Here is a 46,421-nt window from a genome sequence, read left to right on the forward strand (position 1 = left end):
TCGCTGGCCACGTGGGCAAGGCGAGACAAAGCGATGGCCGGGGAAGCGGTCGTCGGCTGACCCACGGTCGCTTGGCCGGCGGGTTGCACTTCGGCGAATACGTCGTGTGCCGCCCGCCGGCCGGTCCTCAGCCCGTGGTGAGCTTGTCGGACCTGCCCACCGCCAGTGCTTGTAAGAGGTCGGCGAGCGGTTGTGGGCAGGCGAGCGCGGGGGAGTGCCCGGCATCGAGCGAGGCCGGCGTGACGCCGAGTCGTTCGATGGCGAGACGGCGCTGCCAACCCGGGGCGAGCACCCGATCGCGTTCGCACACCACATAGTCGGAAGTCACGTCAGGCCAGACCTCAAGCGGTGACTTCTCTTCGAGCGTCGTCGGCGTCTGCAGGCGGAGCCGACCGACAGCGGCTTCGGCTACGTCAGGAGGGCAGTCGTGGAAAAAGTGCCGTCGCGCAACATCGTTGGTCATCTCGAGCAAACCGTCGTTGCGCGTCAGCCAGGTGAAACCGTCGACTTCCGCGCCCGGCTCGGACCTGAACTGCTGCTCGAGGCTCATCGCCGGGCGAGGCAACACCGCGGCCAGGAACACCATGTGCAGCACCGGGTATTGCCGGGCGACAAGCGGGGCGGTGAGCCCACCGGCCGAATGGCCCACAAGAACCGTCGACAGCGGATCGGTGGCGGTGTGGTTGGGCCCGAGTGCACTTTCCATCGCCTCGATCACGGTCTGTGCGTTGGCTGCGGCGCCCTGACCGAGGCGATCGGATGGGAGCTGTGGCGTCAGGACGCGGTGACCCTGCGCTTCCAACAACGGCACCAGCCCGGACCAGCACCAGCTACCGTGCCAATGGCCGTGAATCAATACGAAGGTGAATGGCATGGCGCCATTGTGTTGCGGCAGGCAATCCATTGACCACGGTGAATTCACCGGGATCGGAGGTCCTATGAGCGACCGCGAGCTCCAGGAGCTCATCAGTCGCGTGGAGGACGGCGACGTCGCGCAACTCGTTCTGATCGGCGCTGTCGGGTCCGGGCGTACCTCGACGCTTCGCGAACTGGCGAGCGAGATGAGTACCCGGGGATGGACGGTCGTCGTTCTGCGTCCCTCGGCCGATGACGCACGGGAGCGAGAGGCGGCGGCACGGGCCCTCGGGGCAGAGCCAGACCAGGCGCATGGCCACGAACGTTTGGTTGGCGCCCTCGTCCGGGCATGGTCCACACCGACCGAGGTGGACCGCCTGATCTGCATCGACGATGTAGACCTACTGGATGATCCAACGGTGCGCGCCGTATGCGCGGCGTGCCGAATGGTGGAGACGAAAGTCGTGATGACCGCGATCGGCGTCGAGCGCCTCGTCGACGGATTGCCAGAAGGCCGTTTTCATCAGCTCTCCGCATGGGAGCCCAAGAGGATCCGTGAACTCATTCGCGGGACTGCTGCCCGCAGCCCGATACCGGAGGTGCTTGATCGGCTGACCTCGTTCGCCGGCGGGAACCCGGGTGCCGCGGTGGCCTTGGCCGCCAGCCTCTCAGAGGCACAGTTACTGGGGTTCGAGCCGATGCTCCCAGTACGTTTCACCGTGCCTCTGACCGTCCGGTTGACATCACGGGTGCCAGTGGAACTCCGGTCTGCCGCGCTGCTCATCGCCTGTGCACCCGGAGCGGCACCTGCGGTGTTCGAACGTGCAGGCGCAGCACTTGGCGTAGGCGATGCGGACTTCGATGCGTTGGAGCGGGCAGGTGTGGCAGAGACCGTCCGTGGTGGACTGGCCTTGCGGCCTCCCGGACTCGGGTTCGCGTTCGAGGCAATGTCGACGCTGGGGGAGCGTAGGCGTACTCATCACGCAGTCGCAGATGCGTACGTCGGCGTGGACGACAGCCGCGTCCTGTGGCACCGGGCGCTGGCGGCTGGTGAGCCCGAAGCCGAGCTCGCCGATCACCTCGAGAAGTTATGCGAGGAAGCTTCCCGAGCGGGCGGTCGGACGTCTGCCTCGCACCTGATGCTCCGGGCCTCCGAGCTGTCGGTGAGTACGTACGAACGAGTCCGAAGGCTGGCTGCGGCAGCTGAATACGCGTGGTTGGAAGGAGCTCCTGCGAGTTCATTACGCCTGCTGGTCGAGGCCGAGCAGCTTTCTGCGGATCCGGATCTCAGGCTCAGAGTCGCCTACGTGCGTGGCAGCATCGAGCTGGCTGCCGGTGCCGAAGAACACGCGTTGAGGGTGATGTCCGACGCGGTCCCGGCGGCACTTGAACGACTCCCACTGTTTGAGGCCACGGCATTGCTGATGCGGGCCTGCGATGCGGCAGTCACCTCCGGCGATGTCATCACGGCCGTCGCACTGGGGCGACAGGCTCAGAATGCGTTGGCGCGAGGAGCCGATTCGGCCAGTTCCGTACGTCTGCAGCTCGTCGCCGGGACGGCGAAGGTGCTTGCTGACGACCTCGAAGCCGGGTTCAGCCTGGTCGACGATGTACGGGCCGTGTGCAAGCAGAACTTCGACCAGTCTCACGCTTTGGTCGGCATGCGCGCAGCCCTGATCGCGGGCGACGCGACAGCCCTGTGGAGCCACGCGGACCTGGCCGTGGACCGGTTGGTGGAGAGCAACAACCGGGGACTGATCCCCTTCGCCACGGCCCGACGGGCACTGGCCGACGTACTTCTCGGCCGCCTGAGGACCGCTGTGGATGTCACAGTCTCCGGCATCGAGGAGTCCGACATGCTGGGCCAGGAGAATTCGCGCGCGGAACACCTTGCCGTGCAGGCCCTTGCCTACGCGCGGGCCGGCGACACCCAGCAAGCGACTGAAGCCGCGGACCTGACCCTCAGGCTGGCCTTCGACTATGGATTGGCCTGGCCGGGCGCAATCGCCGTCTGGGCACTAGGAGAGCTTGAACTGGGTGCAGGCAATCCAGAACGAGCATTCGAACGGCTCACCCTCCTCTGGCACGGCAACCGGTTTGAACGTCACCCGTTGGTTGCCACGCTCGCGGCCGCCGAGCTGGTCGAAGCCGCGGTCCGGGCGGATCGGCCAAGTGAGGGTGACGTGGCGTTCAGACGACTTGTCGCATGGGCCAGGGCGACGGGGAATGCCGCGGTGAGCGGTTCGGTCGAACGGTGTGCGGCTCTGCGATCAGAAGATGGTTGTGACGTAGCCGAGTCGTTCCAGCGGGCACTGGATCTGCACCGCGAGGCTGAGCGACCCTTCGACGAGGCGCGGACATCGCTGGCATACGGGGCGTGGTTGCGCAGGGAAAGGCGCACGTCCGAATGCCGGGCACCGTTGCGCATGGCCCATGAACGGTTTGAGAGCGTGGGGGCAGTCATGTGGCAGACCAATGCTGCTCAGGAGATGCGAGCAAGTGGGGATGCCGCATTGCGTCCCAACGTTTCGCGGACCGGGACGCATCTCACCGGGCAGGAGCTGACCATTGCCCGGATGGTGGCGGATGGTGATTCCAATCGTCAAGTGGCGGAGAGGCTTTCGCTGAGCGTGCGCACAGTGGAATACCATCTGCGCAATGTCTTCGTGAAGCTTGGCCTGCGCTCTCGAACCGAACTCGCGATCCACTACCACATGTTGGGCGACGGTGGCGACGCCCGCTGAGCCGCCGCGATGAGAATGCCCCCGGGGTAAAAGCCCTGTTCATAGACGCTCGCGCAGAATTATTCACTGGTGTAGCATTTTCCTTCATGACTGTAGAAACAGTTCGCGGACGGGCGGCACACCTCGGGCCGGAGCGGCGACGGCCCCAGGTGCTGGATGCGGCGCTGGCCATCGCGGTCCAACAGGGCGTCGCGGCTGTCACCATCGGCGCGGTGGCCGCACGCCTCAACGTCACCCGACCGGTGGTGTACTCGTGCTTCGCCGATCGGGTCGAACTGATCCAGGCCCTTCTCGACCGCGAACAGCGGTTGCTGATCTCCGAGGCGACCGAGGCGCTGCCATACGGTCATCCCGACGCGGACGAGACGGTATTCGTCGAGGGTTTCCAGGCGTTGTTGCGCACCGTCGCCCGCAGGCCCGATTCCTGGCGGGTGGTGATGAGTGCCGACCCCGATCCCGCTGTCGCCGAGCACTTTCACCACGTCCGTGCGGTCATGGCCGACCAGGCCGCCAAGCGACTGGCTCCCACGTTGCAGCGGTGGGGCACAACCGATGCCGAGCGCAAATTACCCGTCCTGGTTGAGCAGTTCGTCTCCTCGTGTGGGGCCGCGGTGCGCACCCTTCTGCTCGACGACGGCCGCGACTGGACGCCAACCACGTTGGGCGCCTTTGTCGGCTCAGCCATCTACCGCGCGTTTCGAACCGCCTGATCCACCACCACAGAGGAGTTACCCATGTCCGATCTGCAGCCCATGGCCGATTACGGCTTCTTCGGGCCCGACTCGGTGACCTGGAAGGTCTGGGGTCATGCGACCACGCCCGTCATCGGCCTGCAGCGTGCCGTGGTGGTCGAGGAACTCGACCCTGCACTGATCGCCGCGGTGGACACCACCGGCGCCAACTATGACCGGCCCCGAACCCGGTATGACCGCACGGTGCGGTATTTCGCGATGGTGGCATTCGCCGACACCGAGTCTGTGCTCAAAGCTGCCGATGTATTGGTGAAGGTGCACTCCAAGGCCATCGGCACCGAACCGGTCAGTGGCAACAGGTACGACGCGAACGATCCACACTCGCAACTGTGGATCCTGCTCACCGGATGGCATTCGGTGCTGAAGGCCTACGAGATGTACGGCGGCGGAAAGCTCACGCCGGAAGAAGAGGACCGCTACTGGCAGGACTGCGCGACGGCCGCCGAGTTCCAGACCTGTGATCCGGTCGATGTACCCCGCACCCGCGACGGCATCAACGAATACTTCGAACAGATGCGGCCGCACCTCGCCGTCAGCGAGGCCGCCCGGGCGATGATGGATCACCTGCTCAACGCGAAAGTTGTGCTGCCCCCAGTCCCGTTCGTCGCGCGACCGGCGGTCGAAGTCCTCAACTGGGTGCTGCGCGCCGGGACCATCGCCACGATGCCGCGGTGGATGCGCAAGCTCAGCGGCTTCGATCAGCCACGGGTGGTCGACCTCGCGGTCCGGCCCGTGCTCAAAGTGGGCTTCGGCGTCATCGACCGTATCCCGAAGTTGAAACTGTTGGTGGCCAAGGTGATCGCGCCATCGGTGGTGCCGATTGCAGGCCCGTACGTCATGGGCATACCGCCGCGGTCTCCCGAGGTGCTCACCCCGGCCGAAGGGCGCGACCGGTACGGGTATGTGAAGCCGGCCGAGGCGCACAAGGAGCTCCGGGCCAGTCAGCACGAACGGGTCTTCGGGCAGGGACGGCTCCCCAGTGACGAGGGCCTCATCGAATCTCAATCCTATTTGGGCAGTTTGGCATGACCACTACCCCGATCACACAATCCGATGTGCTGCTCGATCCGCACCGTACCGACTTCACCCAGTTCGACGCGCGCACCCGGGAGATCTTCCGGCTCACCATCGACTTCTTCGAGTCGCGCGGTAAGCGCTGGCTCAAGCAACAGGACCGGGACCGGGTCTGGTACGGCGATTTCCTCGACCTGGTCAAGCGCGAAGCGATCTTCGCGACGTTCCTGACGCCGGCATCGGAGGCCGGTGGGAACCCGGACAAGCGGTGGGACACCGCGCGCAACGCCGCGTACAGCCAGATCCTCGGTTTTTACGGCATGCAGTATTGGTACGTCTGGCAGGTCACCATCCTCGGCATGGGGCCCATCTGGCAGTCACGAAATGCCAGCGCACGCAAGAAGGCTGCAGCACTGCTGGATTCGGGTGAGATCTTCGCGTTCGGCTTGTCCGAGCAGGCGCACGGCGCCGACGTCTACTCGACCGACATGGTCCTCGATCCCAACCTCGACGGCGGCTTCACCGCGAATGGCGGCAAGTACTACATCGGTAACGGCAACCTCGCCGGCATGGTGTCGGTGTTCGGCCGCCGATCCGACAAGCCGATCATCGACAGTTCCGACCTCGACCGGCACCGCCCCGAGCAGGATTTCGAAGGCTACCTGTTCTTCGCGGCCAACAGCCAGCACCCGGCCTACCGGCTGCGCAAGAATGTCGTCGACAGTCAGATGTACGTCGCCGCTTTCGATCTGGACAATTACCCGGTCAACGCAGACGACGTCCTGCACGAGGGTAAAGCGGCCTTCAACGCGGCCATCAACACCGTCAACATCGGCAAGTTCAATCTCGGTTTCGGCGCTATCGGAGCGTGTGAGCACGCCATGTACGAGGCCACCACCCACGCCGAGAACCGGATTCTCTTCGGGCAGCGGGTGACCGAGTTTCCCCAGATCCGGCGGATGCTCGCCGAGAGCTACGCCCGGCTGGTCGGGATGAAGCTCTACAGTGAACGCGCCGTGGACTACATGCGCAGCGCGGGTGCGCATGATCGGCGGTACCTGTTGTTCAATGCGATCGAGAAGATGAACGTCACCCGCGAGGGCGAGAAGATCATCATGTTGCTCGCCGATACGATCGCGGCGAGGGCGTTCGAATCCGACATGTACTTCACCATGGCGCTGCTCGGTGTCACCGGTCTGCCGCGACTGGAAGGCACGGTGCACGTCAACATGGCGCTGTCGCTGAAGTTCATGCAGAACTACATGTTCGGGGCCGCTGACACAGCACTGGCGGCGATGAACGTCCTGCCGGTCGGCCGGGCGCCGGGTCCGGTGCTCCGCGCACTTTCCGGCGGTCTGCGCGCCGCGGGTGGCGCACTCGTGGATTCGCCGTTGGCGCAATGGGTCCCGCAACTCAAACCGCTGCTCGCTGCATTGCCCGAGGTCCCGACCCGCAAGGAGCCCGCGAATGACGACTTCCTGTTCGCACAGGGACCCAGCAGCGGGCTGTCCCACATCCGGTTCGGCGATTGGCAATCGGTGCTGCGCCGGTTCGCGTCCACCCCCAACGTCGGGGTCTTCCTGGCCCAGGCGCAGGCACTGCAGACATTGCTGGCGGTGGCCACACCCACCGCCGGGCAGCAGCGCGACGTCGACTTCCTGTTCGCCATCGGCGAGATGTTCACGCTGGTCCCGTACGCGCAGTTGATCCTGGAGCAGGCCGAAATCGAGAACAGCGGCACTGACAGCATCGCCGATGTGCTCGACCAGCTCTTCGAGGTCCTGGTCACCGACATGTCCACGCACGCGACCAAACTGCACTGCCACCCGGCGGCCACCGGAGTACAGAAGCAGCGCGCGCTCGACATCATCGCGAAGCCGACCGCCGATGCCGAGCGTCACGATCGTGTGGTCACCCGAGCCCGCGGACTGGCCGGTCGTTACGAAATGACACCGTGAGGTCACACCCCGCCGGTCCCCGGCGCGTCGGGTAGACACCTGCGCAGCGTCTGACACCGTGGGGGAGTGGACGCCGTGCTGGACGAGTTCGACGAGTACCTCGGGTTGGAACGTGGTCATTCCGCGCACACCCGCCGGGCATATCGCGGTGACCTGACGGCGCTGTTCAGCTTCCTCGGGCAGCGGGGAGTCGAGCAGGCGATCGCCAACCTGACCCTGCCCCTGCTGCGATCGTGGCTGGCCGATCAGGCCGCGGCAGGCGCAGCCCGCACCACACTGGCCAGACGTACTTCCGCGATCAAGACGTTCACCGCGTGGGCGGTCCGACGGGGACTGCTGGCCGCCGACCCCGCCGGCCGGCTACAAATGCCGAAGGCGCGCCGCACCTTGCCTGCAGTCCTGCGACAGGACCAGGCGCTCGATGCGATGGCTGCGGCGAAATCCGGTGCCCAGCAGGGAGATCCGCTGGCGCTACGGGACCGGTTGATCGTCGAGCTCCTCTACGCCACCGGCATCCGGGTCAGCGAACTGTGCGGCCTCGACATCGACGACATCGACACCTCCCGGCGGGTACTGAGGGTGCTGGGCAAAGGCAACAAGCAGCGGACCGTGCCGTTCGGAGAACCGGCCCTTCAGGCGCTGGGTGCCTGGTCGTCGGAGGGGCGCCCGGCGCTGGCCACCGCTGATTCCGGACCCGCACTGCTGCTGGGCGCGCGCGGCAGGCGCCTGGACCCGCGGCAGGCCCGGACCGTCGTGCACCAGACCATGTCCGCAGTCGAGGGTGCACCCGATATAGGGCCACATGGTCTGCGGCACAGCGCCGCGACCCATCTGCTCGAAGGCGGGGCCGACCTTCGCGTCGTACAGGAACTCCTCGGCCACACCACACTGGCCACCACCCAGCTCTACACCCACGTCACGGTGGCCAGGCTGCGCGCCGTGCACGATCAGGCCCATCCCCGGGCCTGAAACCAGCCGAGTGTTGGCTTGTGTGCGAGATTTCGCCGAAAACTCGCACACAAGTCGACGTTGGCCGAACAGGGTCGAACAGAGAGGACACCTTGACCCGGACCACTGTCGATTTACCGTCGGGACCCATCTCCTATCTCATCTGGGAACACGAGAACCCAACTCAGACCGTCCTGCTGCTGCACGGCGGCGGGGTGGACAGCGCGTCGTTGTCCTGGGGCGGCATCGGCCCGCGACTGGCCGCGGCCGGTTACCGTGTCATCGCCCCGGACCATCCTGGTTATGGCCACAGCCCAGCCGCGCAACTGCCGGTGACCCAGGAGCGATTGGTCGCCTACGTGGGGGAGCTGGCCGACGCGTTGGACCTCGCCGACTATGCGATCGGCGGTTTGTCCTTGGGTGGGGGCATGACGATCGGCCATGTGCTGGACCGGCCCGACCGCGTGACGGGCGCGATGATGCTGGGCAGCTACGGCATCATGCCCCGGCTGTCGGACGGCCCACTGTCGCTGCCGCGGCAGCTGCTCACCTGGGCGATGGTGCGCACCGGGCTGTTGGGTGCGCTGACGCGTTGGGTCGGCACCAACCGGGCCGCGATGGTCAGGAGCATGCGGCCCCTGGTTAGGGATCCCGCGCAGCTCACCGACGAACTGATGGAGGAGATCATGGCCGCGGCGAGCCAGCCCGGCGGCTTCGACGTGTTCGAGCAGTGGCAGCGCGACCAGGTGCGGTGGAACAGACTGCGCACCGACTACACCCCACGATTGGCCACGTTTGCGCGCCCGGCGCTCGTCGTTCACGGCGACCGCGACACCGGTGTGCCTGTCGCCCGGGCCCGCGCGGCCGCCCAGCTGATACCGGATGCTGAACTGAAAGTCGTTGTCGGCGCTGGCCATTGGGTGCAGCGGGACCAGCCCGACATCGTGGCCGAAGCCATGACCGGATTTCTGCGCCGCCTCAACGCAGCAGCTTGATCACCTCGGCGATGACCGGCAGCGCCGAAGCCCGCCCCGGCCACTCGTCGAACACCGTCCAGTAGCTGATGCCGAACCGTTCCCGGCGCTCGCACAGTGCCTCGGCCATCTGCTCATGAGTCCCCAGCAGTGCAAACGGGGACTCCAACAACAGATCGGGCTCCACCCCGAACGGTGCGGCCAGCTCGGCAGCGGCCGTGGCCCGGTCGTCGGTGTGCACCACGAACTGGAGCAGCGCGTTGAGTTCGATCGCATCGAAACGGTCACCGGCGGCGTCGCGCACGACCGCGATGCGGTCGGCCAGGCCCACCGCATCGAAATGAGTCAGTCGCACCTCGGTGGCGTCGTGGTTGTGGCTGAACCCGGCCAGCCCGACGATATCGGCAAGCCGACCCGCAAGCTGAAGTACGCGGGTGCCGTTGCCGCCGATCAGCAGTGGCACCGCAACCCCGGGTGCCGCGACGAGTTGGCCGGCGTCCGCGCGGACGCAGTAGTGTGCACCGTCGACGTCGACCGCCTCGCCGGTCAGCAGCGGCCGGATCACCTCGACGGCTTCGATCAGCCGGTCGACGCGGATACCGCCCCGGTCGAACTTCAGTCCGGCGCCGTCGTATTCGGATTTCATGTGGCCGGCACCGAGCCCCAACTCGAACCGCCCGCCGGACAGTGCCGCGACACTGGCTGCCTCACGGGCGGTCTCGACCGGGTGGCGTAAGTCGTTGTTGAGCACGAGCGTGCCGGTGTGCAGCCGGGACGTGACCGCACAGGCCGTCGCGACGCCCGAGAATGGTGACAGCGAAGCCACCAGGTGATCCGGGACGGTCAGGACATCGAACGCGGATTTCTCGACGTCGACCGCGAACCCGGCAAACTCCGGACCGCGGGGCAGTGCGGTGTGCAGACCGAAACGCATCGGTCGATTGCGATGTGCAGCGATGGCTTTCGGGGTGGTCACGCTTCGAGGGTAGGTGCTCAGCTGACCTTGTTGACGGTGGTGTCGTCAGCGTCAAGGCGCCGTCCGTCAGCGGCATAGACCTCCAGTGCCCGCACGGGACGACCGTTGGCTCGGTCGACCATCTCGGAGTGTGACTCGCCGGAACTGAAGAGGTTCTGTTCACCCCACTGCCGCAACGCGACGATCACCGGGAAGAGCCCCTTGCCTTTCGGTGTCAGGACGTACTCGTGATATGCGCTGCCATCGGAGGCCGGGGCGATCTCGAGGACGCCGGCGGCGACCAGATTGCGCAGGCGCGTGGCCAGGATGTTCTTCGCCACGCCGAGGCTGCGTTGGAACTCCCCGAACCGGCGGCTGCCGTCGAAGGCGTCCCGCACGATCAACAGTGACCACCAATCGCCGATGGAGTCGACCGACCGCGCCACGGGACAGTCGCTGTCATCGAAGCGGGTTCGTTCCACCATGTCGGCCTCCCTCAGAAGTCTGGTTGCAACATGCTACCAAATCGGGTTACGGTCGATCTGGTAGCAAGTTGAAACCGAAATGAGGGAGCTCCGGGTGGTTGGAGGACGCGTAGACATGACAACCGCGGGTGCGGGGCCGTGCAGCTTGTCCAGGGGTGTCACGCTGCTCTTCGCGCTCACGTGCGGGTCGGCCGTGGCCAATGTCTACTTCGCGCAACCACTCCTGGCGACGTTGGGTCGCGAGTTCTCGCTCGGTACCGCGACCGTCGGTGCGGTCGTCACGGTTACCCAAATCGGTTACGGCGTCGGACTTTTCTTTCTGGTGCCACTGGGTGACATGCTCGACCGCCGCCGTCTCATCGTGGCGCAACTGCTGCTTCTGGCGATGGCGTTGACGGCGGTCGGCACCGCCGGTTCTGCAGCGCTCCTGCTGGTGGGCTTCACCACCGTGGGCCTGCTCGCGGTGGTCACCCAGACATCGGTGGCTTTCGCGGCGGCCCTGGCTCCGGCCGAGGAGCGCGGGCGGGTCGTAGGCGTGGTGACCAGTGGTGTGGTCACCGGTATTCTGCTTGCGCGCACCGTATCCGGGTTGTTGGCCGACGTCGCCGGTTGGCGCTCGGTGTACCTCGGTTCAGCGGTGCTGACGTGCGTGCTGGCGCTGGCATTGCACCGCCTGTTGCCGTCACGCACTGGCTCGCGGACATCCGACGGGTACTGGCAACTGCTGGGCTCGGTCGTCACGCTGTTCGCGCGTGAACGACTCCTCCGGGTGCGGGCACTGCTCGCACTGCTGATCTTCGCCGCCTTCAGCGTCCTGTGGAGCAGCGTCGCGCTGCCGCTGAGCGCACCCCCGTTTACCTTGTCCCACACCGCTATCGGAGCCTTCGGGCTAGCCGGAGCCGCGGGCGCACTCGCCGCGACGGTGGCGGGCCGCCTCAATGACCGCGGCTTCTCTCAACGCACCACCGGCATCGGCCTGGTCCTGCTCTCCGGCTCGTGGCTGCCTCTGGCCCTCACGGGGCACTCCCTCTGGGCGTTGGCGGTCGGCGTGATCATCCTCGATCTCGCCGTGCAGGCCGTCCACGTCACCAACCAGACCCTGATCTACGCGTTGCATCCCGAGGCGGGGAGCCGATTGATCGGCGGTTACATGCTCTTCTATTCGATCGGCAGCGCTCTCGGCGCCGTCGCGGCGACCACGCTCTACGCGGCGGCGGGCTGGGTCGCCGTGTGCGCACTGGGCGCGGGGATCAGCATCCTCGCACTCGTCGTGTGGGCGGTCACCCGCGGCTAACCGTGCACCGGCTTGAGCCGGATCGGAGTTTCGGCCAGCAGTCCGAGGGGGTCGACATAGTCGGCCCGCGATGCCGGACCCCACATCGCACCCCAGTGCAGGCACGCCGCCACCGGGCAACCCGCGTGGCCGGGCGCCAGGATGCCGAGCGGATCGCCTGCCGTCACCCGCTGCCCGGCCCGCACCTGCGCCCGCACCGGTTCGTAGCTGGTCCGCAGTCCGCCCGGATGTGCGATCGACACCACCGGACGCCCGGCGAGCTCACCGGCAAACACCACCGTGCCCGGCCCGGCGGCGTACACAGGTTGCCCCGGGGTGGCGGCCAGATCAACGCCGCGGTGACCACGGTTCCAATTCGGCGCCGGCGCGTCGAAACCGCGTGTTACCGCAGGTCGCGGAGTTATCGGCCAGTTCAGGCGGGAGCTGTCGGCCCGCGCGGGCGCCGTGGCCAGCGCCCCGAACACCAGCAACAGGGCCGCCGCATATCTCACCCATCCAGTGCACCGCATCACCCGGCGGTCCCGGTAGCCCGAATCGGCGCCCTGTGGATGGCGGGCCGAGCGTGGCAAAAGCACCCCTGTCCAGCGTGTAAACTCCTATCCGCAGCTCATTTGACCGAGCTGACTTCGCGTGTCTGCACCACGGCCACCCGCAGCGGCGGCCGTACCCGGATGCCGGCGGTCTCGAACTGGAACTTTCCAGGGCGGGTCCGGCAACCAGCGGGCACCAGGGCTTGGCATCACCCGACGCCAGGCGCACAACCGACAACAAGAGGAAATGGCCTAATGGCTGTTGTAACCATGAAGCAGCTGCTTGACAGCGGCGCTCACTTCGGGCATCAGACCCGACGCTGGAATCCCAAGATGAAGCGGTTCATCTTCACCGACCGCAACGGCATCTACATCATCGATCTGCAGCAGACGCTGACCTACATCGACAAGGCCTACGAGTTCGTCAAGGAGACCGTCGCCCACGGCGGCACCATCCTGTTCGTCGGCACTAAGAAGCAGGCCCAGGAGTCCATCGCGGACGAGGCGACCCGCGTCGGCATGCCGTACGTGAACCAGCGCTGGCTGGGCGGCATGCTCACCAACTTCTCCACCGTGCACAAGCGCCTGCAGCGCCTCAAGGAGCTCGAGGCCATGGAGCAGACCGGCGGTTTCGAAGGTCGCACCAAGAAGGAAATCCTCATGCTCACGCGTGAGAAGAACAAGTTGGAGCGGTCGCTGGGTGGTATCAGGGACATGCAGAAGGTGCCCTCGGCCGTCTGGGTCGTCGACACCAACAAGGAGCACCTCGCGGTCGCGGAAGCTCGCAAGCTGAATATCCCGGTGATCGCGATCCTGGATACCAACTGCGACCCCGACCTGGTCGACTACCCGATTCCGGGTAACGATGACGCGATCCGGTCGGCCGCGCTGCTGACCAAGGTCGTGGCCTCTGCGGTCGCCGAGGGTCTGCAGGCACGGTCCGGCCAGGGTGCCGGCGAGAAGCCGGACGCCGCAGCTGCCGAGCCGCTCGCCGAGTGGGAGCAGGAACTGCTCGCCGGCGCCACCGCGGGCGACGCCCCGACCGAGACCCCCACCGGCCAGGACTCATAGGAAAGGCTGATATGGCGAACTACACCGCTGCCGACGTCAAGCGACTTCGGGACCTGACCGGCGCCGGCATGCTCGATTCGAAGAACGCTCTGGTCGACGCTGACGGAGACTTCGACAAGGCGGTCGAACTGCTCCGCATCAAGGGAGCCAAGGACGTCGGCAAGCGTGCCGAGCGTGCGACGGCCGAGGGCCTGGTCGCGGCCAAAGACGGCGCGCTGATCGAGCTCAACTCCGAGACCGACTTCGTCGCCAAGAACGCTGAGTTCCAGGCGCTCGCCGACGAGGTCGTGGCGGCCGCTGCGGCCGCCAAGGCCAACGACGTCGACTCGCTCAAGGCCGCCAAGGCAGGCGACCGGACGGTCGAGCAGGCCATCGCGGAGCTCAGCGCCAAGATCGGCGAGAAGCTTGAGCTGCGTCGTGCCGCCTACTTCGACGGCACGGTCGAGACCTACCTGCACAAGCGTGCGGCCGACCTGCCGCCCGCCGTGGGTGTGCTGGTCGAGTACGAAGCAGGCGATGCGGACAAGGGTGTTGCCGCTGCGCACGCCGTTGCCCTGCAGATCGCCGCGCTCAAGGCGCGCTACCTCACCCGTGAGGACGTGCCGGCGGACATCGTCGCCAACGAGCGGCGTATCGCCGAGGAGACAGCGAAGGAAGAGGGCAAGCCCGAGCAGGCGTTGCCCAAGATCATCGAAGGCCGGGTCACGGGCTACTACAAGGACGTCGTGCTGCTCGATCAGCCGTCGGTGTCCGACAACAAGAAGACCGTGAAGGCTCTGCTGGACGAGGCCGGGGTGACTGTCACCCGCTTCGTGCGGTTCGAGGTCGGACAGGCCTGACAGAAGTAACCCTCATGCGCCGGCGGTACCACTTGGTACCGTCGGCGCATGAGTCGTATTAGTGCCTTTGGTGACGATGCCCTCGGCGAGCATGACGCGGTCGGTCTGGTCGAGGAACTCCGGGCCGGGCGGGTGTCACCGGCCGATCTCATCGAAGCGGCCGTCGCGCGCACCGAAGCGGTCAACCCGACGCTGAACGGCTTGGCCTTCGAGGCCTTCGACCGTGCCCACGTCCGGGGCGCAGCCGCGAGTCCCTACGGCGGATACTTCGACGGAGTTCCCACGTTCGTCAAGGACAACGTCGCCGTCGAAGGTATGCCGACCATGCAGGGCACCGACGCCTGGGAGCCCCGCGCGGAGCCGGGCAACGGTGCTTTCGCCCGTGCCTACCTGGCCACCGGCCTGGTGGCGCTCGGCAAGACCCGGCTGTCCGAATTCGGCTTCAGTGCTGCCTGTGAACATCCGCGGCTCGGACCGGTGCGTAACCCGTGGAACCCTGAATTCACCGCGGGCGCATCGTCATCGGGATCGGGTGCGTTCGTAGCGTCCGGCGTCGTACCGATCGCGCATGCCAACGACGGCGGCGGCTCGATCCGAATTCCGGCCGCCTGCAACGGATTGGTGGGGCTCAAGCCGTCGCGCGGGCGGCTACCGCAGGACGAAGGCCTGCGCAGGATGCCGCTGCGGATCGTGGCCGATGGCGTGCTCACGCGGTCGGTACGGGACACCGCGGCGCTCTACCGCGAAATGGAACGGGTGTACCGCAACCCGAAGCTGCCGCCGATCGGTGACGTCAGCCGTCCGGGCAAGCAGCGGCTGAACATCGCGGTGTGCACCCAGTCCGTGATGCGTGACGCGAGCCCCGAGATGCGTGAGCACACCCTCAAGACCGCGGCATTGCTCGAAGAACTCGGCCACCGGGTCACCCCGATCGGCAACCCGGTGCCCGCCCACTTCAAAGACGACTTCCTGCTCTACTGGGCGTTTTTGGCGTATGCGCTGGTGCGGGGTGGCCGGCGGACCTTCGGTCCGAGTTTCGACCGCACCCGGCTCGACAACCTGACCTTGGGCCTGGAACGGATGGCCGGCCGGCATCTGTACCGGCTGCCGGTCGCGATCGCACGGTTGGCGCGGTCCCGCCGTATCACCGAGCGGCTGTCCAACAGCTACGACGCCGTCCTCATGCCCACCCTGGCCGAGGACACGCTGCCGGTCGGCGAACTCGATCCCACTGCCGACTACGAACAGATCGTCGACCGGCTCATCGACTGGGTCGCCTTCACGCCGCTGCAGAACGCCACCGGTGACCCGGCGATCTCCCTACCGTTGGCGCAGTCGTCGTCCGGCCTGCCGGTCGGCATGATGCTGTCCACCACGGTGGGCCGGGAGGCGATGCTGCTGGAGCTGGCCTACGAGCTCGAAGAGGCGCGGCCGTGGCGTCGCATTCAGGACGATTCTGTCGTTTCGAGCGGCGCCAGTATCCCGGCGAGCAGACGCGCAGGTACCCGTAAAGGCCGCGAATAGGGGACCTAACTGTCTGCTCGCGCGGGGGAGGTGAGGTCCGTGGGGGAGGTGAGGTCTCGGCACACCTGGGCGGCAGCCCGGGCCAATGCCACTGGGCCATCACGCAACGCCTGCTCGATGGGGGTGCCCGGCGCGGTGATGGCCACCAACCTGTCCACACCGTTGGCCAGCAGCACGTCCGCATCGGGGGCGACCCGGCCCGCGAAGATCACCACACGGGCCCCGGCCCGCCGGGCGGCCTGCACGACGCCGAACGGGGTTTTGCCCAGCATGGTCTGAGCGTCCACGCTGCCTTCCCCGGTGAAGGCCCAGTCCGCACCGGTGAGGCTCTGCTCCAAGCCCACCGTTTCGGCGATCACCTCGACACCCGGACGGCACTCGGCACCAAGGAAATCCAGTAGGGCGAAACCCAGACCACCGGCCGCACCGGCGCCGGGAAGTTCGGGCCGGGCGCGGCCCAGCGTCGCCTCCGTCACCTCGACCAACCGACTCAGCGCCATATCCAGCACCGCGACATCGTCCGCGTCGGCGCCCTTCTGTGGGCCGAAAACCGCACTCGCACCACTTTTTCCGAGCAATGGAGCGGTCACGTCGGAGGCGATCCTGATCCGGACGTCGGTCAGCCGAGGATCCAGGCCCGCCAGGTCGATGTGGTGCAATTGCGCCAGCGCCGCACCGCCGGGCGGCAGCGCTACGCCGTGCGCATCGGCGAAAGTCGCTCCCAGCGCCGCGAGCATGCCCGTGCCCGCATCGTTGGTCGCCGAGCCGCCCAGGCCGATCAGCAGTTCGGTCGCGCCGTGGTCCAGCGCCGAGGACATGAGTTGACCGACTCCGAAGGTACTGGCACGCAGCACATCACGGTCCTTCGGAGCCACCAGTTCCAGACCAGAGGCGGTGGCCATCTCGATCACCGCCAGTCGCCGATCCGGGATGTAGCCGTATTTCGCCCGCACCGGCCGACCCAGCGGATCGGTGACATCGACGGTGATGCGTTCGCCGTCGAGGGCGTCCACTACGGCGTCCACGGTTCCCTCGCCGCCGTCGGCCATCGGGACCCCGACGCATTCGGCATCCGGCCAGACGGCATGTACGCCGTCCCGCAGCGCGGCCACCGCCTGCGACGCAGTCATCGACTCCTTGAACGAGTCGGGAGCGAGAACGATCTTCATCCGGGATTATCGGACGGGGTTCAGGGCCGGTTTCCCGGCCAGGACCGCGGCGGCATTGTCGATCGCGAGAATGCCCATCGCATCGCGGGTTGCTTCTCCTGCGCTGGCGATGTGCGGTGTGAGCACCAGATTGGGCGCGTCCAGCAGGTCCGGGTTGACGTTCGGCTCGTTCTCGAACACGTCGAGTGCGGCGCCGCGGATCTGCCCGGCATGCAGCGCGTCGATCAGCGCGGATTCGTCGACGACCCCGCCGCGCGCGGTGTTGACCAGGTAGGCAGTCGGTTTCATCTTCGCCAGGGCATCGGCATCGATCAGGTGCCGGGTCTGCGGGGTGAGCGGCGTGAGCACGCTGAGGACGTCGCTCTCGGCGAGCAGGGTGTCGGTGTCGACGAACCGCACCCCGTCTTCTTCGGTGCCGGGCGTCCGGCTGCGGGCCGTGGCCAGCACGGTCATATCGAAGGCCTGCGCCCGCTGCGCTATCGCCCTGCCGATCCGGCCGTAACCCAGGATGCCCAGGGTGGCACCCGAACTCACGTCCAGACCGACCAGCATGCGCGGACCCCAGACCCACTCCTGGCGCGACCGCAGCAGCCGGTCACCGTCGAGCACCCGACGGGCGGTGGCCAGGATCAACGCGAACGTGTGATCGGCCGTGGCCCGATCGAGCACCCCGGGAGTGTTGGTGACCGTGACACCGGCCGCGGTCGCGGCGGCAACGTCGATGTTGTCGTACCCGACAGCGACATTGGCGACCACCTTGAGCTGTTCGCCTGCGGCCGTGAGCAGTGCGGAGTCGACGCGTTCGGTCAGCGTGACGACGGCAGCCGAGGCGCCTGCGATGCCTGTCTCGAGATCGGTTCTGGTCGGGGGATTCTCACCGCCGATTCGCACGGGCATTCCGAGTGACTCCAAATGGACCATCGCCCGGTCGGTGAGAAGTCGGGACACATAGATCGTCAACAGGGGTTCCTTGTCAGGGCTTCGTCGAGGGTGCCGAGCGGTACGGCACCGGTAACTGTGGTCCACACGTCGCGGTAACGCAACCAGCGTTGCGCCACGACGTCACGCCATTCGGTGCGGGGGGACACTCGCCGCGTCGGCGGCGGGCTGACGATGTGACCGTCGAGCACCTCACAGCACATCGCGGCCGCGCCGATGGCGGGCAGATGGCTTTCATCGACTACCAGGATGTCACGGTCCAGCACGTCGGCCAACAACTGCGGCATCGCGGGCTCGTCGCCGAATGCGCCGCTGACATAGAGGGTTCGCTGGTCGGCGCCCACGCAGGATTCGATGATCATCCGGTCGGCGAACAGCACGCCCTCGACTATGCCACGGGCGGCCACCGGCGCCGGGGTGTCGGTGTCGAGGCCCAAAACCGCGGTGCGCGCTGTGGCGAACCAGAGCGGGCCGCGTTCCGGGCGGGTGTGCGGGATGAAGACCGGGGCAGACGGCTCGGGTTGTGCGGTGAAGGCGGCACCGACCAGGTCGGCCACGGCGGCATCACCGCGGCCATAGCCCAGTTGTCGGGCACCGTCGGCCAACGCGTCCCCGCCGTTGATCACGCCGTTGATGAGCCATTGCCCGGTCCGCACATCGGCCCGCTGCAGCGCACGGGCTCTGGGATCCGGCTCGGCCAGTGCGTTGGACACCACATGTGTGGTGCCCATGATGAACAGCGGCCGGCCGCCCGGTTGCGCACCGAGTGCGTACGACGCCGCGGGTGTGTCGCCCGAACCCACCAGTACCGGAATGCCCTGGGGCAGGGCGAGAATGTCCGCGGCCGCCGGTGTCAGCGTGCCCAGCACGCTCAACGACGGCAGGATCGGTGGCAGTTGGTGTTCCGGAATACCGAACCGTGCCAGTGCCCGCGTCAGCCATCGGCAACTGCCGTCGGTGCTGGCCATCAGCGCGGTGTAGGACGCCTGGGTGGGGTCGATGCCGCGCTGTCCGGTCAGCCATTGGCCCAGCCAGGTGCCGGCCAGGCCGAATGTGCTTGCCACGGCGGCCGCCTCGGGCTCGATCGACTGCAGCAGTCGGTAAGCCGCGCCCATCGCCGTGGCCGGCATCAGGTGGTTGCCGACGAGCCGCTGTTCGTCGTGGCCGAGCAGCCGGATCAGATCGGCGGTCGGTGCGGTCAGTCCCTGGTGATCCCAGGTGACCCCGGTGGCCAACGGCTGCCCGGTCTCGTCGAGCAGCAATGCCGTGGGGCAGTGGGTATCCAGGCCGACACCGGTGACCGCCGCGGCAGGCGCGCCGAGCGCGGTGACGGCCTCGATGACGCTGGCACGCCAGGCAGCGGGGTCTGCCCGGCCGGGACCACACCCACGCGCTGACGGGTGAGACACCCGCGACCGGGCGAGAACCCTGCCGTCTGAGTCGATCACCACGGCCTTGGTGGCCGATGTGCCGACATCGATTCCGAGGTAGGACACGGCGGTGATCAGTCCAGCAGCTTGGCGGCGACCTCGGGGGCGTCCCCGCCGTGGATGACCGCCTTGAGCGCCGTCACCATCTTGGCCGGGTCCTGTGCCTGCCAGATGTTGCGGCCCGCGGTCATGCCGTGCGCGCCGGCCTCGACGACAGAGGCGGCCTGCTTGAGCACGTCCAGTGGGCTGGGCGCCGGGGCGCCGCCCGCGGCGACGACGATGGCAGGCGTGCCCTCGACGACCTTCGCGAACTCAGCGGTCGAGCCGGTGTACCAGGTCTTGACGATGTCGGTGCCGAGCTCGGCCGCAGCGCGCGACGCGTAGAGCACCGATTCGGTGGAACCCTTGCGGTCACCCCACATTTCGCCGGAAGGATAGGCGTGGCACACCACGGGCAGGCCCCAGCTGTGGGCCTCTTCCACAACCTTGGTCAACATTTCGAACATCGCGACCTGGTGGGACGAACCGGCCGAGATTCCGACGGCCACGGCGTCGGCGCCCAGTCGGATGGCATCGTGCACGGTGCCGATGGTGGCGTCATAGGTGGGGTGGAACTCCACCGAGAACATGGAGGCTTTCAGGATCCACGGCAGGGGTGTGGGGCGCCCGGCGAACAACGGGCCGGCCAGACCCTTGGTGATCGTGACGGCGTCGGGCGCACCGGCGGCGATGCTGTCGAAAGTGGTTCCGATGGTGGCCAGTCGCGGAGCCACACCGCGTGGCACAGCCTGGTCGAGCGCGACGGTCAGCGTGCGACCGTCGGCCTCGAACAGCCGGCGCAACCGCAGTTCGCGGCCCAGCGCCGGGGTGGTTCCGGTCCGATTGATGTCGAAGGCAGGCGTGAACGTGGTTGTCATCGTGAAAATCTCCTTGTAGGTGAGGTTGAGATCAGGCCCAGGGGTCGACGCCGACACGCATGTCGGCGCCGGAGCCGGCCAGTTGAATTGCCTCGACCGCACGGTCGAGGGGGAGCTGGGTGCCGATCAGCTCGGCGACGGGAAGTTGGCCGGAGGCCACCATCGGCGCGACGGCGTGGAAGCCGTCCAGCCGGCAGGAGGACGCACCGACGATGGTCCATTCGTTGTAGTGCACATCGTTGGCCGACACCGCGAGATCGGCGTCGGCGCCGAAACCGGCGAACACCGATACCCGCGCGCCAGGGGCCAGGCTGCCCAAATAGGGTGTGAGGGCGTCGATCCGGCCGATCGCCATGACCAGTACATCGATTCCGCCTGCAGTGAAATCGTCAAGGACGGCGGCGGTATCGGGGCCCGGTGCGAGCACCAGGTCCGCGCCGAACCGGCTGGCCATCTCGCGACGTCCGGCGATCGGGTCGACCGCGGCGACCTTGTCCACACCGAGGCTCTTGGCCAGGCCGATGTGGATCAGTCCGAGTGGCCCACATCCGACGATCAATGCCGTTTGTGCCCTTGGCATTCCCGCGAGTTGTTGTCCGTTGTAAGCGCATGCGACCGGCTCGATGATGGCGGCCTGGGCGGCAGGCACGCCGGGGACGGGCACCAGATTCTGCCGGGCCGCCGCCGGCACGTGGACGTACTGGGACAGGCCACCGGTGAGTTGGTAGCCGAACGCCTTGCGGTTGCGGCAGATGTTCTCGTGCCCACGCCGGCACGCCGTGCACTGTCCGCAGGTGACCAGCGGGTACACCGCAACCTGATCACCCATCTGCACGCCTTCGGGCAACGCACCGTTGGCGTCGACCACGGTGCCTGCGAACTCATGGCCGAGCACGGTGGGGAAGGTGACGTTCTTCTGTTTGCGGCCCTCGTAGATGCGAACGTCGGTACCGCACAACAGCGCCGCATCGACGCGTAGCAGCACGTCGCCGGGTTGCAATGCCGGCATCGGGGCCTGTTCGATCCGCATCTCGGTGGGGCGGTAGAGCACCGCCTGGCGGAACGACTGTGCCTCGGACGGGTTTACGGTTTCGCGCGAATGCGACGTGGTGGTCGTCACGACTGGGTGCCTCTCTCATCGGCGGTGTCGGTCAATGCCCGCAGCGGGTGCGCGAGGTCGATGTGTGCGCCGATCGCGCGAAGTTCGTCGAGTTCAGTGGTGGCCGCACCGTCGTCGGTCACGAACCGCCAGTGTGTGGGAAGCGGTGACCAGTAGCTGAATTGGTCGCTACCCAACTTGCGCCGGTCGGCGACGACGACGGTCTGCCTGGCCCGCTGCATCATGAGTGTCTTGAGCCGGCTCTGCTCCAGGGTGCGCGAGGCGACGCCGTACTGCGGATGGACTGCGTCAGCGCCGATGAACGCGAAATCCGCGATGACCGAGCGCAACATGTTCTCGGCCTCCGCGCCGCTGATGGTCTCGTTGACCCGCCGCAACCGGCCCCCGAGCACCACCACGGACACGTCCTCTTTGCGCATCAGGATGTTGATCGCGCCGATGCCGTTGGTGAACACGGTGACGTCTTCGGCGTCGAGGTGGTGCGCGACGAACTCGGTGGTGGTGCCGGCATCCACGATCACCACGGCGCCGTCGGTGACCGACTCGGCGGCCACGCGTCCGATGGCGTCCTTCTCCCGGGTGAACTCGAGGTGGCGCTGGTGGATGGACTGCTCGGTGGGAACGGTCAACGCCACGCCGCCGTAGGTGCGGGTGATGTGACGGTCCTGGTGCAGCCGGCTCAGGTCGCGGCGCACGGTCGCGAACGAGACACCGAAGCGCTCGGCGATCTCTTCCACGCTCAGCGATCCGGACTCCACGGTCTGCAGGAGATTGAGGATCTGCTCGCGCCGCCGCGCGCCCCGCACGTCACGACGTCGGACGACAGCGTCGTCACCGGATTCGATATCCGCGTCGGCGTCGGCATCGGAGTCTGTGGGCTGAGTCACGCCTCAGAAGTTACATGCGCGATGTGCGCAAGTCAATCTTAGATGCGTGGTTCGCGCATTGAAGCGCGACTATGTGTGCTTAAGCGCGCGAATCATGCTTCTAAGCGCGTTCTAGATCGACTGTTGACAAATTAGATGATTGCTTCGATCATAGTGATCCTGAGAAGTGATTGTGTCGCGCACCACAGCTCCCTGGAGCCCACGCTTCCCCTCACCTCACATGAGCGAAACAATCACAAAGGTCCGAACCTGGAGGCTCGACGATGACCAGCACGCCGGCAATGAAGCCCGGACAGCCCGCCGCCGCTGACTCACCCCCGTCCGGCGGTAGCCGCGCGTCAAAGGTGCGCTGGGCAGTTGCGGTGTTCTGTGCGTTCGGATTGGCCATCAATTACATCGACCGCTCGGCGGTATCGGTGAGCCTGCCTTTCATGACCGAGGATTTTCACCTGACCCCGACCGAGAAGGGACTCATCCTCAGTGCCTTCTCGTGGAGCTACGCGCTCATGCAGATCCCGGCGGGCCGGCTCATCGACCGGTTCGGTGAACGCGTCATGTTCGGCGCGTCGGTACTGGTGTGGTCGCTGTTCACCGGGGCGACCGGAGCCGTGAGCAGCTTCGGTGCGCTGCTGGGCCTGCGACTGGGGCTCGGCGTAGGTGAAGCCGGTGCGTACCCGGCCGCGGCGAAGACTGTCTCCCAGTGGTTCCCGTTGCGCCTGCGCAGCCGGGCCACCTCCGTCTACGACAGTGGGGCGCGCATCGGAAGCGCGGCGGCGACGCCGATCATCGCGTTGATCATCGGGCTGTGGGGTTGGCGTGCGGCGTTCCTTTTCGCCGGTGCCCTCGGCGTGCTGTGGGCGATCGGCTGGTGGGCCTGGTACCGACGCCCGGAGTTCATGTCCGCGGTCAATGAAGCCGAACTGGCGATCATCCACGAAAGTCACAAGGAGCAGGCGGCAAGCAACGTCGATCCGGACGCCAAGCCGATGCGGATCGCCGAGTTGTTCCGGCGCCGCACGGTCTGGGGCATGATGCTCGGCTTCTTCTGCCTGAACTTCATGATCACGTTCTTCCTCACCTGGTTTCCCTCGTACCTGGTCGAAGAACGCGGATTCAACCTGCTCAAGCTGGGCATCTTCGGCATGATCCCGCCGCTGGCGGCGATCCTGGGCAGCTGGGCGGGTGGCCTGGTGGGTGACTACCTGCTGTCGCGTGGCTGGTCGCTCAACCGTGTCCGCAAGACGTGTCTGGTGGGCGGCATGTTGGTGTGTTCGGTGATCGCGCTGGCCGCGGTGGCACCGCAGGCCTGGCAGGCCCTGACGTTGATGTCGATCTCGTATGCGGCGTCGGCCTTCACGATCGTCACCATCTGGTGCCTGCCCGCCGATGTCGTCGACACCAGCACGGTGGGCAGCCTGGGCGCCACGCAGAACTTCTTCTCCAACATCGGAAGTGCGTTGAGCCCCATCGTCATCGGCGCGCTGTACGGTGCCACCGGCTCGTTCGAGGTGCCGCTGGTGCTGACCGGTCTGGTCGTCGTCGCCGGGGCGTTGTGCTTCGGTCTGATGATCAAGAGGGTGGAACCCATTCGCTAGACCGTGACACGCAGAATCCCCCTTTTCCCAAAGGAATCGGGGGATTCTGCCTGCCGAAGTCGGCTCGCCGGGGTGTCAGCCGTCGGATCCGTGTACCTCCACCGTCGGTTCGATGCCGGTGGCGCCGACGACATCGGCCCATACCTCGAATCCGTGCTGGAACGCCACCACCCCTGCTTCAGGTAGGGCGATCTCGATCGCCTCGAGAATCTCCTGCGCCGAGACCCCGAGATCCAGAGCCACCCGGATATGGCCGGCGATGTGGCCGTGGGAAGCCTTCAGCACCGTCAGGCTGGTGATGAAAATCAGTTCTTTGGTTGCCTTGTCGAGTTTTCGCTGCTTGGTGTACGCGGCCGACACAAGACCGTTCGCGGCCTTGAGAACATCGAGATCGGCTTCGGCCATCAGCTTGTGGTACGGCAGCACATAGCCGCGGGCACGGGCCATTTCGTTGACGTACTCGAGGGCTTCGGTGGAATCAGACACAGGTTTCCTTTCAACTGCGAACGGTGACTCGGGAGGATGCTCGGGCCGGCCGTGGTGGTTTCATGTCTCGTTGCGGCACAGGTCATCGAAGATCCGCGGCAGTGCGGCGCGACTGGCCTGTGCCACGTGGTATTCGCCGGCACGCCGGGCGCCTTCGATATCGCCGGCGACGATGGCGTCACAGATCGCGGTGATCTCGGCAAGGCTTTCGGGCTGCCGGTTGTCAGCGGACAGCGAGTACCGGCGCAGGAGCCGGATGCGCGCATGCAGGAGCCGGAGGGCCGAGGTGAGTTCCGAGTTTCCGGCGCCTTCCAGCAGCGCGTCGTAGAAGGCGTCTTTGGCGGCGAGGACGTCAGTCAGATCGCCGCCCTGCATGGCCTTCGCGACGCGTGAGGTACATGCGGCGAGGGCGCGCTTGTGTGCGACCGTGCCGCGTCGCGCAAAAAGCGCGCACGCCAACGATTCCAGCGCGCCGCGAACCTCGAACAGGTGCTCGGCATCGGTGTAGGAGATCTTGGCGACCAGTGCGCCGCGGTTGGCTTCGATGGTGACGAAACCTTCGCCCTCGAGTTGGCGTAACCCTTCGCGGACGACGGTCCGCGAGACGTCGTAGGACTCGCACAGTTCGCGCTCGTTCAGACGGGTTCCCTGCGTCAGCAGCCCGTGACTGATCGCATCGCGCAATCCGCCGACCAGTCTGGTTCGTGGCGGCGTCGCGGTGGCCGCCGCCGGTGCGGCGGTCGTGGTCTCCTGCATGAGCTATACCCCAGTTCAGTTGTCATACAAAAGTGTGGCGGCACGGGTGCGCGCGGGTTGGTTGCGCTGGCGCAATACATGTGCTCGGCGATTGAGGCCGAACTTTCACTGCGTGTGCAGACCGAACGTATGACAATTATTTCTACCGCGCAACCGGGATTCTTGCCAAATGACTTCCCATAAACACAGGTAAACAACCTTATCGCTGACAGCGTCGTAGCGACTTCGCCGAGTGTTCGCGCGAAGTGGTTGACGGCGGGAGCAATATTGTCATACATTCGCGGTGACCAAGGATGTGGCGAGGCGCACAACGACCGCAGGCTGACGCGTTCATCCCGTCGCCGTCCACGCGGTGACGGCCTCCGAACGTTCCTGCGCCAGTTCATGGCTCGAATGTCCTTCGCCCCCACGGTGTTCCGCGCGTCGCACCACCGCATCGACAACCTCAGGAGTATCAGATGACACACAGCAGCACAGCAGGGTTGGGCTGGCAGCGGGCCGGTGACCGGCCATTGGTTATCACGTTGATCGACGGCCCCAACATGCCCAATTTGGGCAACCGCAACAAGCGGGTGTACGGGCCGATCGCCTCCATCACCGCTCTGCAGGACTACATGCGTGAACTGGGGGAGGGCATGGGCGTCACCATCGAGGCGCTGGCATCCAATCACGAGGGCGAGATCCTGGATGCGATCCACGCTTCCGCGGCGCGCACCGACGCCTACATCCTCAACCCGGCCGGACTGACCAAGACCGGCGAGCCGACGCGTCACGCCCTGGAAGAGACCGGGCGGCCGTGGGTGGAGACGCACTTCTCCAACATCTCGGCACCCCCGTGGTCGGGTCGTGGGCTCCCGGGTGGACCGTGGGAATCCAACTTCACGCGCTCCGCGACCGGCATGTCGATGGGCCTACGCCACCACAGCTATCTCGGCGCTCTTGTCGCCCTGGTCGCTGCGCTGGACGATCCCGAATTCCTCGGGGCCGCTGAGTGACCGGTCTGGACACCGGGTGGGAAGCTGACTGGCTTGCCGCGGTGGAAGGCGATGCCGAATTCCGGCTCATCAGCCGATGGACCGAGGTGGCGCTGCGGCTGGTGGGGCAGGACTTCGACCGCTCCTACCGCATCGACCACGCCACCATCGGAGTCCAGGACGGCGGTGCGGCGATCCCCACCGTCACCCTCACCGGATCGGCCGCTGCGTGGGATTCCTACCTGGAACCGGTGCCGAGGCCACCCGCCCACCACATCCTCGCTATGCAACGGCGCCGAAGCGACTTCTCCATCGACGGCCGACATGCGTTGCTGCAGAACCTCAATGTCCTCAACCGGGTCCTGGACCTGATGCGCACGGTGGCTGTCGACCGTCAGGAGGGCACCGCATGAGCCGTTATGAACCCATCACCGGGCGCTACCTCACGGTGGACATCCAAGGCGGTCCGAACCGGATCTACGTCGAAGAGTCCGGAGATGGCATCCCGGTCGTGTGCCTGCACACCGCGGGCGCCGACTCGCGGCAGTATCGCCACCTGCAGACCGACGACGAAGTCCTGCGCCGGTTCCGTATCCTGGCCTTCGATCTGCCCTGGCACGGCAAGTCATTGCCGCCGCAGAACTGGTGGGAACGCGAATACCTGCTCACCGCAGAGCTTTACCTCGATACCGTGATGGCGGTCATCGAGGCCTTGCATCTCGAGCAACCCATCGTAGTCGGCTGCTCCATGGCCGGATCGTTCGTCCTGGAGTTGGCCCGCGCGCACCCCGACCGTATCGGCGGCGTCATCGGTTTCTCCGGCGCTGCGAAAGTCGACGGCCGCTTCGACGACTGGTCGCTGCTGCCTGATGTCAACAGCAACCAGGCGGTCCCGTCATGGACATACGGATTGATGGCTCCACAGAGTCCCGAACCCGCACGCCGGGAGGTGTGGTGGATGTACGCCCAGGGCGGCCCCGGTATCTACCGCGGCGATACCTACTACTACAGCAACGAAGTGGACCTGCGCGGTCGCGAACACGATATCGACACCGCCCGCTGTCCGGTTTACCTGTTCACCGGTGAATACGACTATGCGTGCAGTCCGGCGGAGACCGAAGCGACGATCGCGGCGATCCCCGGTGCCCGGGGCGGCGTGATGCGCGGCATCGGCCATTTCCCGATCTCCGAGAATTATCCGCTGTGCAAGACCTACCTGTGGCCGGCGCTGCTCGAAATCGCCACCGCGCCGCACGTCGGCGACGCGGGTGCCTGAGTGACCAGCAGTATTGCCAGGGGCGAAAGACCGTATTACGGTAATCTCGTATTACGATGATCCAGCTCACATTTTCACTCTCAGGAAAGCGAGGACGCGTTCGATGGAGAAGCTCCAGGTGCGACGGGATGGGGCGGCCGCGGCCGCCGTCGGAGGCCAAGCGTGAGTGACGATTTCGCCGGCCGGCGCATTCTGGTGACGGGCGGCGCCTCCGGTGTCGGAGAGGCTTGCGTCAACCACTTCCTCGGACTCGGCGCGCTTGTCGCGAGCCTCGACGTCAAGGACTGCACCCGCGATGACGATCATCATCTGCACCTCGTCGCCGACCTACGTGACCATCGGGCGGTGTCCGCCGCCGTGGCCGAGGTGGCCGAGCGGTTCAAGGGCCTGGACACCCTGGTCAACAACGCCGGGGTCAGCTTCGTGGGCGCCATCGAAGATGGGACCGAAGAGGACTGGAACCGACTCTGGGACATCAACGTAATGGGATACGTTCGATCGACCCGTGCGGCGCTGCCACTACTTCGGGAATCGGATTCCGCTGCCATCGTGAACATTTCGTCGTTGACGGCCACCTCCGGACTTCGTCAGCGGGCTGCCTACACCGCCACCAAAGGCGCCATCGAATCTATGACCAGGGCGGTCGCGGCTGATCTTGTCGCGGAGGGCATCACCGTGAACGCGGTCAATCCCGGAACCGTGGATACCCCGTTCATGGCCGAACTCGCTGCCCGCGCGGATGATCCGGTCCAACGTCGCGCGGACTTCGATTCCCGTCAGCCCATCGGCAGGATGGTGACTCCGCTCGAAGTCGCCCATGCCGTCGCCTATTTCGCACACCCCCTCAGCAGGTCCACCACGGGTAGCACGCTCATGGTGGACGGAGGCATCTTCAACTTGCACATGACGCGGGCCTGATCAGCCTGCCCGGCCAGATATTCGTAGCACCAACCGAATCGGAGTATTCATATGAGACTTGACAATCGAGTTGCCATCATCACCGGAGCCGGGCAGGGCATCGGCCGAATCTACGCAGAGAAGTTCGCCGAGGAAGGTGCGGCTGTCGTGGTCGCCGACCTCAACGGCACGAAGGCGGCAGAAGTTGCCGCCGCCATCACATCGGCAGGTGGGCGTGCCCTGGCGTCCACGACCGACGTCTCGGACTCCGAGTCGGTCAAGAGCATGGTCGACAACACGGTCGAGACGTTCGGACAGGTCGACATCCTGGTGAACAATGCGGCGATCTTCTCGACCCTGAAAATGAAGCCGTTCGAAGAGATTTCAGTGCAGGAGTGGGACAGCCTCTTCGCCGTCAATGCCAAGGGCACGTTCCTGTGCTGCCAGGCGGTCTCGCCCGTGATGCGTAAGAACCGGTACGGCCGCATCATCAACATCTCCTCGAGTGTGGTGGTGACCGGCCGCCCGAACTACGCCCATTACATCGCTTCCAAGGGTGCCGTATGGGCGCTGACACACGCCCTCGCAACGGAATTGGGCTCGGATGACATCACGGTGAACACCGTGAGCCCCCATGGCATCGTCACCGAAATTCCCCGCGAGACGATTTCGGAGGAGGGCTGGCGGCGAAACCTGGAGGAACAGGCACTCAAGCGCAAAGGTGACGCGTCCGATCTTGTCGGCGTGGTGCTCTATCTGGCGAGCGAGGAGAGCAAGTTCATGACCGGTCAGACCCTGAGCCTGGACGCCGGCCTGCGCTTTACCTGACCGCTCGGCCACCTACCCATAACCCCTTCATGAAGGCACGGAGCAACATCATGGCAAGTACATTCAGCGCCGACGCCGATCGGACGAGAGAGCCGGACTCAGCGCGCCGATCCGCGCTGCGCAAGGTGAACGTCCGGTTGATGCCATTCATATTTCTGCTCTACCTCGTCAACTATGTCGACAGAACAGCGCTCGGTATCGCCGCTCCGAACGGCATGAGCGACGAACTTCAGATGACGGCGACGTTGTTCGGTCTGGCGTCCGGCATCTTCTTCGTGGGTTACATCCTTCTCGAGGTACCCAGCGCGATGGCCGCGCAGAAAACGGGCGCCCGGGTCTGGATCGCGCGGATTGCCGTGACCTGGGGACTGGTGGCATCGCTGACCGCATTCGTGCCCAGCTATGAATGGCTCATCGCCGCGCGTTTTCTTCTCGGCGTTGCCGAGGCCGGGTTCGCGCCCACGGTGCTGCTGTATCTCACCATTTGGTTCTCCAATCGTGAGCGCCCCAAGGCCTTCTCGATCTATCTGCTGGGTATTCCGATCTCGTCGGTCATCGCCGGTCCGTTGGCCAGCTGGTTGATCAATGCCGGTGATGGCGTGTTCGGTCTGAGTGGCTGGCGGTTCATGACTTTGATGACCGGTGTGCCCGCCATCATCCTGGGTATCGCCGCCCTCTTCTGGCTGACAGACCGCCCGTCGGAGGCGACGTGGTTGACCGATGCCGAGAAGCAGGCGCTCATCCAGGACCAGGACGAGCACACCCCGGCAGAAGCGCGTGGGCATTCCGGAGGGATGTTGTCCTCACTGCGTTCAGGCCGCGTCTGGATCATGGGCATCGCATACCTGGGAGTGGTCTACAGCTTGTACGCGATCGGGTTCTTTCTGCCGAGTGTCGTCACGGGCTTCGCCGAGCGGTTCGGCACCGATTTCTCGGTTGTGGAAAACGGGTTCATCATTGCGATTCCGTATGTTTTCGCGGCGATCGCTCTCATGCTCTGGCCGCGGCATGCCAGCAAGTCCGGCGACATCGGATGGCATGTTCTGATCAGCACCGTCGTGGGGGCGATAGGCATCATCGTTGCCGCCTTTGCGACCGACCCCTGGATCGTCATGGTCGGTGTGAGCCTCTGTGCGGTAGGGGTGATCTCCGCGATGCCGCTCGTCTACAGCCTCCCCGCCCGAATCCTCTCCAGCGTCGCGGTCGGTGCGGGTCTGGCTCTGGTCAACACCATCGGTAATGTTGGTGGCTTCGCCGGACCGTTCGTCACGGGTTGGCTGAGGGACCTGTTCGGTAACGACCAAGGGGCATTCATCGTCGTGTCGCTGCTTCTGCTGACCTCGGGTGTCATCTCTGTGGTGGTCCAGTCCCGGACGCGATCGATCAACGAGGCCATTCAGGGCGACGCGGCATCGGTCTCCACGCCACGTGGGGCAACGCTACGGTGACGGGTGAATCGCAGGGCGGGGTCCCCGAAGGGGCGCAGGCCATCCCGAAGACCGAAGCACCAGAAGATCGAGGAGGATTTCGTGGATATCATCAGATATGCTGCGCCCCTTCGTGATCAGGTGGTGGCCGCGATCCGCGAGTCCATCGTTTCCGGTCAGCACGCACCCGGTGCGCGGCTGAAGGAAAAAGACCTGTGCGAGCAGGTGGGGGTGAGCCGCACCGTTGTCCGGGAGGCGCTTCGCCAGCTGGAAACCGAACGGCTGGTTCGGATCGAACCCAATGTCGGCCCCGTGGTGGCCGAACTCAGCCGCCAAGACGTCGCCGATCTCTACCAGACGCGTGAAGCACTCGAATCGGCGGCCGCCCGACTGGCAGCGCTGCACGCACCGCCGGAAGACGTCAAGACGCTCCGGGCGGTCTATGACGAGATAGTCATCGCCGACTGTGAGGATCTGCAGTCGCTGCTCGACACGAAAAACCGGTTCTATCAGGCACTTATCACCGCGTCAGGAAACCGGGTCATCGGAGAAATGCTGCACAACGTGCAGGCGCGCATCAGTCAGCTTCGGCTGTTGACGCTCGGTTCACCCGGCCGTCATGAACACACTGTGCAGGAACTGGCGTCCGTGGTCGAAGCGATCGCCAGGAAGGACCCGGAATCCGCGGTAGCGGCAACCGTGGTCCATGTCCGCAATGCCGCCTCGATTGCGTTGGCGCGCATGGACGCCAACGACGAGCCCGTGCACTGATGCCGCCGCCTCAGCTGTGATCAGTCCACGGCGTGAGCAAGTAGACGCTTGAGTTCACTTCGCTGGTCCGCACTGAGCCGGGCCAGAACGTCGTCTTCGGCGGTATAGACGGCGGCTTCGGCGCGTTTGAGTAACGCGGCGCCGTCCGACGTCAGCTCGGCGGGAAGGGCTCTCCCGGACGCCACGGTGGCAGGCCGTCGCACCGCGCCCTTATCTTGCAGCCCGCGCAGGACATTGTTCATCGCCTGTGGTGAGACATTGCTGTGGCGGGCGAGTTCGGCGTTGGACTGGCCGGGTGCCATCGACAGAATCCGCAGGCAGACGAACTCGGGCAAGGTCAGGCCGAGTGGCTGAAGTTGCGTGGCCACGGCGGGTTGCAGCACCGCGACCACGCGGTAGATCAGGAAACCCAGTGGCTGGTCCTCGAGAACGTCGCCCATGTCAGCCATATTGACACATATCAACCGGGTTGATATACCGGATTCATGACCAAACCAGAAGAAATCTTCGAATCGGCATACCGCGGCGAAGCCCCGGAGTTTCAGGGTGTCCGCCCACCGTGGAGCCTCGGCGAACCGCAGCCGGAGATCGCGGCCCTCATCGCCGAGGGCAAATTCCACGGCGACGTGCTCGACGCCGGATGCGGTGAGGCCGCGACGGCGCTCGACCTCGCCGAACGCGGGTTCACCACCGTGGGGTTGGACCAGTCGTCGACGGCGATCGAGCTTGCCCGCGCCGAAGCCGCCAAGCGTGGCCTGACCAACGTGAGCTTCGACGTCGCCGACATCAGTGCGTTCACCGGTTACGACGGGCGTTTCGGCACCATCGTGGACAGCACGCTGTTCCACTCCATGCCGGTCGAGCTGCGCGAGGGCTATCAGCAGTCGATCGTGCGGGCCGCCGCACCCGGCGCGTCCTACTTCGTGCTCGTCTTCGACAAGGCGGCCATGGGGGACACCGGGCCGGCCAATCCGGTGACCGAGGACGAGCTGCGCGAGATCGTCGGCAAGTACTGGGTGATCGACGATGTCCGCCCGGCACGCATCCACGCCAATGTGCCGAAGGAACTGGCCGACTTCGCGGCCTTCGCCGGCGACGACCTGCGTGATGAGGGTGACGGTCGCAAGTCGCTGGCCGGTTGGTTGCTGCAGGCACATCTGGGCTAGCGACGGCGGGGCCGGCGGCGCGCGAAATTCACGAAGGAATCCCCCGGGCATTGCCTGACGCCTGCCATAAGGCAGGATGGAGGGGCCGTCCTGGACCATCCGGGGTGGCTCTCTGATGCGAGGAGTGCCGAGGAAACCGATGGCGGATCCGAATGTCGCCGGCCAGGCCGCAGCACCAATTCGCCCGTTGTACTCACGCGTGCTGTTGAAGCTCGGCGGCGAGATGTTCGGCGCCGGTGAGGTCGGCCTCGATCCCGATGTGGTGCACCGGGTAGCCCGTCAGATCGCAGAGGTCGTCCGCAGCGGCGTCCAGGTGGCGGTCGTCATCGGAGGTGGCAACTTCTTCCGCGGCGCCCAGCTGCAACAGCGAGGGATGGAGCGCACCCGGTCGGACTACATGGGCATGCTCGGCACTGTGATGAACAGCCTTGCCCTGCAGGACTTTCTGGAGAAGGAAGGCATCGACACCCGGGTTCAGACGGCGATCACCATGGGGCAGGTGGCCGAGCCATACATTCCGCTGCGGGCAGTGCGTCACCTGGAGAAGGGGCGTGTGGTGATCTTCGGCGCCGGCATGGGGTTGCCGTACTTCTCGACCGACACCACGGCCGCCCAACGGGCGCTGGAGATCGGCGCCGATGTGGTGCTGATGGCCAAGGCGGTCGACGGGGTGTTCACCGCGGATCCGCGGCTGGACCCGAACGCTGAAATGCTCACCGCGATCAGCCACCGTGAGGTCATCGACCGCGGCCTGCAGGTGGCCGACGCCACCGCGTTCAGCTTGTGTATGGACAACCGGATGCCGATTCTGGTGTTCAACCTGCTCACCGACGGCAATATCGCTCGTGCGGTGGCGGGTGAGAAGATCGGAACACTCGTCACTACCTGACGGGTCGCTAGCGACGGGAGACCGCGCACGCGAGGAGCGATAAGGAGCGGGGCAGCGTGATCGACGAAACTCTCTTCGACGCCGAAGAGAAGATGGAAAAGGCCGTGACAGTGGCCCGTGACGATCTGGCGTCGATCCGCACCGGCCGGGCCAACCCAGGCATGTTTTCCCGCATCAACATCGACTACTACGGGTCGATGACACCGATCACCCAGCTGTCGAGCATCAACATCCCCGAGGCGCGCCTCGTCGTGATCAAGCCGTACGAAGCGACCCAACTCAAGGCGATCGAGGACTCGATCCGCCATTCCGACCTGGGCCTGAATCCATCGAACGACGGCAACGTCATCAGGATCTCGGTACCGCAGCTGACCGAGGAGCGGCGCCGGGACCTGGTCAAGCAGGCCAAATCGAAGGGCGAGGACGCCAAGGTGGCGGTCCGCAACATCCGCCGTAAGGCCATGGAAGAGCTCAGCCGCATCAAGAAGGACGGCGAGGCAGGCGAGGACGAGGTGGGGCGCGCCGAGAAGGATCTCGACAAGGCCACCCACACGTACACCGCGCAGATAGACGACCTGGTCAAGCACAAAGAAGGCGAGCTGCTGGAGGTCTGAATGGCCGATCAGCAAGCAAGTTCCGTGGCAAGTACACCGGCTTCAGAGCCGTCGAAGAAACAATCACGCGCCGGCCGCAACCTTCCCGCGGCGATCGGCGTGGGCGCGGTGCTCGGTGCGATGGCGATCGGCACCCTTCTGTTCGCGCCGAAATGGTGGCTGCCGCTGCTGGCAGTCGCCATCGCCATCGCCACTCATGAGGTGATCCGGCGGCTGCGGGAACACGGCTATGCCCTGCCCACCGTGCCGCTGCTGGTGGGCGGGCAGGCGATGATCTGGCTGACCTGGCCGTTCGGAGCGGTCGGTCTGCTGGGTGCCTACGGCGGCACGATCGTCGTCTGCATGGTGTGGCGTCTGGTCGGCCAGGGTCTGAACCAGCAACCGGTCAACTATCTGCGCGATATCGCCGCCACGGTCCTGCTCGCCACCTGGGTGCCGATGTTCGCGGCCTTCACCGCGCTCCTCATCTTCGCCGACCACGGCGGCGACCGGGTTTTCACCATCATCGTGACGGTTGTCTTCGCTGATATCGGCGGTTATGTCGCCGGTGTCCTGTTCGGCAAGCACCTGCTGGCGCCTGCGATCAGTCCCAAGAAGTCCTGGGAGGGGCTCGGCGGTTCGATGCTGTTCGGTATCGCCGCCGCCGTTCTCTCGGTGGTGTTTCTGCTGGACAAACCGGCGTGGGTGGGCGTGCCGCTGGGCTTGCTGCTGGTCGTCACCGGCGTGCTGGGCGACCTCGTCGAATCGCAGATCAAGCGCGACCTCGCCATCAAGGACATGGGCACGCTGCTACCTGGTCACGGCGGGATCATGGACCGTATCGACGCGATGCTGCCCTCGGCGGTCGTGGGCTGGATCGTGCTGACGCTGCTGGCGTGAATTCGTGGCTTGGGCGCCGGCGGTGAGATACTGGTGGCGATCATGGCCATCTCCCTTCCTTTGGTTTTCGACGCCCCGCGCCGCGCCATGCCGCCGCGCCACCTGGCTGACCTCGACGAAGCCGGGCGTGCCGCCGCCGTCGCGGAGCTCGGCCTGCCTGCTTTCCGCGCCAAACAGCTCGCCAACCAGTACTACGGTCGGCTCATCGCCGACCCGCAGCAGATGACCGACCTGCCCGCAGCCGTACGGGATCAGGTGGCCGAGGCGCTGTTCCCGACGTTGATCGATCCGGTCAAGCAGATTCAGTGCGACGCGGGGGAGACCCGTAAGACACTGTGGCGTGCCGTTGACGGAACGACGTTCGAGTCCGTGCTGATGCGTTATCCGCAGCGCAATACCGTGTGCATCTCGTCGCAGGCCGGCTGTGGCATGGCCTGCCCGTTCTGCGCGACCGGACAGGGCGGCCTGCAACGCAATCTGTCCGCCGCCGAGATCCTCGAACAGGTCAGGGCGGCCTCGTCGGCCATGCGTTCCGAGCATGACGGCAGGCTTTCCAACATCGTGTTCATGGGCATGGGCGAACCGCTCGCCAACTACAACCGCGTGCTTGCCGCTGTCCGCAGAATCATCGCGCCCCCGCCACAGGGCTTCGGGATCAGTGCGCGATCGGTGACGGTGTCGACCGTCGGGTTGGCCCCGGCCATCCGAAAGCTGGCCGACGAGCGGCTCGGCGTGACGCTGGCGGTGTCGCTGCACACTCCCGACGACGAGTTGCGCGACACCCTGGTGCCGGTGAACAACCGGTGGAGTGTCGGCGAAGTGCTCGACGCCGCGCGCTACTACGCCGACGTCACGGGCCGGCGCGTGTCCATCGAGTACGCGCTGATCCGCGATGTCAACGATCAGCCTTGGCGCGCAGACCTTCTGGGCAAGAAGCTCCACAGCAAGCTGGGTCCGCTGGTGCACGTCAACCTCATCCCGCTCAACCCGACGCCCGGGAGCGAATGGGATGCCAGCCCGAAGCCCGTCGAGCGGGAATTCGTCAAACGGGTCCGCGAGCATGGGGTTTCCTGCACCGTGCGCGACACCCGTGGACGTGAGATCGCCGCTGCCTGCGGGCAATTGGCCGCCGAGGGCTGAGATTTCGGCAGTTTCGATCCGACCTGCTCAGGCGTCGGCGATGGACCGTTCGCGGACCGCTTCGAGATGGGCGCCCATCGCATCCGCCGCGGCCTGCGGGTCGCCGGTTTCGATCGCGGCCAGTACCCGCCCGTGCTCGGCGACCGCCAACTCGGTGTCGACCGGCCCCCGGCGCACATTCTGGCGCATGCGCTGGACCGAGGCGCCCAACCCCGCCACCATGCGGCGCAGGAAGCGGTTGCCACAGTGGTCGAGGATCGTCTGGTGGAAGGCCCAGTCTGCGTCGAAGTACGGCATCAGCGTCGGTGGCAGCCCGTTGCGGTCCCGGGTCACCCCATCCCACTCGCGCACTGCCCACGCCGCCTCCTCGTGTGCGCGGTGTGCGGCGCGCAGTTCGGGAAGCAGGTCCGGTTCCTGCAACCGGGCCGCCCATTGTGCGGCCGTCGTCTCGGCGACCAGCCGCGCATCTGCCAGCTCGGCGGCCTGCTGGGCACTCATCGGAGGTGCGACCTGATAGCCGCGGTGGGCTGCCCGCTGCACGAGCCCGGTCGCCTCGATTTCGACGAGAGCCTCGCGTACCGGGGTGGGCGAGACGCTGAGATCGCGCGCGAGCTGATCGATGCTCACCGATGTCCCGGCGGCAAGTCGGCCGTCCATGAGCATGGCGAGCAGCGCGTCGCGCACGTCATCTCGCATGGCACGGCGCAGGTGGGGGATCGTCGGCCTCACAGGTACCTCCACATGTCGAATGTTTCCACGGGGTCGAGCGGTCAGGCATCGAGTAAGGCCTGGGCCGTCACCTCGTCCACGATCAGGTCTGTGGCGGCGCCGGCGCGTAGCGCCCCCAGGACGGCCGCGCGCTTGGCCGGGCCGGTCGCCACCAGGATCCGGGTACGCACCTTGCGAAGCTCGTCCAGGGGCATACCGGTGCTGCGTTGGTTGATGGCAATGTGATCGGAGCTGCCGTCCTCACGTAGGAAAACGGTACCGATGTGCCCGACGATGCCCTCCCGGCGGAGCTCCTGAAGGTCGACGGCATCGAGATAGCCGGACCGGTACAGGTGGTCGGGGACTTCGTCGTCGAGTGCACCGACGGAAAACAGTGCCACGTCGGCATTTCGGCGTATCGCGAGGACCCGCTGGATGGAGCGTTCCTGCCACATCGCCGCACGGGTGGTCGCGGTATCGAAGAACGCCGGCGCATGGAAGTGGTGTGCCGAGGCGGAGAAGGCCTGGGCGAATCTGTCGAGGAGTTGACCGGCGTTGAGCATGTTCGAGGCGGACGCATTCCCGGAACCGTTGAACTGGACGACGCGTACCCCCCGGGTCGGACTGAAAATCAGCTGCCGCGACACCGCCTCGACAGTGGCGCCCCAGGCAATCGCAATCGTCATGTTCGCAGCCACGACACCGGCGAGCCGCCGGGCCGCACACTCGGCGACGGGGTCGAGCCGGGGGCCGTCCGCACCGGCATCTCGGTCGTCGGCGACGAGTGCGCGCACCCCGAAGTGATGACTGAGTCGGTTCGCCAGGTGCGAGGACTGTTCCGGTGTGCGATGCAGGACAAACTCGACCACACCGTACTGGCGGGCCCGCGCGAGCATCCGGGACACGGTCGACCGGGACAGGTGCAGACGCTTACCGACGTCCTCGACCTTCAGATTGTGGAGGTAGTAGAGCTCTGCGGCATCGGCCGTCCGCATGCGCTCGTCGTCGGACAACTCTGATTCAGCCACGGTGCCCATCCGCGTCTCGTGGCCATTCAGCCAAGAGGAGAGACGAATCATGCTCCATATTCCCACCGTACTGCGCTCAGTGGCGGTTGTGGGCCAAGTAGTCAAGAAAATGTAGCGCCATGTCAGGCTTGACGGCCTCAACAGCTATACCTATATCCTATAGGAAGTCGTGTTACCTAGCTCACTTTGGAGAGATGATGCTCACCGCAGAGACCTGGCCGATCGCCGCGAACATGTTGTCCTTCGGTTCGGTGGCGCCGGACGGTACGCCCCTGATCGACGCCCCGGCGGCGGTGTGGCGCTCCCAACTGCAGCAGGTGGTCGACCTGGATTTCGAGTTCGTCGATCCCACCGACGCCTGGCTGTCCATCGGTGAACTCGACGATGTGCGATTCAAGGAGTTCCGGTCGGTGCTCGACGAACTCGGGTTGCGGGTGCCGTCGGTGTCGACCACGCGGCGCAGTGTCGTCGACGCCACCGATGGTGAGCGTTTCCTCGCGATCGGGCATCGCATCATCGACCGCGCGCCGGAGCTCAATGCCACGATCGTGAATTTCGGTTTCATGCAGGCACTTCGGCCCGCACAGCGCAAGGCCCTCTGGTTCTGGCTCGAGGACGGCTACCACGATCCCGACGACGACTCGCCGTTGCGCACTGTGGCCGTCGAGCGAATCCGCGAGCTGGGCCGCCACGCCGCGGAGGTGGGCGTAGAGATCTCGCTGGAAATGTACGAGGACACCTTCATCGGCACTCCCGACCGCGCGGTGCGTTTTGTGCAGGATGTCGGCCTGCCGAACGTCGGTCTCAACCCTGACCTCGGCAACCTGGTTCGGCTGCACCGCCCGATCGAAGACATCCCGACGATGTTCGACAAGGTACTGCCGCACACCAACTTCTGGCACATCAAGAACTATCTGCGCGACGAGGAACCCACCACGGGTCAGGTGTTCACCGCACCGGTGCCATTGGTGATGGGTGTCATCAACTACCGGGCGCACATCCGTCGAGCACTCGAGTTCGGCTTCCGCGGCCCGTTCGTCTGCGAACACTACGGATCCGACAGCCTCGGTGTGGCCGCGATCAACCGTGACTACATCCGCCAGGTTTTGCGCTCCGCGCTCCGATGAGCGCTCCGATGGTGGCAGTGAGCACCAAGGCGTACTTCGGTGTGGCACATACCAGAAGGTGGGTCCGGGCGGTCGCAGCGCTCGGGCCGGTTGCCGCCGATTACGGCGTAGAGCTCGCAGTGCTGCCGAGTTTTCCATTGCTGGAGTCCACCGCGACCATGCTGGCCGGGACCGGGGTGGCCTGGGGTGCACAGAATGTCGCGGCAAGCGACGCCGGGCAGCAGACCGGAGAGGTGCCTGCCGGAACCCTGGCGGAGCTCGGCTGCAGCTACATCGAAGTCGGCCATGCCGAGCGGCGCAGCCTCTTCGGCGAGGACGAGGCTACCGTGCGGGCCAAGGTGGGCAGGGTGGTCGCGCACTCGATGGTGCCGTTGATCTGTGTCGGAGAGCCCGAACGCACTGAACCCGACAACGCGGCGGACTATAGCGTCGCGCAACTGGCCGACGCCATACGCGATGTTCCCAACGCGCCGGTAGTTGTTGCCTACGAACCGGTTTGGGCGATCGGCGCAGCACAACCCGCCTGCCCGCAGCACGTCACCCGGGTGACCACAGCGTTGCGGGCGGCACTGGCCACCCGTGGTGGGCCGTCCCGGGTTCTCTACGGCGGCAGCGCCGCGCCCGGCACCGCGACTGATCTGCACGGAGCTGTCGACGGACTGTTCGTCGGACGCTTCGGCCACGACGTCGAAGCCCTGCGGGCCGTCGTCGCCGAAGTCGCCGAGGTGGCAGCGCCGGCGACGACATCACCGGATCCCTTCACAGAAAGAAGATCGTCATGAGTCCTCAGCGCGCCTTTCCGACAGAGCGGACCGTCGTGGTCACCGGGGCCGGGTCGGCCCGTGGTATCGCCCGCACCACGGTGCGTCGGCTCGCCGCGGCCGGCTGGCACGTCGCGGCCCTCGACATCGACGAAGCCGCCGTCGTCGAATTTGCCCGAGAGGTCGACAAAGACACGCAGTCAACGGTTCTCGGATACGGTGCCGATGTTGCCGACCCGGCTTCGGTCGATCGCGCGTTCACCGCGATCGAGGCCGAACTGCCGCCGGTCGTCGGGCTGGCCCATGCCGCGGGCGTGGCCTCACCCGTCCCGTTCCTCGAAGTGAGCATCGACGAGTGGAATCGCGTGCTCGACATCAACAGCACCGGAACGTTTGTGGTGAACCAGCGGGCTATCTGCGGCATGGTGGAACGCGGCGTCGGGCGGGTGGTGAATCTGTCCTCGGCGTCGGCGCAACTCGGCGGTGGCACCTACAGCAAGGTGCCCTATTCAGCCTCGAAAGCCTCCGTCATCGGTTTCAGCCGGGCCGTGGCACGCGAGGTCGGCGAGTTCGGCGTCACCGTGAACGTGGTGAGCCCCGGCCCGATCGACACCGACATCATGGGCGGCACGCTCACCGAGGACCGTAAGGCCGAGATGGTCAAAGGCTTGCTCGTCGACCGGGTCGGCACCCCGCACGATATCGCGGCGACGATCGAATTCCTGCTGTCCGAGGACGCCGGCTTCATCACCGCAGCCGTCTACAACGTCAACGGCGGTCTCGTCGTCAACTGACGCCATATCGCAGCCGATGTCCCATCCACGCACAAAGGAGTGTCATGGACCTACAGTCGACGGAGAGCGGCAGGTCTCGGCGCCAGCGCGACGCCGCGAAAGTCAAGAATCTGCGGTACTGGGTACTGGGCTGGCTGCTGCTGGCCGGCATCCTCAACTACATGGACCGGTCGTCGGTCTCGATCGCCGCCCCACACATGATCGCCGAACTCGGCCTGACCAAAACCGATATCGGGCTCATGGGTGCGGTCTTCTCGTGGACGTACGCGTTCTGCCAGTTGCCTGCCGGCTACCTGATCGACAAGCTGGGTGCCCGCAGAATGTATTTCGCCGCGGTCGGCATCTGGTCGATCGCGACCGCGTTGATGTCCATCGGCCAGACGATGGCGCACTTTCTCACCTTCCGTTTCCTGCTCGGTGTCGGTGAGTCGCCCAACTCGCCGAACAGCAGCAAGATCACCACGGCCTGGTTCCCGCGCGAGGAGCGTGGCCAAGCCGCAGGCATCTGGGACTCCGGGTCGAAATGGGGTTCGGCGATCGCCCCTCCCGTCCTCACCGTGCTGTCGCTGGCCTTCGGCTGGCGGGCGATGTTTCTCATCATCGGATTGGCGGGACTCATTCTGGCGGTGGCCTTCTGGGCCTACTACCGAGCTCCTGAGGACTCCAAACGGTTGTCCGAGGAGGAGTACCGGTACATCGTGGCCGGCCGCGATGACACTACGCAGCCGAAGGCGCACCTGCCCTGGATCAAGTTCTTCACCTACCCCCAGACCTGGGGCATGATGCTCGGCTTCTTCAGCTCGATCTGGATCTGGAACATCTTCATCACGTTCCTGCCGTTGTTCTTGCAGGACACTCTCGGCGTCACGATCGCCCAGACCGGCTGGGTCGCGGCGATCCCGTACCTGGCCTCCGCGATCACCGGCATCTACGCGGGTCGACTTACGCTCACCCTGGTGCGTCGGCGCGGGATGAGTGCCTTCGGATCCAAGAAGACGGTTCTCATCGGTGGCTCCGTCGGCCTCGGGGTGTTGCTGTGCATCGTGCCTTTCGTGCACAACCCGGTCTGGGCGATCATCGTGCTGTGTGCCGCACTCGGTCTGGTCGCTGCTGTCCAGTCCCAATCCTGGGCACTCACCAGCGATATCGTGCCCGACACGCATGCGGCGCAGTTCGGTGGAATCATGAACTTCGGCGGCTACTTCGGTGGTGCGCTCGCCCCGCTTGCGACCGGCATCATCGTCGACAAGACCGGTTCCTACACGCCGTCCTTTCTGGCGTCCGGCGTGATCGCGGTCCTCGGCGCCTGCTTCTACGGGTTCATGGTGCGCCGTCCCGTCCATGAATCCACTCCCACCGATGCCTGAGAGGTGAATATGGGCAACGACTATGTGGTCGGTATCACCGCCGACGGCGCCGACGCCACCGGTACGACGATATTCGGCGACATCGGACTGCATCGGTTGGTGGAGGCGGGCATCGCGTGGCGGCTCCTGCCCGACATCCCCACCCACGGTCCGGTCGATCCGGCCGCGCTCGCAGACATCGACGCGGTAATCTCCTTCGGCCACATCCCTTTCAGTGCTGAACTGGTGCGTGCCGTGCCCCGGCTGCGGCACGTCGCACGGTTCGGGGCAGGCTACGACGGGATCGACCCGGTCGCGCTCGCCCGCGAAGGAGTGGTCCTCACCAACACCCCCGGCGCGGTGCGTAAGCCACTCGCGCTGTCCGGTCTCACCTTGCTGCTGGCCTGTGCGCACCGACTGGTGGAGAACCACCGTGTCACGGTCACCGGACGGTGGGCCACCGAGCGCGGCGCCTTGCGGGGTGCCGGGGTCGACGGCAGGACCATCGGGATTCTCGGTTTCGGATCCGTGGGGTCCGAACTCGCGGAAATGCTGGCGCCGTTGGGTGTCACGGTGATCGGCAACACCAGGTCCGGTAGTTCAGCACGCGCGGCACAGCTGGGTATCGAGGTCGTCGACCGCGCCACACTGGCGGCACGGTCGGACTTCGTCGTGGTCACTGCGGCCCTCACCGACCAGAGCCGCGGCATGCTCGACGCGGCGTTCTTCGCGTCGATGAAGGCGTCCGCGTACTTCATCAACATCGCGCGGGGCGGGCTGGTCGACCAGCAGGCCCTCACCGAGGCGTTGCGCGCAGGTCACATCGCCGGGGCCGCGCTGGACGTCTACGAACCCGAGCCGCCAGTCGCGGACGATCCACTGTTCTCGATGAACAACGTGATCTGCACCCCGCACGCACTCTGCTGGACGGCTGACTTCACCCGTAACGTGTCGTCGTCGGTCATGGAAGCGGTCATCGCCGTGTCGCGCAACGAGATTCCGAACACTGCGCTGGGCACCGAAGCACTTGACGAGGTTTCCTGGCGCGGCGCCCGAACACTACACCGAACGTGAGCTTGTGTTCGCGATCGGGCCCTCAACTCGCACACAAGCCAACGTTCGGCGCCACTAGTCCGGCATCCCGATGGTCTTGGATTCGAAGTACTCTTTGAATCCCTCGTCGCCGTTGCGCCGGCCGAGCCCGCTCTGCTTGGTCCCGCCGAACGGGCTGTCGATCCCGAAATGGCTGCGGCTGTTGATGGTGACGTTTCCGGTACGGATCCGCCGCGCGATGGCGAAGGCCCGGTCGACGTCGGTGGACGACACCTCGCCGGACAGGCCGTAGATCGAGTTGTTGGCGATCGCCACGGCGTCGTCGTCGGTGTCATACGGCGTGACCGTGAGGACGGGGCCGAAAACCTCTTCTTGGGCGATTTTGGCGTCCGGGTCCACATCGGCCAGCAACGTGGGGGCGACGTAATAACCGGTGGGCAGACCCTCCGGTGCGCCGCCGCCGGTGACCAGCCGTGCACCGGAGTCGACACCCGAGGCGATGAGGCCGAGCACCTTTTCCCGTTGGGTGGCGCTGATCTGGGGGCCCTGCATGATGCCCGGCGTCCACGGGTCACCCACCGGGAAGTTCTCCATCGCACCGTTGAGGATCTCGATGCCCTCGTCGTACCGGCTGCGGGGGAGCAGGATACGGCTGGGCAGAATGCACGACTGCCCGCTCATCACGCAGGCCATCATCGCCGCGATCGGCAGTGCCGAGTTGAAATCCGCGTCGTCGAGCACGATGTGCGCGGACTTGCCGCCCAACTCAAGCAGGGTCTTCTTCACGGTCGCGGCACCGGCCGCCAGGATCGCCCGCCCCGTCGCGGTCGACCCGGTGAAGGTGATCATGTCGACCCGCGGATCCGCCGAGAGGGCCGCACCCACCTCGTTGGCATTGGAGACCACGACGTTGAAGACGCCGGCCGGAATATCGGTGTGCTCGGCGACGATGCGGCCGAGTTCGGTGCCCGACCACGGGGTGAGCTGAGCGGGCTTGAGCACCACGGTGTTGCCTGCCATCAGTGCCGGCACGGTTTCGGCGATGTTGAGATAGAACGGCACGTTCCACGGTGTGATGGCACCGACCACGCCGGCCGGCTCATAGACGACCTTGCGTCGCGCCGGTCCCAGCTGGGTGGCGTGCACCCCGGTGTCGACGATGTACTCGAAATTTCTGCCGTGCTCGGCCCAATGTTTGACCTCGCCGATCGGATCCTCGATCTGCGAGCCGGTCACCGTGACCGGGCAGCCGACCTCGGTCACCAGTACCCGACGCAACCGTTCCTTCTCAGCATCCAGCGCGTCGTGCAGCTGCATCAGGCAGTGGTGACGGAACTCGACATCGCGGCTCCAGTCGCTTTCGTCGAACGCCCGGCGTGCCGCACCGACAGCTCGTTCGACATCGGCCACGGTGCCGTCGGTGGCCTGGCCCGCGATCTGTTCCGTCGCCGGGTGGATAACGTCGAATTTCGAGCCGCTGCCGGTGTATTGGAGTTCACCATCGATGAGCATCCGCTCGTCACCGGCGAGCACCCCGCTGTCGCTCTGCACCTGAGTCATACCGAACAGCTTTACAAAATCGAGCGCCAGTGTCACCCCTTTTGCGGGAAGTTCCCTCGCCGGGGTGCCGGTTAGTTCGCGTCCGGTGATTTGATGCCGACCGCGTGACGCAGTTGTGCCAGAAACTGATCGCCGTCATCGCTGCGCACGATGTAGTGCGAGACCGCCACGCGGATCGCGGTGGCGGCCTTGACCGAAGCATTCTGTCCGGTGAGCAGCCTCTGCAGCCGGGCCCGCATGATCGGTATGACGTGCGTCAGCTGGGAGATCACCACCTCCGGCTCGATGTCGATCAGCCGTACACCCGAGTAGGACTGCTGGTACTCGACGATGAAACGCAATGCCGCGTCGAGTTTCTCGTTCCCCCGCAACCCGGCGGTCGCGCGCCCGATTCCGCTGTCGAACATCTCGCGCTCGAAGACGCCGAACGCGTCGAGCAGTTCCTGTTTGTCGGCGAACCAGCGGTACAGCGTCGGCCGGGACACCCCGGCCTGCAGCGCCACTTCGGACAAGCTCAGTTTGGTCTGCCCGCTACGGCCGAGCACTTCGGCGGTAGCCACCAGGATCCGGTGGCGTGTCGAAGTATCTTCGACCGGCACATCCCGCTGAGCGGGCAGAGGTTCATTCACGTCCAAGCCTCGGTTGACGGTGGTTTACCAAATGGTAGGTCCATCACAGCGACTTGCGGAGGATTGCCACAGTCTCCAGGTCGGCCAATGCCGCCACGCCCCGACGGGCCCCTTCCAGCGCTATGCCCTCGTCCTGCATGCCGCCCATGCCTGCGGTGATCACGGGCGCGGTGTACGCATAGAGCGCGCCGATGCGGTACCGGTTCCACAACTCATCGTGGGTCAGTTCGGGCCCGCCTGCCGCAGCCAGGACGCGACGGTATTCGTCGAGCAGGTCGTGTTCGGCCGCCTGCCGGTCAGTGGTGGTCATGCTGGTGATGAGGGTGTAGGCGAGCTCGCGGCCGGGATGGCCGCGCCGCACCGCCTGCCAGTCCAGCAGGCCGGCCTCGCCGCCGCGGAAGTACACATTGCCGGGGTGGGCGTCGCCGTGCATGAGGGTGTGCGGTGGCCGGTCGAGCAGTTGCGCGACGGCACGGTAGTTCTCGTCGATGAACCGGCCGTTCTCCACCGGGATGTCGGTGCGCTCGGCCAGCCTGCGTGTCGAGAGCTTGAGCAGTGCGCCGGTCAGCAACGACGTGCTGTCGCCTGACGCCGAGTACAGCCAGCCGGGCAGCCGGTTCCAGAAGGCTGCGTGCAGCCGGGCCAGCAGTGCGACGAGAAGACCGGCCTGATCCTTGTCGAGAGGATGCAGGGTATCCGGGAACTCGCACGGGTGGACGGCCAGATCCTCCAGGGCGAGCACGTACCGGCCGGTCAGCGGGTCGAACGCGGAGCCGTAGGCCCGGGGCACGCCGGTGAGGCCCGCGGACAGCTGGTCGTAGAAGCGCACCTCGGTGTGGGCGAGCCTGCCGAGCTCACCCATCAGCCGGGTGGCCACGGTCTCGGCGGCCATCTTGACGAACACCGACGCGGGCGCGTCCTCACCGGTGAGGGCCAGCCGGGCCCGCGATGAGGTCCCGGCATCTCCGCCGATGACCTCGACCGACGTCACCGCCCACCCGGTGAGCCCGGACAGATAGGCGGCGTCGAGGTCGACGACCCGGCGCGGCAGCGTTCGTAGTCGACCGATCGCCGCGTCGGTGACGATACGTTGCACCCCTTGACCGAGGTGCGCGGCCAAACCGAGGGCAGGCGCGACGCCGCGGGTTGTCGGGAGCATCGGTCAAGTTTACAAATTTGGCCCAGTTTGTAAAGAGGCGGAGATCGGGTTCCGATGCGGTGCCGTGGACGGCTCGGTCTAGTGTCCTGAGTCATTAATTCTGATGCAGTAGTTGCCGATGCTGGTGAAGATTTGGTCGGCAGTCTTGGTCCA

47 protein-coding genes (1 of these 47 cut by a window edge) are annotated in these 46,421 nt (G+C 65.9%); 29 read left to right on the top strand and 18 right to left on the bottom strand.

The genetic code is table 11. The annotated features are described in order from the left end of the window. Window positions 1-60, top strand: the end of a protein-coding gene (locus M1247_RS20525; protein ID WP_317158223.1) for an NAD(P)/FAD-dependent oxidoreductase. It extends 1,236 nt beyond the left edge of the window; the window shows 60 of its 1,296 coding nt (coding positions 1,237-1,296); the start codon falls outside the window, past its left edge; its stop codon occupies window positions 58-60. A 67-nt stretch (window positions 61-127) separates the two neighbouring features. On the opposite strand, the gene M1247_RS20530 is transcribed toward M1247_RS20525, so the two are convergent. Beyond that, a complete protein-coding gene (locus M1247_RS20530) occupies window positions 128-874 on the bottom strand; it encodes an alpha/beta hydrolase (protein WP_317158224.1) in 747 nt (248 codons plus the stop codon). Between the two features lie 64 nt (window positions 875-938). Between M1247_RS20530 and M1247_RS20535 the strand changes: the two genes are divergently transcribed. From M1247_RS20535 to M1247_RS20560, 6 genes are all read left to right on the top strand, one after another. After that, a complete protein-coding gene (locus M1247_RS20535; RefSeq protein WP_317158225.1) occupies window positions 939-3,599 on the top strand; it encodes a helix-turn-helix transcriptional regulator in 2,661 nt (886 codons plus the stop codon). 86 nt (window positions 3,600-3,685) lie between these two features. Beyond that, window positions 3,686-4,309, top strand: a complete 624-nt coding sequence (locus M1247_RS20540) for a TetR/AcrR family transcriptional regulator (RefSeq protein WP_317158226.1) — start codon at window positions 3,686-3,688, stop codon at window positions 4,307-4,309. Between the two features lie 24 nt (window positions 4,310-4,333). Further along, on the top strand, window positions 4,334-5,380 hold the full coding sequence (locus M1247_RS20545; protein WP_317158227.1) for an oxygenase MpaB family protein: 1,047 nt from the start codon (window positions 4,334-4,336) through the stop codon (window positions 5,378-5,380). Next, window positions 5,377-7,323, top strand: coding sequence for an acyl-CoA dehydrogenase family protein (locus M1247_RS20550; protein ID WP_317158228.1), 1,947 nt, complete (start codon window positions 5,377-5,379; stop codon window positions 7,321-7,323). The genes M1247_RS20545 and M1247_RS20550 overlap by 4 nt, the downstream gene beginning before the upstream one ends. 66 nt (window positions 7,324-7,389) lie before the next feature. Continuing rightward, a complete protein-coding gene (locus tag M1247_RS20555; RefSeq protein WP_317158229.1) occupies window positions 7,390-8,292 on the top strand; it encodes a tyrosine recombinase XerC in 903 nt (300 codons plus the stop codon). 92 nt (window positions 8,293-8,384) lie between these two features. After that, the gene (locus tag M1247_RS20560; protein WP_317158230.1) at window positions 8,385-9,266 is read left to right on the top strand and encodes an alpha/beta fold hydrolase; all 882 of its coding nucleotides are present in this window, start codon (window positions 8,385-8,387) and stop codon (window positions 9,264-9,266) included. On the opposite strand, the gene M1247_RS20565 is transcribed toward M1247_RS20560, so the two are convergent. Both M1247_RS20565 and M1247_RS20570 read right to left on the bottom strand, forming a co-directional pair. Continuing rightward, complete coding sequence (locus M1247_RS20565) at window positions 9,250-10,179, bottom strand: TIGR03621 family F420-dependent LLM class oxidoreductase (RefSeq protein WP_317158284.1); 930 nt, start codon at window positions 10,177-10,179, stop codon at window positions 9,250-9,252. The two genes, M1247_RS20560 and M1247_RS20565, sit on opposite strands and share 17 nt — an antisense overlap. 59 nt (window positions 10,180-10,238) lie before the next feature. Further along, window positions 10,239-10,685 carry a winged helix-turn-helix transcriptional regulator gene (locus M1247_RS20570; RefSeq protein ID WP_317158231.1) on the bottom strand — a complete coding sequence of 149 codons (447 nt, stop codon included), beginning with the start codon at window positions 10,683-10,685 and terminating at the stop codon, window positions 10,239-10,241. 115 nt (window positions 10,686-10,800) lie between these two features. Here M1247_RS20570 and M1247_RS20575 point away from each other — a divergent pair, with 115 nt between their 5' ends. After that, window positions 10,801-11,979, top strand: coding sequence for an MFS transporter (locus M1247_RS20575; RefSeq protein ID WP_317158232.1), 1,179 nt, complete (start codon window positions 10,801-10,803; stop codon window positions 11,977-11,979). On the opposite strand, the gene M1247_RS20580 is transcribed toward M1247_RS20575, so the two are convergent. Continuing rightward, complete coding sequence (locus tag M1247_RS20580) at window positions 11,976-12,470, bottom strand: M23 family metallopeptidase (RefSeq protein ID WP_317158285.1); 495 nt, start codon at window positions 12,468-12,470, stop codon at window positions 11,976-11,978. The genes M1247_RS20575 and M1247_RS20580 overlap by 4 nt on opposite strands. A 294-nt stretch (window positions 12,471-12,764) precedes the next feature. Between M1247_RS20580 and rpsB the strand changes: the two genes are divergently transcribed. The 3 genes from rpsB to M1247_RS20595 are packed head-to-tail and all read left to right on the top strand — an operon-like array spanning window position 12,765 to window position 15,943. Continuing rightward, the gene (rpsB, locus tag M1247_RS20585) at window positions 12,765-13,580 is read left to right on the top strand and encodes a 30S ribosomal protein S2 (RefSeq protein WP_317158233.1); all 816 of its coding nucleotides are present in this window, start codon (window positions 12,765-12,767) and stop codon (window positions 13,578-13,580) included. Window positions 13,581-13,591: 11 nt separating this feature from the next. Beyond that, the gene (tsf, locus tag M1247_RS20590; RefSeq protein WP_317158234.1) at window positions 13,592-14,419 is read left to right on the top strand and encodes a translation elongation factor Ts; all 828 of its coding nucleotides are present in this window, start codon (window positions 13,592-13,594) and stop codon (window positions 14,417-14,419) included. 48 nt (window positions 14,420-14,467) lie between these two features. Beyond that, a complete protein-coding gene (locus M1247_RS20595; RefSeq protein ID WP_317158235.1) occupies window positions 14,468-15,943 on the top strand; it encodes an amidase in 1,476 nt (491 codons plus the stop codon). A 5-nt stretch (window positions 15,944-15,948) separates the two neighbouring features. On the opposite strand, the gene M1247_RS20600 is transcribed toward M1247_RS20595, so the two are convergent. Genes M1247_RS20600 through M1247_RS20625 form a run of 6 tightly spaced genes read right to left on the bottom strand, consistent with a single transcriptional unit; the run spans window position 15,949 to window position 22,405 of the window. Next, window positions 15,949-17,112, bottom strand: coding sequence for a glycerate kinase (locus M1247_RS20600; RefSeq protein WP_317158236.1), 1,164 nt, complete (start codon window positions 17,110-17,112; stop codon window positions 15,949-15,951). Window positions 17,113-17,118: 6 nt separating this feature from the next. Next, entirely contained in the window at window positions 17,119-18,072 is a 954-nt protein-coding gene (locus M1247_RS20605; RefSeq protein WP_317158237.1) for a 2-hydroxyacid dehydrogenase, read from the bottom strand. Further along, entirely contained in the window at window positions 18,069-19,547 is a 1,479-nt protein-coding gene (locus M1247_RS20610; RefSeq protein ID WP_317158238.1) for a xylulokinase, read from the bottom strand. Before M1247_RS20610 ends, M1247_RS20605 begins: the two co-directional genes overlap by 4 nt. An 8-nt stretch (window positions 19,548-19,555) precedes the next feature. Then, window positions 19,556-20,398, bottom strand: a complete 843-nt coding sequence (locus M1247_RS20615; RefSeq protein WP_317158239.1) for a class I fructose-bisphosphate aldolase — start codon at window positions 20,396-20,398, stop codon at window positions 19,556-19,558. Between the two features lie 31 nt (window positions 20,399-20,429). After that, the gene (locus tag M1247_RS20620) at window positions 20,430-21,518 is read right to left on the bottom strand and encodes an alcohol dehydrogenase catalytic domain-containing protein (protein WP_317158240.1); all 1,089 of its coding nucleotides are present in this window, start codon (window positions 21,516-21,518) and stop codon (window positions 20,430-20,432) included. Next, entirely contained in the window at window positions 21,515-22,405 is an 891-nt protein-coding gene (locus tag M1247_RS20625) for a DeoR/GlpR family DNA-binding transcription regulator (RefSeq protein WP_317158241.1), read from the bottom strand. Before M1247_RS20625 ends, M1247_RS20620 begins: the two co-directional genes overlap by 4 nt. A 263-nt stretch (window positions 22,406-22,668) precedes the next feature. Here M1247_RS20625 and M1247_RS20630 point away from each other — a divergent pair, with 263 nt between their 5' ends. Then, on the top strand, window positions 22,669-24,000 hold the full coding sequence (locus M1247_RS20630; RefSeq protein WP_317158242.1) for an MFS transporter: 1,332 nt from the start codon (window positions 22,669-22,671) through the stop codon (window positions 23,998-24,000). A 75-nt stretch (window positions 24,001-24,075) separates the two neighbouring features. Here M1247_RS20630 and M1247_RS20635 read toward each other — a convergent pair whose 3' ends face one another. Beyond that, entirely contained in the window at window positions 24,076-24,486 is a 411-nt protein-coding gene (locus M1247_RS20635; protein WP_317158243.1) for a carboxymuconolactone decarboxylase family protein, read from the bottom strand. 60 nt (window positions 24,487-24,546) lie between these two features. Next, window positions 24,547-25,242: a GntR family transcriptional regulator gene (locus tag M1247_RS20640; protein WP_317158244.1), complete on the bottom strand. Its 696-nt coding sequence runs from the start codon at window positions 25,240-25,242 to the stop codon at window positions 24,547-24,549. A gap of 458 nt (window positions 25,243-25,700) precedes the next feature. Here M1247_RS20640 and M1247_RS20645 point away from each other — a divergent pair, with 458 nt between their 5' ends. From M1247_RS20645 to M1247_RS20675, 7 genes are all read left to right on the top strand, one after another. Beyond that, window positions 25,701-26,237: a type II 3-dehydroquinate dehydratase gene (locus M1247_RS20645; RefSeq protein ID WP_317158245.1), complete on the top strand. Its 537-nt coding sequence runs from the start codon at window positions 25,701-25,703 to the stop codon at window positions 26,235-26,237. Further along, window positions 26,234-26,629 (top strand): hypothetical protein, encoded by a 396-nt coding sequence (locus tag M1247_RS20650; RefSeq protein ID WP_317158246.1) that lies wholly within the window; start codon window positions 26,234-26,236, stop codon window positions 26,627-26,629. The genes M1247_RS20645 and M1247_RS20650 overlap by 4 nt, the downstream gene beginning before the upstream one ends. Beyond that, window positions 26,626-27,492 (top strand): alpha/beta fold hydrolase, encoded by an 867-nt coding sequence (locus M1247_RS20655; protein WP_317158247.1) that lies wholly within the window; start codon window positions 26,626-26,628, stop codon window positions 27,490-27,492. The genes M1247_RS20650 and M1247_RS20655 overlap by 4 nt, the downstream gene beginning before the upstream one ends. 162 nt (window positions 27,493-27,654) lie before the next feature. Then, window positions 27,655-28,410, top strand: coding sequence for an SDR family NAD(P)-dependent oxidoreductase (locus tag M1247_RS20660; RefSeq protein ID WP_317158248.1), 756 nt, complete (start codon window positions 27,655-27,657; stop codon window positions 28,408-28,410). A 51-nt stretch (window positions 28,411-28,461) separates the two neighbouring features. Continuing rightward, a complete protein-coding gene (locus M1247_RS20665; protein ID WP_317158249.1) occupies window positions 28,462-29,217 on the top strand; it encodes an SDR family NAD(P)-dependent oxidoreductase in 756 nt (251 codons plus the stop codon). Window positions 29,218-29,267: 50 nt separating this feature from the next. Next, window positions 29,268-30,665, top strand: a complete 1,398-nt coding sequence (locus tag M1247_RS20670) for an MFS transporter (RefSeq protein WP_317158250.1) — start codon at window positions 29,268-29,270, stop codon at window positions 30,663-30,665. An 81-nt stretch (window positions 30,666-30,746) separates the two neighbouring features. Next, window positions 30,747-31,415, top strand: a complete 669-nt coding sequence (locus M1247_RS20675) for a GntR family transcriptional regulator (protein WP_317158251.1) — start codon at window positions 30,747-30,749, stop codon at window positions 31,413-31,415. Window positions 31,416-31,435: 20 nt separating this feature from the next. Here the strand turns inward: M1247_RS20675 and M1247_RS20680 are convergent, their stop codons facing one another. Then, window positions 31,436-31,864, bottom strand: coding sequence for a MarR family winged helix-turn-helix transcriptional regulator (locus M1247_RS20680; RefSeq protein WP_317158252.1), 429 nt, complete (start codon window positions 31,862-31,864; stop codon window positions 31,436-31,438). A gap of 36 nt (window positions 31,865-31,900) precedes the next feature. Here M1247_RS20680 and M1247_RS20685 point away from each other — a divergent pair, with 36 nt between their 5' ends. The 5 genes from M1247_RS20685 (at window position 31,901) to rlmN (ending at window position 36,103) form a co-directional block, all read left to right on the top strand. Continuing rightward, the gene (locus M1247_RS20685; RefSeq protein WP_317158253.1) at window positions 31,901-32,581 is read left to right on the top strand and encodes a class I SAM-dependent methyltransferase; all 681 of its coding nucleotides are present in this window, start codon (window positions 31,901-31,903) and stop codon (window positions 32,579-32,581) included. Between the two features lie 139 nt (window positions 32,582-32,720). After that, entirely contained in the window at window positions 32,721-33,470 is a 750-nt protein-coding gene (gene pyrH, locus M1247_RS20690) for a UMP kinase (protein ID WP_317158254.1), read from the top strand. A gap of 56 nt (window positions 33,471-33,526) precedes the next feature. Beyond that, on the top strand, window positions 33,527-34,084 hold the full coding sequence (gene frr, locus M1247_RS20695; protein ID WP_317158255.1) for a ribosome recycling factor: 558 nt from the start codon (window positions 33,527-33,529) through the stop codon (window positions 34,082-34,084). Continuing rightward, window positions 34,085-34,963 carry a phosphatidate cytidylyltransferase gene (locus tag M1247_RS20700; protein WP_317158256.1) on the top strand — a complete coding sequence of 293 codons (879 nt, stop codon included), beginning with the start codon at window positions 34,085-34,087 and terminating at the stop codon, window positions 34,961-34,963. Between the two features lie 42 nt (window positions 34,964-35,005). Continuing rightward, window positions 35,006-36,103, top strand: coding sequence for a dual-specificity RNA methyltransferase RlmN (gene rlmN, locus M1247_RS20705; RefSeq protein ID WP_317158257.1), 1,098 nt, complete (start codon window positions 35,006-35,008; stop codon window positions 36,101-36,103). A 27-nt stretch (window positions 36,104-36,130) separates the two neighbouring features. On the opposite strand, the gene M1247_RS20710 is transcribed toward rlmN, so the two are convergent. Further along, window positions 36,131-36,832, bottom strand: coding sequence for a GntR family transcriptional regulator (locus tag M1247_RS20710; RefSeq protein ID WP_317158258.1), 702 nt, complete (start codon window positions 36,830-36,832; stop codon window positions 36,131-36,133). 41 nt (window positions 36,833-36,873) lie between these two features. After that, the gene (locus M1247_RS20715; RefSeq protein WP_317158259.1) at window positions 36,874-37,839 is read right to left on the bottom strand and encodes a sugar-binding transcriptional regulator; all 966 of its coding nucleotides are present in this window, start codon (window positions 37,837-37,839) and stop codon (window positions 36,874-36,876) included. 194 nt (window positions 37,840-38,033) lie between these two features. On the opposite strand from M1247_RS20715, the gene M1247_RS20720 reads away from it, so the two are divergent. The 5 genes from M1247_RS20720 to M1247_RS20740 are packed head-to-tail and all read left to right on the top strand — an operon-like array spanning window position 38,034 to window position 42,941. After that, complete coding sequence (locus tag M1247_RS20720) at window positions 38,034-38,966, top strand: sugar phosphate isomerase/epimerase family protein (protein WP_317158260.1); 933 nt, start codon at window positions 38,034-38,036, stop codon at window positions 38,964-38,966. Beyond that, a complete protein-coding gene (locus tag M1247_RS20725; RefSeq protein ID WP_317158261.1) occupies window positions 38,963-39,748 on the top strand; it encodes a triose-phosphate isomerase family protein in 786 nt (261 codons plus the stop codon). The genes M1247_RS20720 and M1247_RS20725 overlap by 4 nt, the downstream gene beginning before the upstream one ends. Further along, entirely contained in the window at window positions 39,745-40,521 is a 777-nt protein-coding gene (locus tag M1247_RS20730) for an SDR family NAD(P)-dependent oxidoreductase (protein WP_317158262.1), read from the top strand. The genes M1247_RS20725 and M1247_RS20730 overlap by 4 nt, the downstream gene beginning before the upstream one ends. 44 nt (window positions 40,522-40,565) lie before the next feature. Continuing rightward, entirely contained in the window at window positions 40,566-41,888 is a 1,323-nt protein-coding gene (locus tag M1247_RS20735; protein WP_317158263.1) for an MFS transporter, read from the top strand. A gap of 9 nt (window positions 41,889-41,897) precedes the next feature. Beyond that, entirely contained in the window at window positions 41,898-42,941 is a 1,044-nt protein-coding gene (locus tag M1247_RS20740; RefSeq protein WP_317158264.1) for an NAD(P)-dependent oxidoreductase, read from the top strand. A gap of 54 nt (window positions 42,942-42,995) precedes the next feature. On the opposite strand, the gene M1247_RS20745 is transcribed toward M1247_RS20740, so the two are convergent. From M1247_RS20745 to M1247_RS20755, 3 genes are all read right to left on the bottom strand, one after another. Next, window positions 42,996-44,480 carry an aldehyde dehydrogenase family protein gene (locus M1247_RS20745; RefSeq protein ID WP_317158265.1) on the bottom strand — a complete coding sequence of 495 codons (1,485 nt, stop codon included), beginning with the start codon at window positions 44,478-44,480 and terminating at the stop codon, window positions 42,996-42,998. Between the two features lie 71 nt (window positions 44,481-44,551). Further along, window positions 44,552-45,109 carry a TetR/AcrR family transcriptional regulator gene (locus tag M1247_RS20750; RefSeq protein ID WP_317158266.1) on the bottom strand — a complete coding sequence of 186 codons (558 nt, stop codon included), beginning with the start codon at window positions 45,107-45,109 and terminating at the stop codon, window positions 44,552-44,554. Between the two features lie 43 nt (window positions 45,110-45,152). Next, entirely contained in the window at window positions 45,153-46,268 is a 1,116-nt protein-coding gene (locus tag M1247_RS20755; RefSeq protein ID WP_317158267.1) for a phosphotransferase, read from the bottom strand. Between the last annotated feature and the right edge of the window lie 153 nt (window positions 46,269-46,421).

It is taken from the genome of Mycobacterium appelbergii, from assembly GCF_032883035.1.
Taxonomy (GTDB): domain Bacteria; phylum Actinomycetota; class Actinomycetes; order Mycobacteriales; family Mycobacteriaceae; genus Mycobacterium; species Mycobacterium appelbergii.

What these genes read in the sequence shown, in the direction of transcription:
- M1247_RS20530 (WP_317158224.1), bottom strand. Translation starts at nt 874, where the DNA reads ATGCCATTCACCTTCGTATTGATTCACGGCCATTGGCACGGTAGCTGG.
- M1247_RS20535 (WP_317158225.1), top strand. Translation starts at nt 939, where the DNA reads ATGAGCGACCGCGAGCTCCAGGAGCTCATCAGTCGCGTGGAGGACGGC.
- M1247_RS20540 (WP_317158226.1), top strand. Translation starts at nt 3,686, where the DNA reads ATGACTGTAGAAACAGTTCGCGGACGGGCGGCACACCTCGGGCCGGAG.
- M1247_RS20545 (WP_317158227.1), top strand. Translation starts at nt 4,334, where the DNA reads ATGTCCGATCTGCAGCCCATGGCCGATTACGGCTTCTTCGGGCCCGAC.
- M1247_RS20550 (WP_317158228.1), top strand. Translation starts at nt 5,377, where the DNA reads ATGACCACTACCCCGATCACACAATCCGATGTGCTGCTCGATCCGCAC.
- M1247_RS20565 (WP_317158284.1), bottom strand. Translation starts at nt 10,179, where the DNA reads ATGCGTTTCGGTCTGCACACCGCACTGCCCCGCGGTCCGGAGTTTGCC.
- M1247_RS20570 (WP_317158231.1), bottom strand. Translation starts at nt 10,685, where the DNA reads ATGGTGGAACGAACCCGCTTCGATGACAGCGACTGTCCCGTGGCGCGG.
- M1247_RS20575 (WP_317158232.1), top strand. Translation starts at nt 10,801, where the DNA reads ATGACAACCGCGGGTGCGGGGCCGTGCAGCTTGTCCAGGGGTGTCACG.
- rpsB (WP_317158233.1), top strand. Translation starts at nt 12,765, where the DNA reads ATGGCTGTTGTAACCATGAAGCAGCTGCTTGACAGCGGCGCTCACTTC.
- tsf (WP_317158234.1), top strand. Translation starts at nt 13,592, where the DNA reads ATGGCGAACTACACCGCTGCCGACGTCAAGCGACTTCGGGACCTGACC.
- M1247_RS20595 (WP_317158235.1), top strand. Translation starts at nt 14,468, where the DNA reads ATGAGTCGTATTAGTGCCTTTGGTGACGATGCCCTCGGCGAGCATGAC.
- M1247_RS20600 (WP_317158236.1), bottom strand. Translation starts at nt 17,112, where the DNA reads ATGAAGATCGTTCTCGCTCCCGACTCGTTCAAGGAGTCGATGACTGCG.
- M1247_RS20615 (WP_317158239.1), bottom strand. Translation starts at nt 20,398, where the DNA reads ATGACAACCACGTTCACGCCTGCCTTCGACATCAATCGGACCGGAACC.
- M1247_RS20630 (WP_317158242.1), top strand. Translation starts at nt 22,669, where the DNA reads ATGACCAGCACGCCGGCAATGAAGCCCGGACAGCCCGCCGCCGCTGAC.
- M1247_RS20640 (WP_317158244.1), bottom strand. Translation starts at nt 25,242, where the DNA reads ATGCAGGAGACCACGACCGCCGCACCGGCGGCGGCCACCGCGACGCCG.
- M1247_RS20645 (WP_317158245.1), top strand. Translation starts at nt 25,701, where the DNA reads ATGACACACAGCAGCACAGCAGGGTTGGGCTGGCAGCGGGCCGGTGAC.
- M1247_RS20655 (WP_317158247.1), top strand. Translation starts at nt 26,626, where the DNA reads ATGAGCCGTTATGAACCCATCACCGGGCGCTACCTCACGGTGGACATC.
- M1247_RS20665 (WP_317158249.1), top strand. Translation starts at nt 28,462, where the DNA reads ATGAGACTTGACAATCGAGTTGCCATCATCACCGGAGCCGGGCAGGGC.
- M1247_RS20670 (WP_317158250.1), top strand. Translation starts at nt 29,268, where the DNA reads ATGGCAAGTACATTCAGCGCCGACGCCGATCGGACGAGAGAGCCGGAC.
- M1247_RS20680 (WP_317158252.1), bottom strand. Translation starts at nt 31,864, where the DNA reads ATGGCTGACATGGGCGACGTTCTCGAGGACCAGCCACTGGGTTTCCTG.
- M1247_RS20685 (WP_317158253.1), top strand. Translation starts at nt 31,901, where the DNA reads ATGACCAAACCAGAAGAAATCTTCGAATCGGCATACCGCGGCGAAGCC.
- pyrH (WP_317158254.1), top strand. Translation starts at nt 32,721, where the DNA reads ATGGCGGATCCGAATGTCGCCGGCCAGGCCGCAGCACCAATTCGCCCG.
- M1247_RS20700 (WP_317158256.1), top strand. Translation starts at nt 34,085, where the DNA reads ATGGCCGATCAGCAAGCAAGTTCCGTGGCAAGTACACCGGCTTCAGAG.
- rlmN (WP_317158257.1), top strand. Translation starts at nt 35,006, where the DNA reads ATGGCCATCTCCCTTCCTTTGGTTTTCGACGCCCCGCGCCGCGCCATG.
- M1247_RS20720 (WP_317158260.1), top strand. Translation starts at nt 38,034, where the DNA reads ATGATGCTCACCGCAGAGACCTGGCCGATCGCCGCGAACATGTTGTCC.
- M1247_RS20725 (WP_317158261.1), top strand. Translation starts at nt 38,963, where the DNA reads ATGAGCGCTCCGATGGTGGCAGTGAGCACCAAGGCGTACTTCGGTGTG.
- M1247_RS20730 (WP_317158262.1), top strand. Translation starts at nt 39,745, where the DNA reads ATGAGTCCTCAGCGCGCCTTTCCGACAGAGCGGACCGTCGTGGTCACC.
- M1247_RS20735 (WP_317158263.1), top strand. Translation starts at nt 40,566, where the DNA reads ATGGACCTACAGTCGACGGAGAGCGGCAGGTCTCGGCGCCAGCGCGAC.
- M1247_RS20740 (WP_317158264.1), top strand. Translation starts at nt 41,898, where the DNA reads ATGGGCAACGACTATGTGGTCGGTATCACCGCCGACGGCGCCGACGCC.
- M1247_RS20745 (WP_317158265.1), bottom strand. Translation starts at nt 44,480, where the DNA reads ATGACTCAGGTGCAGAGCGACAGCGGGGTGCTCGCCGGTGACGAGCGG.
- M1247_RS20755 (WP_317158267.1), bottom strand. Translation starts at nt 46,268, where the DNA reads ATGCTCCCGACAACCCGCGGCGTCGCGCCTGCCCTCGGTTTGGCCGCG.